39 protein-coding genes and 1 rRNA gene (1 of these 40 only partly in view) are annotated in these 40970 nt (G+C 55.9%); 11 read left to right on the top strand and 29 right to left on the bottom strand.

Translation table 11 applies throughout. From position 1 onward, the window contains the following. The 3 genes from G7Y44_RS02155 to G7Y44_RS02145 all read right to left on the bottom strand — a co-directional run. Positions 1 to 201: ribosomal RNA gene (locus tag G7Y44_RS02155) — 16S ribosomal RNA — on the bottom strand; the annotation flags it as partial. Between the two features lie 623 nt (positions 202 to 824). Then, complete coding sequence (locus G7Y44_RS02150) at positions 825 to 2042, bottom strand: sensor histidine kinase (RefSeq protein ID WP_165247177.1); 1218 nt, start codon at positions 2040 to 2042, stop codon at positions 825 to 827. Continuing rightward, positions 2039 to 2824, bottom strand: a complete 786-nt coding sequence (locus G7Y44_RS02145) for a response regulator transcription factor (RefSeq protein ID WP_241159141.1) — start codon at positions 2822 to 2824, stop codon at positions 2039 to 2041. Before G7Y44_RS02145 ends, G7Y44_RS02150 begins: the two co-directional genes overlap by 4 nt. A 338-nt stretch (positions 2825 to 3162) precedes the next feature. On the opposite strand from G7Y44_RS02145, the gene G7Y44_RS02140 reads away from it, so the two are divergent. After that, positions 3163 to 3690 carry a metallophosphoesterase family protein gene (locus G7Y44_RS02140; protein WP_165247175.1) on the top strand — a complete coding sequence of 176 codons (528 nt, stop codon included), beginning with the start codon at positions 3163 to 3165 and terminating at the stop codon, positions 3688 to 3690. A 292-nt stretch (positions 3691 to 3982) separates the two neighbouring features. Next, positions 3983 to 4939, top strand: coding sequence for an agmatinase (speB, locus tag G7Y44_RS02135; protein WP_165044441.1), 957 nt, complete (start codon positions 3983 to 3985; stop codon positions 4937 to 4939). Positions 4940 to 5018: 79 nt separating this feature from the next. Here speB and G7Y44_RS02130 read toward each other — a convergent pair whose 3' ends face one another. Together G7Y44_RS02130 and G7Y44_RS02125 are read right to left on the bottom strand one after the other, a co-directional pair. Next, on the bottom strand, positions 5019 to 5381 hold the full coding sequence (locus G7Y44_RS02130; RefSeq protein ID WP_165247174.1) for an arsenate reductase family protein: 363 nt from the start codon (positions 5379 to 5381) through the stop codon (positions 5019 to 5021). Between the two features lie 22 nt (positions 5382 to 5403). Continuing rightward, on the bottom strand, positions 5404 to 6279 hold the full coding sequence (locus G7Y44_RS02125; RefSeq protein ID WP_165247172.1) for a DegV family protein: 876 nt from the start codon (positions 6277 to 6279) through the stop codon (positions 5404 to 5406). Between the two features lie 515 nt (positions 6280 to 6794). Here G7Y44_RS02125 and G7Y44_RS02120 point away from each other — a divergent pair. The 4 genes from G7Y44_RS02120 to G7Y44_RS02105 all read left to right on the top strand — a co-directional run bounded on the left by G7Y44_RS02120 (position 6795) and on the right by G7Y44_RS02105 (position 10122). Continuing rightward, positions 6795 to 8027, top strand: coding sequence for a murein hydrolase activator EnvC family protein (locus G7Y44_RS02120; RefSeq protein WP_165247170.1), 1233 nt, complete (start codon positions 6795 to 6797; stop codon positions 8025 to 8027). A 206-nt stretch (positions 8028 to 8233) separates the two neighbouring features. Next, on the top strand, positions 8234 to 8560 hold the full coding sequence (locus tag G7Y44_RS02115; RefSeq protein WP_165044433.1) for a PadR family transcriptional regulator: 327 nt from the start codon (positions 8234 to 8236) through the stop codon (positions 8558 to 8560). Then, positions 8547 to 9467: a DUF1700 domain-containing protein gene (locus G7Y44_RS02110; RefSeq protein ID WP_165247168.1), complete on the top strand. Its 921-nt coding sequence runs from the start codon at positions 8547 to 8549 to the stop codon at positions 9465 to 9467. Before G7Y44_RS02115 ends, G7Y44_RS02110 begins: the two co-directional genes overlap by 14 nt. After that, a complete protein-coding gene (locus tag G7Y44_RS02105; RefSeq protein WP_165247166.1) occupies positions 9460 to 10122 on the top strand; it encodes a hypothetical protein in 663 nt (220 codons plus the stop codon). Before G7Y44_RS02110 ends, G7Y44_RS02105 begins: the two co-directional genes overlap by 8 nt. A 3-nt stretch (positions 10123 to 10125) precedes the next feature. Here the strand turns inward: G7Y44_RS02105 and priA are convergent, their stop codons facing one another. The 22 genes from priA to mraZ form a co-directional block, all read right to left on the bottom strand. Beyond that, the gene (gene priA, locus G7Y44_RS02100) at positions 10126 to 12531 is read right to left on the bottom strand and encodes a replication restart helicase PriA (protein ID WP_165247164.1); all 2406 of its coding nucleotides are present in this window, start codon (positions 12529 to 12531) and stop codon (positions 10126 to 10128) included. 6 nt (positions 12532 to 12537) lie between these two features. After that, positions 12538 to 13071: a GNAT family N-acetyltransferase gene (locus tag G7Y44_RS02095; RefSeq protein WP_165247162.1), complete on the bottom strand. Its 534-nt coding sequence runs from the start codon at positions 13069 to 13071 to the stop codon at positions 12538 to 12540. Between the two features lie 198 nt (positions 13072 to 13269). Then, positions 13270 to 14139 carry a DivIVA domain-containing protein gene (locus tag G7Y44_RS02090; protein WP_165247160.1) on the bottom strand — a complete coding sequence of 290 codons (870 nt, stop codon included), beginning with the start codon at positions 14137 to 14139 and terminating at the stop codon, positions 13270 to 13272. 53 nt (positions 14140 to 14192) lie between these two features. Next, the gene (locus G7Y44_RS02085; protein WP_165247158.1) at positions 14193 to 14447 is read right to left on the bottom strand and encodes a YggT family protein; all 255 of its coding nucleotides are present in this window, start codon (positions 14445 to 14447) and stop codon (positions 14193 to 14195) included. After that, the gene (proC, locus tag G7Y44_RS02080; protein ID WP_165247156.1) at positions 14441 to 15289 is read right to left on the bottom strand and encodes a pyrroline-5-carboxylate reductase; all 849 of its coding nucleotides are present in this window, start codon (positions 15287 to 15289) and stop codon (positions 14441 to 14443) included. Before proC ends, G7Y44_RS02085 begins: the two co-directional genes overlap by 7 nt. Before the next feature lies 1 nt (position 15290). Beyond that, on the bottom strand, positions 15291 to 16208 hold the full coding sequence (locus G7Y44_RS02075; RefSeq protein ID WP_165044418.1) for a cell division protein SepF: 918 nt from the start codon (positions 16206 to 16208) through the stop codon (positions 15291 to 15293). Between the two features lie 74 nt (positions 16209 to 16282). Further along, on the bottom strand, positions 16283 to 16978 hold the full coding sequence (locus G7Y44_RS02070; protein ID WP_165247154.1) for a YggS family pyridoxal phosphate-dependent enzyme: 696 nt from the start codon (positions 16976 to 16978) through the stop codon (positions 16283 to 16285). Positions 16979 to 16983: 5 nt separating this feature from the next. Then, complete coding sequence (locus tag G7Y44_RS02065; protein WP_241159140.1) at positions 16984 to 17832, bottom strand: polyphenol oxidase family protein; 849 nt, start codon at positions 17830 to 17832, stop codon at positions 16984 to 16986. 10 nt (positions 17833 to 17842) lie between these two features. Further along, positions 17843 to 18991, bottom strand: a complete 1149-nt coding sequence (gene ftsZ / locus G7Y44_RS02060) for a cell division protein FtsZ (RefSeq protein ID WP_165044413.1) — start codon at positions 18989 to 18991, stop codon at positions 17843 to 17845. A 198-nt stretch (positions 18992 to 19189) separates the two neighbouring features. Beyond that, positions 19190 to 20305 (bottom strand): cell division protein FtsQ/DivIB, encoded by a 1116-nt coding sequence (locus G7Y44_RS02055; RefSeq protein WP_165247152.1) that lies wholly within the window; start codon positions 20303 to 20305, stop codon positions 19190 to 19192. Next, entirely contained in the window at positions 20259 to 21185 is a 927-nt protein-coding gene (murB, locus tag G7Y44_RS02050) for a UDP-N-acetylmuramate dehydrogenase (protein ID WP_241159139.1), read from the bottom strand. Before murB ends, G7Y44_RS02055 begins: the two co-directional genes overlap by 47 nt. Positions 21186 to 21198: 13 nt before the next feature. After that, entirely contained in the window at positions 21199 to 22620 is a 1422-nt protein-coding gene (gene murC, locus G7Y44_RS02045) for a UDP-N-acetylmuramate--L-alanine ligase (protein WP_165247150.1), read from the bottom strand. Between the two features lie 56 nt (positions 22621 to 22676). Further along, complete coding sequence (murG, locus tag G7Y44_RS02040; protein WP_165247148.1) at positions 22677 to 23798, bottom strand: undecaprenyldiphospho-muramoylpentapeptide beta-N-acetylglucosaminyltransferase; 1122 nt, start codon at positions 23796 to 23798, stop codon at positions 22677 to 22679. 3 nt (positions 23799 to 23801) lie between these two features. Further along, entirely contained in the window at positions 23802 to 25064 is a 1263-nt protein-coding gene (locus G7Y44_RS02035; RefSeq protein WP_165247146.1) for an FtsW/RodA/SpoVE family cell cycle protein, read from the bottom strand. A 7-nt stretch (positions 25065 to 25071) separates the two neighbouring features. Beyond that, positions 25072 to 26598 (bottom strand): UDP-N-acetylmuramoyl-L-alanine--D-glutamate ligase, encoded by a 1527-nt coding sequence (gene murD / locus G7Y44_RS02030; RefSeq protein ID WP_165247144.1) that lies wholly within the window; start codon positions 26596 to 26598, stop codon positions 25072 to 25074. Between the two features lie 11 nt (positions 26599 to 26609). Then, positions 26610 to 27647 carry a phospho-N-acetylmuramoyl-pentapeptide-transferase gene (gene mraY / locus G7Y44_RS02025; RefSeq protein WP_165044401.1) on the bottom strand — a complete coding sequence of 346 codons (1038 nt, stop codon included), beginning with the start codon at positions 27645 to 27647 and terminating at the stop codon, positions 26610 to 26612. Next, entirely contained in the window at positions 27647 to 29140 is a 1494-nt protein-coding gene (locus G7Y44_RS02020) for a UDP-N-acetylmuramoyl-tripeptide--D-alanyl-D-alanine ligase (RefSeq protein ID WP_165247142.1), read from the bottom strand. The genes mraY and G7Y44_RS02020 overlap by 1 nt, the downstream gene beginning before the upstream one ends. Positions 29141 to 29150: 10 nt before the next feature. Further along, complete coding sequence (locus G7Y44_RS02015) at positions 29151 to 30197, bottom strand: Mur ligase family protein (protein WP_165247140.1); 1047 nt, start codon at positions 30195 to 30197, stop codon at positions 29151 to 29153. 9 nt (positions 30198 to 30206) lie between these two features. Continuing rightward, the gene (locus tag G7Y44_RS02010) at positions 30207 to 31907 is read right to left on the bottom strand and encodes a peptidoglycan D,D-transpeptidase FtsI family protein (protein ID WP_206214377.1); all 1701 of its coding nucleotides are present in this window, start codon (positions 31905 to 31907) and stop codon (positions 30207 to 30209) included. A gap of 113 nt (positions 31908 to 32020) precedes the next feature. Continuing rightward, on the bottom strand, positions 32021 to 32512 hold the full coding sequence (locus tag G7Y44_RS02005) for a cell division protein FtsL (RefSeq protein WP_165044393.1): 492 nt from the start codon (positions 32510 to 32512) through the stop codon (positions 32021 to 32023). Positions 32513 to 32606: 94 nt separating this feature from the next. Next, entirely contained in the window at positions 32607 to 33563 is a 957-nt protein-coding gene (rsmH, locus tag G7Y44_RS02000; protein ID WP_165247136.1) for a 16S rRNA (cytosine(1402)-N(4))-methyltransferase RsmH, read from the bottom strand. Positions 33564 to 33567: 4 nt separating this feature from the next. Continuing rightward, entirely contained in the window at positions 33568 to 34053 is a 486-nt protein-coding gene (gene mraZ, locus G7Y44_RS01995) for a division/cell wall cluster transcriptional repressor MraZ (protein WP_241158151.1), read from the bottom strand. 170 nt (positions 34054 to 34223) lie between these two features. On the opposite strand from mraZ, the gene G7Y44_RS01990 reads away from it, so the two are divergent. Next, on the top strand, positions 34224 to 34526 hold the full coding sequence (locus G7Y44_RS01990) for a DUF4160 domain-containing protein (protein ID WP_206214376.1): 303 nt from the start codon (positions 34224 to 34226) through the stop codon (positions 34524 to 34526). Positions 34527 to 34535: 9 nt separating this feature from the next. Then, entirely contained in the window at positions 34536 to 34970 is a 435-nt protein-coding gene (locus G7Y44_RS01985) for a helix-turn-helix domain-containing protein (RefSeq protein WP_241159138.1), read from the top strand. A gap of 357 nt (positions 34971 to 35327) precedes the next feature. Here G7Y44_RS01985 and G7Y44_RS01980 read toward each other — a convergent pair whose 3' ends face one another. Both G7Y44_RS01980 and G7Y44_RS01975 read right to left on the bottom strand, forming a co-directional pair. Next, positions 35328 to 35639 carry a ferredoxin family protein gene (locus G7Y44_RS01980; protein WP_165247132.1) on the bottom strand — a complete coding sequence of 104 codons (312 nt, stop codon included), beginning with the start codon at positions 35637 to 35639 and terminating at the stop codon, positions 35328 to 35330. Further along, positions 35639 to 36955, bottom strand: coding sequence for an FAD-dependent oxidoreductase (locus G7Y44_RS01975; RefSeq protein WP_165247130.1), 1317 nt, complete (start codon positions 36953 to 36955; stop codon positions 35639 to 35641). Before G7Y44_RS01975 ends, G7Y44_RS01980 begins: the two co-directional genes overlap by 1 nt. Before the next feature lie 235 nt (positions 36956 to 37190). Between G7Y44_RS01975 and G7Y44_RS01970 the strand changes: the two genes are divergently transcribed. The 3 genes from G7Y44_RS01970 to G7Y44_RS01960 all read left to right on the top strand — a co-directional run. Then, positions 37191 to 38423, top strand: coding sequence for a CoA transferase (locus G7Y44_RS01970; protein WP_165247128.1), 1233 nt, complete (start codon positions 37191 to 37193; stop codon positions 38421 to 38423). A gap of 146 nt (positions 38424 to 38569) precedes the next feature. After that, positions 38570 to 39862, top strand: coding sequence for an MFS transporter (locus G7Y44_RS01965; RefSeq protein WP_165247126.1), 1293 nt, complete (start codon positions 38570 to 38572; stop codon positions 39860 to 39862). Positions 39863 to 40108: 246 nt separating this feature from the next. Next, on the top strand, positions 40109 to 40970 hold the 5' portion of the coding sequence (locus G7Y44_RS01960; RefSeq protein WP_165247124.1) for an MFS transporter. Its footprint extends 401 nt past the window's final position; 862 of the gene's 1263 nt are visible here — the first part of the coding sequence; its start codon is at positions 40109 to 40111; its stop codon lies off the right edge, out of view.

Here is a 40970-nt window from a genome sequence, read left to right as displayed (position 1 = left end):
CATAAAGCATGCGCTTTGCGTGGAGTATCCGGTATTAGCCTCGGTTTCCCGAGGTTGTCCCGAAGCAGAGGGTAGGTTGGCCACGTGTTACTCGCCCGTTCGCCACTCTATCAGCGCTAAAAAGCGCTTTTCCCGTTCGACTTGCATGTGTTAGGCACGCCGCCAGCGTTCATCCTGAGCCAGGATCAAACTCTCCGTTGAAAGAAAACGCATGAGTGTATATATGCTCATGCGCCTGTTCATTTCTTTTCCCACGTACTGTTTGGTTGTATCCTTATAATCATCTGGCGTCCGCAAACGAAGAACTCATTTATCGTCTTCGAAATGTCTGCCTCACAGTATCCGGTTCTCAAGGTCCCCAACCTGCATAAGACCTGCTCTCTTTGGTCTTATCAGGGCTTGTGTTTGCTTTCGAGGTCTCCCCCGAAGCGCAAGGCGGTACTCTACCCCCTTAGCGAGGACAGGTCAAGGGGTTTGAGGGGAAAACGTTGCAAACTTTTTCCGAGCGGCAAACGCTTCCCAAACATTTAAACCCCGCGTTTTTCCAGTTAGTGAACTGATTTTTAATATGTTTGCGCGAATTTTGCGTACACATGTGTTATGAAGAAAACATGAACGAATTCCCGCTTTACGTCTCACACTCATAACGACTATCTTCTTACTTAGTTAGCTCTCAACACTTTCATCGTGGAATTGATTCTCGTGCACCACAAACTCATACGCCACATGTGCGCTCATTGAGCGTAAACGAATGATTGCTAGTTTAACACTTAAACGAATAAATACTTGTTTAAGTAGCATATGTGCAGTTCACAGAGTAGTGTTTAGACAGGAACCACAATGAAAAATGTCGTTGTACCCGCTTCGCTTTGCGCTGAGATGGAGCCACCATGTGCAACGACAATCTCCTTAGCAATGGCAAGCCCCAACCCCGCCCCGCCCTTATTGCTGGAACGTGCAGTATCTTCGCGAAAGAACTTTTCGAAAATGCTTTGAAGATGCACCGGTGATATCTCGCGTCCTTGATCGGTGACCAAAAACGTCGCCTTGTGTTCATCGATACGTACGCGAACATTCACGCACGTATCCACATCGGCGTACGCAACGGCATTCCGCATAACGTTCGACAACGCGCGTGCCATCTTGTCGGGATCGATGAACAGCGTGAAGTCGTCAGGTACGTCAACGTCGATGGTAACATCCTTCGCATTCGCTTCTGGAAACAGCTCGTCAGCAACCTGCTGACACAGAAGCTGGGCCGAGATGCGCTGCCGTTCAACGGGAATCGCCTGCAGGTTGTAACGAGTTATCTCGAAGAATTCATCAATCAAATCGTCAAGGCGCTCCGCCTTTGAAAGTGCGATACCTGCATATTCAGCACGAACGGTGCGAGGAATATCAGGTGACTCCTTCAAGAGCGTCAGATAGCCAAGCACTGAAGTGAGTGGTGTTTTGATGTCGTGAGCCAAGTAGGCAACCAGCTCGTTTTTTCTCGTCTCAGCAGCGCGCGTAACCCGCTCGTCAGCAAGCGAGCGCTCGCGCACTTCCAGCAACTCAGCGCGAACGATGGCTAAGCTATCAGGAAGGATGATTTTTGCCTCGCGATCAGCAAACAGCGCCGTAATCGCACAGGCAAGATCATCGAAGCGCTTTACGGACGAACGCATAACCACCAACGCCATACCCACGCAACCAAGCAGGTAGATTCCCAGAAGAACCACCCATTTTAAGCTGCGCATAGCGTAGTACGGACCGAGATTGCGCACATTGTAGCCACCACCCTCGACAGGAAGGGCCTGTAGCAAATCGCTCTGTCGCGCATCGGCGAACTCGATTTGCAACGCCACATATTCATCTTCGGAATAATACGTCCATGATGATGTCAGATTCGCAATGCGTTCTCCGAGATCATCGAAAACTGTCGTATCGAGAGCAAGCGCAACCGCAGCAAACAACACCGAATACACCGGCAGTGATACGAGTAGCATTCCGAACAGGCGACGCTGCAAAGCTTGTGCCTGCGCGCTGCGCAGGCGGCTCACCGCTTTGTCCCTAAATCGGGCAAGGAGAAACCAGGAGTTGTAGAGCCTGAAACGTGAGGGTTCGAAGCAGAAGAATTCGAAGTTCGGGGCATAATTTTGTACCCCACACCCCACGCCGTTTCCACGAAGCATTCCGACCCGTCAACTTCGGCAAGTTTCTTGCGAATGCGACGCATGTGCACCATAACCGAATTTGCAGACGCGGCCACGTACGGTTCGTTCCATACAGATTCAAACAAATCTTTTGTGGCAACCGGCTTGCCCGCATTGCGAACGAGCGCCGCCAAGATACCGTATTCCTTCGGTGTGAGATGGAGCGGCTCACCATGTAAGAACGCAGTATGTGCACCCAAATCGAGCTCGATACCATGTGCCCGCAGTACGTTATCATCACAGTGCGCCGCATGAGTCGCTCGGCGCAAGCGGGCACGCACGCGGGCGACCAGTTCGCGCGGTTTAAAAGGCTTCGTCACGTAATCATCACCACCGAGCATAAGCCCGACCACCTTGTCAGCTTCCTCATCCTTCGCTGAAAGGAAAATAATAGGAACATCGGAAACTGAACGCAGACGAGTGCACACCTCAAGCCCATCGATGCCGGGCATCATTACGTCAACGATAAGCAGGTCGAACTGCTCAATTGAGAACAGCTCGAGCGCTGTTACACCGCTATAACACGCGCAGGCTCTCATGCCCTCGTTTTCCAATAGCTTAACCACCAGATCGGCAATAGCTATCTCATCATCGACCACCAGAATACGCGCTGCGCTGTTTTCTGCCACCTTCTCCTCCGTTTCAGGCAAGAAGGACTGCTGAATTCATCTGCCGGACGTCGCCGACCACAGCCATACGCCGTGCGTCCTTGTGCGGACGCACGGATCATGTCAGTTTGTTTTCTCGCCACAGCCAGTATACCCAAGCAGTCGCACAGCCCTCAACGCGTCACGAAATGGTAAGGATAATGTAAGAGTCGCTCTCTTTCCCTCATTTTCTCGTTCTCTCGCACTCTCGTTCTCTCTCGCTACTGGCCGCATTCCCCGCCGCTTTCCATAGCGAGCGTACTCCGTTAAGATGATGCGACGAGGTGAATGCGTCACGATTACGAGAAGAGGCGAGGCCGATGACACTGGTGGGAATCATATCCGACACGCATGGACGCTTGGATACAGCCGCCGCAACCGCAATGGCCGCAGCGGATCGCATCATACATGCAGGTGACATTGGTGATCCAAGAATTCTCCACGAGCTCGAAGCGCTGGCACCTACCACAGCGGTGCTCGGCAATAACGATTATGACGAGTACGGGTCACACGTCGGGCCGCGCGCCTGTCCTGTGATCGACGGTGTGCGTTTTTTAGTGGCCCACTATCCACATGACGTACGCATAGGCTTCGGCGGCGCAAAACTGGAACCGGGCGAACCGATTCCCCGCGTGTGCGTGCACGGACACACGCACACCCCCCGCCTAGACACGGGTGCTGCTGCCCGCCCCGCCGATTACATGATCTGCCCTGGGTCGGCATCACGGCCACGCAGCGGCATGAGCCGAAGCGTTGGATTTGTGCACGTACATGACGGACACGTTCTGGGCGTACGCATCGAAACGCTGCGTGGTGCAGTCATCATGCAAACGGGCGAAATGTGGTAGCAACAAACACGAACAAGTACGAAAACGCACCAAGGAAAACGCATAGCGAGATTCGACGTGAAACTCGGCATGTAACCGCGTTACCGCTTCGTGCAGCGGCCGCGTTACCGCTTCGTGCAGCGGCCGCGTTACCGCTTCGTGTATCTACTGCGCAACCATCGCGCTCGACGTAGCTTCCCCGGTGACTTCATCCGACTCATTGGGTACAATTCTGCAACGACGCACACCGGCCGATACGTGGGGAGGCGGCCCTGGGTGCCAGTCATATCGCAAGCGAACCGGAAGGAGTCCAATGCACAACGACCTTCAACCCGCAAGCGCGCTTACCTCGCCACGCTTCTGCAACACCGGCACATTCATGCGCATTCCGCGCATAGCCGACGTCGAAAACCCCGACTTCGCCATTGTGGGTATCCCGTACGACTGCGCCTGTTCATACCGCACGGGCGCGCGATTCGGACCGCAGGCAATCCGTGCCATATCGGCCATGATTAAGCCAGCAAACGCCATCATGGGCGTGAACGTTCTTGAAAACTTGCACGGTGCTGACTACGGAGATGTCGCCATCACACCCGGCTACATCCATCCCACGTACGAAGCGATTGAACGCGAGATCGGCGCGCTCATAGATCGAGACATCTTCCCGCTCGCCCTTGGCGGCGACCACTGCATCACCTTAGGCGAGCTGCGTGCCGTTGCCAAGAAGCACGGCCCGGTGGCACTTGTACACTTCGACTCACACACCGACATCTGCGACGAGGTGTTCGGACAGAAGTACAATCACGGAACACCATTTCGCCGTGCACTGGAAGAAGGACTTATCGACGTGTCGAAATCCATCCAGGTAGGGATGCGTGGTTCGCTGTACTACCCCGACGAGCATGACCTTTCCCGAAAGCTTGGCTTCGACATTATCCCAACTCACGAGATGCGCGAGATCGGATTGAAAGCCGTTATCGAACGTATCATTAAACGCGTGGGCGACTCACCTGTGTTTCTCACCTTCGACATCGACTTCGTTGATCCGGCGTATGCACCGGGCACCGGCACACCTGAAGTGGGCGGCTGGACGTCGTGGGAAGCACTTGCACTCGTGCGTGCGATGCGCGACCTTAATCTCGTAGGCATGGACGTAGTGGAGGTGTTGCCCTCCTTCGACCATGGCGAGATCACCGCATACCTAGCAGCGAACATTGCGTTTGAGGCAATTAGCATTCTGGCGGTGCAGAAGAAGGAAGGACGCCGCTAGCATCTGTTGTGGCGCACTATCGGACGTTGCTTACAACGCCACGATGCGCACCAACGTCGAAAAAGCGCGCCTTGCAGCCTTACAGCAGGGCGCGCTGCCATTCTGCTTCGCGGAACCCCACGAGCACGAAATCGTCACCAACAACAAGCGGGCGCTTCACAAGCATGCCGTTCTCGGCGAGAAGCTCATACGAGCCTGCATCGTCAAGACCTGCATCAAGCAGGGCTTTGATATTTCGCTCGCGGTACAGCATGCCGCTTGTGTTGAAAAAGCGTCTAATGGGCAGTCCGCTGCGCGCATGCCACTGAGCAAGTTCAGCTGCAGTCGGATTGTTGTCAACAATATGCCGATCGACGTAGGCAACACTGTGTGCATCAAGCCACGCTTTCGCCTTCTTGCATGTTGAACACTTCGGATATTCGAGGAATAACACTTCGCCCATATTCGCCCCTTTCTTTCGCTCGCTATTTCCTGGCGCTCGCAAGGAAAAACAGCGCCATGGTTCCTGGGCCGGAATGGGCGCCGATGACTGGGTCGACGTAGTTGATAACCACGTCATGCACGCCAAAGCGCTCTTTTACCTGGTCAGCAACGTATTCAGCATCTTCCAAACAATCGCCATGAGTGATAAACACCATCTGCTCGGATATGGGCGTGATGGCGGTTTTCTCCATATGATCGACCAGCGCATTGAGTGACTTCTTGCGACCACGAACCTTCTCTAGCGGTATGAGATGACCTTCGTCGTCAACATGCATAACGGGCTTGATGTTTAACAACGTGCCCGCCCACGCACTCGTGCGCGACACGCGCCCGCCGCGGAACAGGAACATGAGGTCGTCAACAGTAAACCAATGAGCCAAATGGAGCTTGTTTTGTTCCACCCACTCGTGCACGGCTTCAATGCTTTCACCAGCTCGCGCATGCTGCACCGCATACCACACAAGCAATCCCTGCCCACCTGAAGCCGCCAACGTATCGCACGTGAGCACGGTACGGTCGGGATACTCGGCGGCCAGCTGGTCGCACAGGAGACTGATAGCTTCGTACGTACCCGATAGCCCGCTGGAAAACCCTAGGTACAACACGTCGCGACCCGCCGCAAGCAAGCTACGGATAAGCGTTTCAGATTCTGACAAGTTGGGAAGCGACGTAGTGATCACCTTACCTTCGCGCATCATCGTGTAGAACTGCGCGAGATCGGTACGCTCACCTTTCAAATAGCTATAGCGCTGCTGGCCATCGACAAGGAACGTCAGGGGAAGTATATGGAGTCCAAACTCGTCGATCATGTCCTCAGTCAGATTACAGCACGAATCAGTGACGATCTCGAAGTTCATACGCTTCCTTTCCCTTCAAGTGTTTTTTCATCGCACGGAATGACTCGTCCACATGACGCCACAAGCGCTACTCCGTCTTACACGTATGCGAGACATTTTCCGCAACGGAACCCACCCCGCACACCGCTACACGGAGCAAGCCTTTGCATTGTACGCCTTGCGCCAAAGCATACCCAGAAGCATTTTCTGCCAAATTGACCCGCTTTCGATAGGAAAGGGATATATTGTTTCGTATCTGTCACGCATGCCCTGTTTTCAACCAGTTGCCAAGCGATTACCACTTCGAATATCCAATCGGCAGTCAATCGGAACAGCCGAGAATACGTGAGGTGGCTGAAGTAGCTGAGAACGAACGAGAGTAAACAGAGAGTAGACAGGTTGTTTGGAAACCGTGTAAAGGACGCAAATTTGTTTTCACGGTGTTATCATCTTGACATCGTTCGTCTGAAGCGACTCGTTGTATGCCAGCCGTTTCGGGGCAAACAAGAACCGACAGAATCGGGAGTAAACGCACTATGAACGAAGTCAGTCCAATTGCTGACGGGATTTCCCGTCGCACTTTTCTGAAGGCTTGCGGCATTGCCGGCGGAACCATGTTGTTCCCTTGGCTAGCGTATGCCTCCGAAGCCGAAGAGCTCGAAGCGCAAGCGTCAAGCTTGGAAGAGACAGCAGCTGCCAAGCAGGCTGAGGTCGATGCATTGGCCGCTCGTCTCGATGCCTTGCAAACTCAGCTCAACGAAGCGCTTGAACGCTACACCGCCGCCGACGAGGCCCATACGGCCGCAGTCGAAGCCATGGAGGCTGCGCAGGAGCGCATTAAAGCTGCAGAAGAGCGCTTAGCTGAGCTGCAAGAGCGTTTAGGTAATCGTGCCACTGCAATTTACCGTGAAGGCGAGCCTACTGCGCTGAATGTTATCTTCGGATCGCAGTCGTTCGAAGAGTTCGTAACAAACTGGGACGCTGCACAGCGCATCGCCAAGCAAGATGCCGACTTGGTTCAGGAAACCAAGGACGTGAAGGCCGAAGCCGAGGCTGCGCATGCCGAATACACGAAACAGGAAGCAATCGCCGCCGAAGAGCTGCAAAATGCTCGAATGGCAAAAGAAGAGGTTGAGAAGACGCAAGCATCGCTGCAGGCCGAGTACGACTCCATGAGCAGCGATTTGGCCGCTCTACACAGCGAGATCGAGCAGGTGCGCATGAGCGCCGAAGAAGCTCGTCAGAAGGAAGAAGAAGCCAAGGCACTAGCTCAACAGGCATTGGCTCAACAAATGAGCGGAGGATCATCGGGTGGCGGTGGCGGATCGAGCGCTGCAATCGCGTCTCCGGGCAGCTCGAGCGCTGCATCAAATGTAGGTGGTTGGGTGAACCCTGCCCCCGGCTACGGTGTCACGAGTGGGTTCGGTTGGCGCAGCTTGGGAGACTTCCATTTGGGTGTGGACTTGGGTTGTCCTTCTGGCACCACAATATGCGCTATGGCGGCTGGCCGCGTAACCACTGCAGGCTGGTTTGGTTCGGGCGGTATCGCCGTTACTATCGACCATGGTGGCGGCATCGTGTCATGGTACTTGCACAACACGAGCACGCTCGTGTCCGTTGGGCAGCAGGTATCGGCTGGTCAGCCTATTTCTATCTCTGGCAACACTGGCTACTCTTTCGGGGCGCATCTTCACTTCCAAATTAACCTGAACTCTTCAAACGGCGTCAACGGTAGCGCCGTCGACCCACGAACCTACTTCAGCTGGTAAGCCAATCGGCAACCCGTTGCGCACGTGAACCCGGGAGGAATGCTCCCGGGTTCTTTTTTTGTTGCACGAACAACAGGTGACAACAATTGGTTCGAAAACGGTATGTATTCATTCTTAGTACTTGACATTATATAGTAGCATGTTTAACATGCTAGCTAACAAAGGGAACCACCCTCAAGCTCTTAGCGCATGACGAGAGGAGGCAGATGAACGCGCAATTCAAGAAAGGTGTTCTCGAACTGCTCGTTCTCGAATGCGTACGCGCACGAGACATGTACGGTTACGAGCTTGTCGAAGAGATATCAAGCACCATCGACGTGAAAGAGGGCACGATCTACCCTTTGCTCAAACGCCTTACCAACGAGCGGTATTTCGAAACCTACCTGAGAGAATCAACCGAAGGCCCACCGCGAAAGTACTACCACCTAACAGCAGCGGGAGTGCTGCGAGCCGGCGAGCTACGCCGCGAATGGATGGAATTCCAGCATGGAGTCAGCGAGTTTTTAAAGGAGCACGAACATGCGAAAAACTGAGTTCCTCACCCGTCTTCAAGCAAGCATTGCCGTGCTGGAAGACAATGAGCAGAAAGACATCCTCGACGAGTACTCGCAACATATCGACATGAAGGTAAAAGAAGGCATGAGTGAAGCCGAGGCGATTGATGACTTCGGCCCAATCGATGAGCTGATCGAGGAAATATTGGGAGCTTACCACGTGAAAGCGGCAGCAGCTGACGTGGCAGCCGCTCAAAAGAAGGAGCATGTTACCGAGCAGGCCGCGAGCGCGGTCGCCGATGTGGCAAAAACGGGATATACCGAAGTGAAAGGATCAGTTCACGAGTTTTTCACGAATGCCAAAGAGGTGACAGCAGGTGCTCGCGCGTCGATATCGCGCGCTACGGACACACTTCGCGACAAATGGGAAGTGAGACGCGCTAGCCGCGACACGCAACCGTACCAGTTACAGCAATCGCACCAGCCGCACCGTCCCCATCGGCCCATCGCCTCAAAGGGAGTTCTCGGTCTGTTGAGCGGTGCTGTATCGCTCACATGGCGCGCCTGCAAAACGGCATGCCGCTGGATATGGAATGCCTGCGTAGCAATGACAGCAGCAGCGCTTGCCGCCATGGCGCTTTGTCTGCTGTTTGCGTTCGGATTCTGCCTGGTGTTCCTGCTGCTCGGCTATCCGCTTGCTGGCGTAGTAATCGCATCGCTTGGCGGCATGGTGGCAACGCTGTCACTCACCGGGCTTGTGCTCATGCTTATTCGCAGACACCCCTCTCACACGCTACCCTGCGAGCCACGTGCTTGCGCGCGCATGGAACAGCCCTCAGATGAACCACACCCAACAACCGATGTCGAAAGCGAGTACGATCCAAACACAGCAACTCGGCCCCTCGAAACCCGGCCCTTTGAAAGCGAGGCGATAACTCATGCGTAACAAGCCCCTTGCCATCCTGCTTGCGGGAACTCTTGCCGGCACACTCGTGGGAGCTATCGGCGTGGGTGTGGCGTTTGCCGAATACATGAGCTTCGACGTGGACACAACGTCGATACCAGCTACGGGCGAGCGTATAACGAAAGATCGAACGATCGAACTGAACGAAGACGAAACCGTCCTGATAGCCAATGATTCCGCCGAAATCACCTTCGACGAAAGAATTGCGCCCGGCACGATTATTGTATCAGTGGAATACAACAACGCCGCCGCGTCACCTTCCATCAGCGCGAACAGGTACCCCCGAGAAAAAACAGTGCTGGTAAGCGTTACAACCCTTCGCATCACTGACCCCTTGGATCAAATGATCAAGAACAAGGATTTCGTACTCGATAACCTAAAACGCCACGTACTGGTGATTCCTCAAATTGACGACGAAATAACCGTCACCGTGAAGGCGAACCCTGCCGACAAAAATCGTGTACGATACTATAACGAAATCGATTACAGCACGAACAGCTCATACGACAACGATTACGATTACGGCCACGGCTACGGCAGCCGCACGAATAACCCTGAGGAGTACAACTCAGAAAGCGCAGAAAACTCGGTTAGTCCTGATAGTCCTGACAACTCCGACGACTCCAGCAGCCTCTAAACGTTACAACAAATCGCTCGGGTCGACATCGACCGCGACGTTAATCGCCTTGTACGCCTTACGTGCGCGGAACAACGGCTCGATGACGCGGGAGATGTCGGCTTCGAGCGGACATTTCACCACCACATGCCAGCGATACGAACCGCGCAGCTTCGATAGCAAACAAGGACCTGCTGGCAGCACCATCCAGTTATCTCCCCCGAAATCGCGGACTTGCTGCTCAAGTGCCTCTTGCAGCACTCGTGCCTCGTGTGCCACAGCACTTTCGTCATTGCCCCAAACCAGCACATTTGCCATACGAACGTACGGCGGATACCCAAGCATGCGGCGTTTGGGCAACTCGTTTCTCAAAAACAGTGCTCGGTCGTAGCGAGCAGCGGCGCGCAGGGCCACGTTGTCAGCCTCGTAGGTTTGCACCATCACACGCCCCGGCAAGTTCGCTCGTCCCGCCCGACCGGCAACCTGTTCGATCAGCGCGAACGTACGCTCAGCGGCACGATAGTCGGGCAGATGCAGCTGCGTGTCGGCATTGATGACGCCGACCAGCGTCACGTCGTCGAAATCAAGTCCCTTTGCAATCATCTGCGTCCCCAACAGCACCGCCGCATCCGCTGAGGCGAACTGCTCGAGCAAGCGCTGATGCGCACCTTTCCCTGATGTGGTGTCGGCATCCATACGCACGATGGGCACGCCTGGCCCTACGCCTGGCATAGCATCGAGCAATGCGCGTAGTTCTGCTTCAACCCGTTGGGTTCCTGCGCCAAAACGCTTAAGATACGGACTTGCGCAACGCGGGCACACGGGCGGAGAAGGCACCGTATAACCACAATGATGACAAACGAGCTTGTTTCCTGTCTCATGAAACGTCAGCGATGTTGAACACGACGGACACTCCGGCACAAACCCGCACTCACGACACAGTAAAAACTTCGCGAACCCGCGCTGATTTAACAGCAGCACCGCCTTTCGGCCGCAGACAAGCTCCGCAGCAAGCGCCCGGGTAAGACGACCCGAAAACATAGAGCGCGACCCACTTCCGAACTCCTTCGCCATATCGATGACGTCGATTTCCGGCAGAGGCTTGCCGTTTGCCCGCGCGGGCAAAGAAACACGGTTCCACCCGTCGCACTTCGCGCAGGCATACAGCGTCTCAATGGAAGGAGTCGCCGATCCTAACACCACTACCGCGCCCGCACGTCGAGCCATCCAGCAAGCTACGTCGCGCGCATGGTAGCGAGGCGCACTATCCTGCTTGTACGAGCCTTCATGCTCCTCATCAATGACAATGATGCCAACGTTTCTCAACGGTGCAAATAGCGCGCTGCGGGCACCAACCACCACGCGCGCTTGCCCACTGCGAATGAAATCCCATTGGTCGAAACGCTCGCCTCGACTCATGCGCGAATGCATGACGGCAACCATATCGCCGAAGCGGCCACGGAAGCGAGCAACTGTTTGCGGCGTGAGCGATATCTCGGGAACAAGCACGCATGCCGTGCGCCCGGCAGCAAGCGCAGCCTCGATGGCCTGCAAATATACTTCGGTCTTACCCGACCCGGTAACGCCGTCGACCAGCACCACTTCCCCCCGTGCTCGCTTACGTGCCGCGTCGATCGCTGCAAGAGAAGCAGCCTGACCAGCAGTGAGCGGCGGTTTCGCCGAGGGCGTGAAGGGTACCTCTGGTATGGGTGCTTGCCTACTTGCAGTAACGCCGCGCATGCGCCGACGGCGCTCGATACGCACCACACCCTGCTTCTCGAGAGACTTCAGCGCCGCGGAAACTGCGCCGAACTCGGTAGCCAGCTCGGCCACACGCACATCGCCGCTGCATAAGGCACTTACGATTGCCGCCTGCTTCACCGCATTGCGCTTCGGCTCGAAACCCGTATACGAAGGGCCGGGCAACACCCACCGGTCGTCAACTTCGCCGATAGCGGGCTGCTCAAGCCGCCAGTACGGCCCGTTCTCGCCGCATGTTCGCACCACGCGCGGCACCCCTCCGGGTGGCGCGAACAAACGCGCGCACGCCGCAAGCGGGGCAACGTAGCGATTTGCCATCCAGAAGATACACGCAGCACCTTCTTCATCGAAGTATGGGCGACTTACCGCACGAATAATGGGCTTGAGCTTCACGGGTTTTACGCCGTCGGGAAGTTCACCGTACTCACATTCTTCAATTCGGGCAACAAAACCCACAACCTGCCGACCACCGAACGGAACGAGCACAGCGCATCCCACGCATACATCGAAACTATCGGGAAGCTGCGCGGCATCTTGCTCGTTACCAGCATGTATCGGGGGAAGCGGAGCATAATCTTCGCAGCCGTCGCAGCCGTCGGGCACAAGGTAGGAATAGGCACAGTCGAGCGCCTGCGTGGGAATATCCAGAATGACCGAGGCGATTCTCATACAATCCTACACCATCTTCTCAAACGCGACCCGCTCAGGAGTAGCACCCTCAATATGCGACATATATACGATGCCACAACGATGGTACCCACACCTCTCAAGCAGCCCCAGCATGCGCACATTACCAGGATGTGTGTCGACGCGCACACTTACGCACCCCTGCTCACGAGCAAGTCCTTCGGCGTAGTTCAGCATTGCCTTTGCAATACCCTGTCTCGAAAATGCATGCACCACGGCAAAGCGGTGCACAACAGCATACTGCGGCGCAGACGAGGACGATGAAGTCAGCCACGCACCCTCAATGGCATCGTAGTCCGGCTCGCCTGAAAAGTCGATGACCGCCGTAGCCATGATACGCCCCGATTCCTCATCGATAGCTACATGCGACCTGCGAAGCCGAAGGTCAAGCTCGATCAGCTCGCGTTTGGGGTTACCACCGCTCCACTGGTCGATACCCAGCTTCGCGATGGCTGCGCGTCCGTCTGCAATGACTGCAAGAACACTGTCGAGTTCGCCCTGTTCAGCTTTCCTAAACCGCATCTATCCTTCTTCCCTCATCAACCCTCATCAACGTCGTGCGGGCCATCTCATTCGGATACAATGCCGACTAATTCGCATTCAGCCCTTCCCGGCTACCCGGAAAGCAAAAGCGCCCCGCAGGGAGGCGCTTTGAATTCACCTGAGCGGAGCCGAAACACCCCGCCGTTCTTCCGCGCTCAACCGCGCTTGATTGTGCTTCTAGTCGATTTCGTCGAACTCGAAGTCATCAGCATCGCCGAAGCCCGAGAAGTCCTTCTCGACAACAGATGCAACAGGTGTGGCAGCTGCAGGAATAACACCAGCTGTCGCCTGAGGAACCGTGTAGGCAACGGGTGCGTCAGCAATGGGCGCCTGACCTGTCACCAAAGCAGGCAGCTCGGGTTCTACGTCTGCACGCGCAGGAGTCAAACGAGCGTGAGCGCTTGCAAGCGGGTTGGTTCCGCCGATTTCTGCCAAACGACGCGAAGCATCGGTGATGAAGTCGGTGAGCATATCTTGGTAGTCGCCACGGATTTCCTCACGGCTGTCCTCCAGCTGCGAGATGGCGTCTTGCACCTTCTGGCGCTCGATCTCGGCCTTATCGAGGATACGATCGCGCTCGGCACGGGCGTTCGCCACAATGTCAGCCGCCTCGCCCTTCGCGTTGGCGATGATCTCGTCAGCCGAACGCTGCGCGATGATGAGCGCCTGCGAGATAGCATTGTCATCGGCGCGCTTTTCCGCGAGCTGGCGTTCGAGTTCAGCAATACGAGCGTCCTTTTCGGCTTCACTCTCGCTGACAACAGGAGCAGCCGGCGCAACCTCAACCGCAACAGGAGCAACCTCTTCAACCACTTCGATTTCTTCCTCAAGCGGCTCGATCGTAGCCGGGGTGTCGAAACCATCGAAGCGATTCTCGTCTTCAACGTAGCTGTTCTCAAGCTGATCTTCAAGATGTGCGATCAAACCATTCATCTGATCGATCTCGTCGGCGACGCGCTCAAGAAACACGTCAACTTCGTCGACATCGTAACCCTTGCGATCAATAGAGAAGCTTTGATTGTGAATGTCTTCGGCCGTGATTGCCATCTGATGTTCCCTTTCGTCACGCGCAACACCCCGTGGTTACGCGAATGGCCATGCTAAAGCAGACGAGCGATAAGGCTCGCCCCAAATTGTAATACAAGCAGCGCGATAATGGGGGTAACGTCCACCATACCTCCAATAGGGGGTATCAAACGCTTGAACAGGTTCAAATACGGATCGCACAATTTGCCGAGTGCCGCATATATATCGGCTATTACCCCGCGCGGTGACGGAAACCACGAGAACAGCACGTACACCACAATGGCGAGACTGTAAATCTCGGCGACGGACACAATAAGACCACTTAGCATAATGCAAGCTCCTTCGAACGCGCGACGGCCGCATCCACTCCGGCCTGGTAAGCTGTAGCAATGTTTTCCCTGTTCATAGCATCGAGTGCAGCTAACGTCGTACCGCCGGGACTACATACCGCAATTCTTGTCTGTTCGGCGGTTTGCCCCCGCTCGTTCATGAGTTGCGCCGTCCCCAGCACCGTTTGCAAAAACAACACCTCGGAAAATGCTGGATCAAGACCGTGCTTTTCTCCTGCATCGCGCACCATCTCGATCATGGAAGCAACATAGGCCGGACCTGACCCGCTAATAGCACCGATAGCGTCCATCGATTTTTCGGGAACCACAAACGCACGGCCTAAACACTCGAACAGCTGCTGAACAAGCTGCACGTCGTCATCGCTGCATTGCGAACCACCACATACGCCGCTTGCCCCCTGCCCCACCATGAGTGGAGTATTGGGCATAACACGTACTAAGCGCGCATCATGCGGCAACCTCGTTTCCAGGCGCTCAGTCGAAAGACCTGCAGCAATACTCACGAACAAAGGACCTTGCGCACCACCGGCATAGCGATCCTCGCTGCAGATCTCATCAAGCACGCTCATCATCACCTGAGGCTTCACTGCAAGAACAACCATATCGGGTACAAAAGGCACCTGTGAAGCCGCCTCCACGCACGAAACGCCGTAGTGCTCGGACAAATATGCACGCCGTTCATTCCCCGGATCGGCGATACTAAACGACTCCGGAACAAGATGAGCGGCCGCATCTTGAGTGCTAGCAATCCAGCCACCGAAGATGGCTTCCCCCATCTTGCCACCGCCGATAACGGCAATCCGGCGCGGCACGCGCGCCATGCTAGATCACCCCTTGGTTGCGTAGGTCGGTCCGCTCGCTTTCCGACAGCGCCGCGCCCTTCGTAAGCGCAAACACTTTATCGGCAATGCAATCAACGCTCGCATCGAGCGCACTCGCGACGCCAAACGAGAAATCCAGCAGCCGCTTCACCAGCGGTTCGGGAGTGTTACGCAACGCCAACACCACCGCATCGCCCGCTTTCAGGCTCTTCGCCACACGTTCAGCCTCGCCGTAACTCATGGGCTTGATTACCGTCACCGAACGCGTGGGAACGTGACGTGCAGCACCCGATCCCGAATACGCCTCGTACGGATCGAAGCCGCGCGAGCTACGCTTTTCCGACGTCGAAGGTGTAGGTGCAGCCGCTGACGCGGATGCCGCGGCAGCTTCCGCCGTTGAAGCGAACAAGTTATCAAGGCTCTCCGAACGCTCCCTGCCCGCCATAGCCTTGGCTGATATCGCCTGCGCTTCTGCAATGGAGTCGGCCGTTGAGGGCAGCGTACCGTCAATCACCGTGCGATTGCCGCGAAACGCCCCGATACGAGTGGCTGCCGGAGAGGTTACGTGGCGCGGCGGCAACGGATCGCGATTCAGGGAATCGGGAACTTGCGTACGTGCACGCACGTCGTCAATAGATACCAAACGCGGACGCGATCCCGAACGTGAGTACGCCGAAGCTGACCGCGTGCTCACCGTGTGATGAGGCTCATAGCGGGACGCCGCATCGTCAGCGGGCTGACCATAGCCACCGTCGCCGTATTCGCCGTAATCATCGTAGTCAGCACCGTAATCATTGTAGTCGTCGTAATCGTCATCGTAGTAGCCATCATCGTAGGATTGACGAGACGAAAAACCGAACTTGGCCTTGATGCCGTCCAGCATACCGCCGTCCGACAGTGACATCTTTGGCAGATCCATGATAAACCTTCGCTTCGTTCGAATCGATGCGCACGGTGCGCGGAAAAGCCCATCGCGCGCAGACGGAAACGCTGCTACACGACGTCGAACTCGTCGCTGAACAGCGCACGACCAATGCGAACAATGGTAGCGCCCGCTGCAACAGCTTCGCGCCAATCTTCGCTCATGCCCATAGAAAGATCATTGAACGCTTGGAAATCGGGGCCGGTGAGCTGCGATCGGATTGTTTGATGCAAGCTCGCTAGACCATCGAAGGTCTGGCGAGCCACCGAAGCGTCACCTTGCGGAGCCATGGTCATGAGTCCCCGCACACGCACGCATGGCAGCTGCGTGCAAAGGGCGACCATATCGAAGACGTCATCGGGCGCAAGCCCGCCCTTACTTTCCTCCCCCGAAACGTTTACTTCGATAAGCACATCCTGCACCTTGCCCAACGACGCCGCCGCATCATTGATCTTGCGCGCATGGCTCTCATCGTCAAGCGAATGAATGAGCGAGGCACACCGCACAATATCAGGGATGCGTCGCGACTGAATATTCCCAATAAAATGCCAGGTTTCGTTGGGAAAGACATCGTGTTTCGCCATGATGGCGTCGGGGCGATTTTCTCCGAAGTCATGCGCACCAGCCCGCACCGCCAAAGCGACATCATCGGGACCAACCGTCTTCGATACCGCCAACACCCGCACCTCCGATGCGTCACGACCAACCGCCGCACAGCATGCAGCAACCTCGGCGAGCGTCGAGTTGTATCGCTGGGCAAACCCCATACTAATCAGTCCTCCTTGAATGCAATGGCACCGTGACGACCACAAACACCGCCCTCGGCGCGATAGGAATAATACTCATCCGACCGGCACACCGTACATACCCGGGCATGAGCGATACGATCCAGTGACACGCCAGCCTCGCCCAAATTGATCGCAAGTGCGCGGTTAAGATCGACGTTACGCTCGCCCACAAGGCACGCTTCGCCGTAGCGCTCGCGAAAACGAGCTCGCACATCATCGCCTGTCTCGAAGCATTCCGCGCCGATATGTGGCCCAATGTAGGCATTATAACGAGAAGGGTCAGTGCATCCCCCCTGCCGCTCACAGGCGTGAACGAGCTGCTGCACCGCACATGCCGCCACACCGGCAAGCGCGCCGCGCCACCCGGCATGGGCAACTACGAATGCCCCCGATGGTGACACCACAATAACCGGCACACAATCGGCGAAACACAGAAGTGCTGCTGTTCGCGGTACGGCGACCACAATTGCATCGGCTCCCTCCTGCGCCTCATCCGTCGCACGATCAAATGCAGCGGCGCTTGGGTTGTCAACAACCACCACTGTGGTGCCGTGTACCTGATTGGGCATAATCAGACGCACATCGGCCGCACCAAGTGCCTCAAGCAGCACTGCACGGTTTTCTTGCACTGCCTGCGGATTGTCACCAACGTGCGATCCCAGGTTGAGCGAACGATACGGGCTTTCGCTTACCCCGCCATCGCGACTAGAAAACGCGATGCGCACTCCACATGTATCGAACAGTGCATCATCGGTCAGCACGCATAAGGAACGCGCGCCGAAATGGCGCGCGTTCAAATGCGGTTGCGGAAGCGCATCCAGCATGCGACCCATCAACGGCTCGCTAGCGCTGACGCTTCAGAAAGTCGGGAATGTAGTCCTCATCAGCAAAACGACCAGCAGGGGACGGAGCAGGGGAAGCATAGGTAACCGGCACCGAGGGAACCGCAGCGGAAGCTGCCGCTGCGGACGTAGCTGCTGTAGAAGCAAACAGGTCCTTGCGCTGCGAGGCAAAGTCTATGGAAGACTGACGCGGCTGCGAAGACTGAAAGCCAGTTGCGATGACGGTGATACGAACAGCATCACCCATACCCTCATCAATAATCTGGCCATAAATGATGTTGGCATTCTCATCGGCGCACGCTTCCACCGTACGCGCAGCAGCGTCGACCTCGGTCAGCGTAAGATCGGGGCTACCGGCGATGGAGAACAACACACGCGAAGCACCCGCAATGGAAGCCTCGAGCAGGTTCGAGTTCGTCGCCTGCTGAGCAGCCTCAAGCGCTCGGTTTTCGCCAGAAGCAATGCCGATGCCCATCATGGCTGTGCCGGCATCCTTCATAACGGTGCGAATATCGGCGAAGTCGAGATTGATAAGACCGGGAATGGTGATGAGATCGGTAACGCCCTGAATACCCTGGCGAAGCGTGTCGTCGGCAATACGGAATGCATCGAGCATGCTCGTCTTCTTGTCGACGATCTCAAGCAAACGATCGTTCGGGATGACGATGAGCGTGTCAACCTTCTGGCTGAGTAACGCCACACCCTGCTCAGCCTGGTTGCGGCGGGTGCGTCCCTCGAACGAGAACGGTTTGGTGACCACACCAACCGTCAACGCGCCAATTTCTTCACGCGCAATCTCAGCGATAATGGGTGCTGCGCCCGTACCCGTGCCGCCACCTTCACCGGCGGTGACAAACACCATGTCGGCCTCGGCGAGCGCTTCGCGGATGTCCGCGCGACTTTCCTCAGCTGCCTGGCACCCAACCTCGGGGTTCGCGCCAGCTCCCAGCCCGCGCGTGAGTTCTTCGCCGATATGGATGGTCTTGTCGGCATCCGACATGAGCAGAGCCTGGCGGTCGGTGTTCACGGCAATGAACTCGACGCCTTTCACGCCCGCTTCCACCATGCGGTTCACGGCGTTGGTGCCACCGCCACCGACACCTACAACCTTGATAACCGCCAAATGCTCGGAACCTATTCTATTGGACATCGTATCCTCCACATGCTGCATTCGAGTCTGCTGCGTCTCAGTTCTCCGTTTCCCAGGCACACCTGCGCGCGCCTACGTGCGGTTATTGTACACGATGCGTTCCCATTTGCAAAACAAGTGCAGGTGAGTGAACGTATACCCATCACATTTCGCGCGCGCACAGGCATACACAGGCATACAGACACACATGCCACAAGTCTACAGCGCGCGCCACGTGGGCGACTTCGGGTCGGATACGTTGATGTAAGCAAGCGATCCTTCGTATTCCTCCATGATTTTTAAACACACCCGCTCCTTGTCGCGAATGTTATCTGAGGAACCAAATACAATCTCGATGCCGTTGTCGAGCGTGATGGTAGTAGACTCCGTTTCCGTTGCAGCAACCGACTTCACCTGGTCAGATAAGTCGGTGGTAAGTCCCACCACTACTTCGAGGGCGTTCGTCACGTTCGGATCGTTGCAGTAGGTTCCCATCTCGGGTTTGGTGCTATATGGCACATCGGTGATAACCAGCGCGGCGGCTATGTCGTCGTAGATCTGCTGACTAGTCTTTCTACCCGCTTCGGAATCCTGATCAGGAATGGGCATAAGCCACATGCCGTCCGACGCGATAGCCCACCGCTTCACCTCCGAGCCATCTTCTGAGGGAACCTCCACCACAGCACGAATAACGCGCTCGGTAACCTCTACCTTCAATGTGTGAGGAAAGGCCGCACTTACCTTCGCCTTTTCAATCCAGGCATCTTTGAGGAGCCGATCCTCAATGCCTTTCTTGTCCACCTGCAAAAGCGTGGCGCCTTCGGGTACGGCAATAAGTGCCATCATTTCCTCAGACGTAAGGTGTTCGACACCCGTCACCGAAACGTCCTCAATTTCAAACACATTCGAGGCGCGCAGCACCAAAAATGAAACCACCAGTACCGCTACCACAACGCCCACTGCAATAAAAACGGGCATTACATTGAACGAGCGCGCAGAAGGCTTCGCACTTCCCATGCGGCGGTTCCGAGAAGCGCGCGCGTCGCCCACGCGAACCGACCGCAAATGTACGCCGTCACGTGAAGCGCCCGGATATGAACCACTCAGGTTTGCGCGCGGCACAGGGTTCGAGCGAGGCACGGGATTTGCGCGCGGCACAGGGTTCGAGCGCGGCGCGGGATTTGCACGAGACGCACGGAAAGACCCTTGCGCAGCATTGCGTTGGGAACGCGCATCCGTTCGGGCAGCCGGAGCCGCACGGTAGCCGCCCGCAGCGCGGCCGCGGGGCTTACGCGAACCCGAGGAAGCGGACTTCCGGTTGTAATTCGATGCCATGCGCTTTATACACCTTCGCCTGAATCAATCTCATCAACTCCACGACGTCGCGCGCCGTCGCATCGCCCGCATTCACGATGAAATTCGCATGAACGTCGGACACCTGTGCACCCCCAATGCGAAACCCTTTCAGCCCCAATCCTTCGATGAGCGCACCAGCAGATGCGCCCTTCGGGTTGCGGAACACACTTCCACATGAGGGTTGCCCCAACGGCTGCGTGACTTTTCGCCGCGCGAGCGACGCCTCCATCTTACCGCGGATGAAGAACGGGTCGGCCGGCTCTACGGAAAGTTCGCATTCGACGATGATTTCATCGTCAGGCAGTGATGAGGTGCGATACCCCCAGCCAAGATCGGCGGCCTCATAGCGAACGAGCTGACCCGCACGCGAAAGTACAGTGACGGATACCACCCGCGAGCCGATCCAGTCCTCATCGGACCCCGCATTCATGCGAATGGCGCCACCCACCGATCCCGGTGTTCCCACCGCAAACTCCAGACCGGCAACCGAGTGACGAAACGCACTTTGAACGAGCTTTGACAGCGGCACGCCAGCGCCAACGAAGAAGCGCTTGAGCTTCTCGTCGTAGCGACACGTCTGAAAGTCGCGGCCGAGCGTGACAACCACACCTGGAAACCCCTTATCGGAGACGAGCAGATTCGACCCGCGTCCAATGACCACACACGGCGTACCCTCACGTTCGCACACATCAAACAGGCGCTTGAGCGACCCAAGCGAAGCAACCTGCACGAAATATCGAACCGGCCCTCCGATGTGGTACGTGGTGTGTCGGGCCATATACTCACCCGGAAAAAGCTCGCCGTCAAACGAGCCATCAACCAGCAACGCATCCAAAGGCGATGAAGCATGGCGTGGCATCAGGTGCAACCCTTTACTCCACACCAACTGCGGCCTCGCGTTGCCGCAGTGCCTCAACAATCATCGGGCCAAACGCAGTTACGTCGCCGGCACCCATCGTGATAACCAAATCGCCCGCCGACACACGATTTAGCACGGTAGGCACCACATCGTCGCGGTTGGGCACGAACTCAGCATCGGGATGCCCCTCATGATCGAGCACCACCTGCAAGAATGTTTGACCGGTCACCCCGGGAACAGGAGCTTCGCCTGCCGGAAACACGTCAGTGAACAACAGATCGTCCGCTGCGTCAAACGCGCGGGAGAACTCGTCACGCAACACCTCAGCAAACAGCTTTACCCTCGAGTAGCGATGCGGCTGAAACACCACGTGTACACGCTTGAAATCGAGTGCAGCGGCAGCTTGGATAGTAGCCGCAATCTCGGTGGGATGATGCGCGTAGTCATCAACCACCGTCACCCCATCGGCCTTGCCGACAAGATCAAACCTGCGACGCACGCCCGCGAACTCGGCGACACGAGCCGCTGCGCACTGCGCATCGAATCCCAGCGCCCACAAAAGCGCGATGACGCCGGCGGCATTGAGCACATTATGCACGCCAGGATTCTGCCGCACGCCGCCTTCGACGCGTGTCCCATCAGGCAATTCAAGAGCGAATAGGCTCCCCACCCCATCGGGGCGGTAGTCGACAATACGAACGTCGCACGTCTCATCAAAGCCGTACGTATATGTTGCGCGACCGGATTGGCGCGCCAAGCGCGCGAGTGGTTTGTCATCGCCGCACGCAACAATAAGGCCGCCACATTCAGGAACCGAGCGCATGAACGCATCGAATTTCTCATAGATCTCGTCAAGGTCGCGGTAATGGTCGAGATGATCGGCCTCAATGTTCGTAACCAATACGGCTTGCGGCGACAGATGCGAAAACGACTTGTCGCTTTCGTCAGCTTCAACAACGTAATGCTCACCACCGCCGGAATGGGCATTGGTGCCGTAGGCACGCACAATACCTCCAATAAGGAAGGTCGGGTCAGTCCCAAGCCCGTCAAGGGCGCTGGCCAGCATGCTCGAGGTGGTCGTTTTGCCATGCGTGCCCGTAACCGCCAAAGTTTTCAGCTCGCGCCCCAGGTAGGCAAGCATCTGGGCACGATGCCAAATGAGAAGACCACGACGGGAAGCGGCAACGTATTCGGGGTTATCCTTGGAGATAGCGGTCGACACAACAACGACAACATTGCCCGCAGGCACATTCTCTTCATTATGGCCGATATGAACCGTAATACCCGCTTCACGCAGCTGACTTGTGTATCGGCTGTCCTTCAAGTCAGATCCGGAAACCTTCATGCCCTGATCGGCGGCAACGCGCGCGATACCACTCATGCCCACGCCGCCAATACCGATGAAGTGAACCTGCTCGATGGTGCCCTCTACCATGTACGGACCTTTCATATATGTCTCTCTTCTCGCAAACAGAGCCGAATTGTACCTCATTAACGGCACACGCGGGAATTATCGCGTGCAGCCTCCATTACCGCATCGGCCACCAACCCTGCAGCATCCTGGGTCTTTTGAGCGCGGGCGGCCTCACGCATGCGCTCACGCAACGATGCGTCGTCCAACAACGCACACAGCTGATCGCGAAACACCGACCCTTCGACTTGATCGTCAGACACCATGAACGCAGCACCTGCATCAACACACGATTGCGCGTTGACTGTCTGATGGTCGGCCGTGGCGTACGGGAAGGGAACCAGCAGCGCAGGCAGCGCACGCGCCGACACCTCGGCCAGCGTGGACGCGCCGGCGCGCGATACAATCACATCAGCTGCTGCCATACACTGCCCCATGCGATCGGTGTAGTCGACAATCTGCCAGCGGCGCGCTTCATCAGGCGTAAGCGCAAGCTCGGCACGCGTGCGCTCGAAGTCTCGCTTGCCCGCAACGTGGATGACCTGCACGTTAGAACGAGCGAGCAACTCGTCTTTCATGCCGATGACGGCTTGATTCAGATGACGCGCGCCCAAGCTGCCGCCCGTAACCAACAAAAGCAGCGCATCGGGGGCTACGCCCAACTGCTCACGGCTTTCGGCACGAGTGGCGGCGAACACGCTTGCGCGCACCGGGTTGCCCGTCACACTCACCACACCTTCTGGCAACGATTCCAAACCTTTAGCCGCGTGCTCATACGTGAGACACACGCGCGCGGCACGGCGGGCTAAATAGGCGTTCGCCATACCCATGACGGAGTTTTGCTCATGTACGACCACAGGCACGCCCCGCTTGCATGCAGCGCGGCCCACCGGTATGCACACGTAACCGCCAAAGCACACCACCGCATCGGGCTTCACCTCGGAAAACCACGCCGCTGCCTGCCGCGAACTCGCAAGTAGCTTCGCTACCGAAGCGGGAAGAGTCCATGGTCGACTGCGATCAAAGCCCGACGCTTCAAACCCGGTAAACGGGATGTCGGCCTGCTGCACGAGCCGTGCCTCAACGCCCGTCGGCGTGCCCGCATAGAGCACCTCGCAGCCGCGCTGTCTCAGCGTATCGGCCACAGCGAGCGCCGGATTGATGTGACCAGCAGTACCACCGCCCGACAACACAATACGCATGCGCTACCTCCTGCCCTTTCCTCGCATTGAACGCGATTCCGACCGCCGCGAACGCATACGCTGTGCCGAGTCGCTATCAGGCACCGCCCGAACAACGCGCAGATTCGCGCGACGGCGCTCATATACATCGGATGTGCCCGCGCCTTCAGACACCGCAAGCACGAGCCCAACCATGATCAAGCTCGCAATAAGCGACGAACCACCTGAAGACACGAACGGCAACGGCTTGCCCGTAGTCGGCAGTATGCCAATCACGCAGCTGATATTCAGAAACGCCTGAAAGACGATCATCGACGTCAAGCTGCCCGCCAGCATAGTTCCGAACGAATCGCTCGACTGGCGTGCAATAGCAATGCCTGCGAAGAGCATTCCCACGAACAACCCAATGATCACAATGCCACCAAGCATGCCCAGTTCCTCAACGACAATGGCGAAAATGAAGTCGGTTTCCGACTCAGGCAGAAACGAGTACTTCCCGCGCGAGTTTCCCAACCCTACGCCGAATAGCCCTCCATCGGCAAGCGAGCAGTACGACCGAATGATCTGCAGTCCCTTGCCGTAGCCATCCTCGCCGTCATCCCACGGGTGAAGGTAGACCATGCGATCGGAGCGATACCCCGTACCAAAAATGGCGATAATCACGAACACTACCAACGCCCCGCAGATGATGGCAATCCACTTCTTCGGAACTTCACCAAGCCACATGACCGCCAAAATACCAACGGCAATGATTGCCGTCGTACCCAAGTCAGACTGCGTTTTGTACAAAAACAGCAGCGGTATGAGCACGAGTACACCCACGCGCACCAAGAAATCGCGCCCGCTGCTTTGACCTTCACGCAGCAGTGCGAACTGGTGTACCGTCATCATCACGAGCGCAATTTTGGCAAACTCCGAAGGTTGCAAGCTAATGGGGCCGAGCACAAGCCACCGTTGCGCCCCTAAGCCAACAATGCCCATCACCGACGTAAGCACAAGCATGACAATTGCTGCAGCCCACACGCCCCACAACAGCGGACCACGCCATGCAGCGTACGGGATAACCTTCCACACGACCACACCGCAAACGATGCCGATACATCCATAAGCGGCATGTTTTATGAGATACGATTCGGGACTTGCCCCCTCGGAGAGCGCCTCAATCGAACCAGCGGAGTACACCATCACCGTACCCATGAGCACCAGCGCGAGCGTAATGATGAGCAGCGCGATGCGCGCGCCTTGGGGTGAGCCCAAAAGCCCAGTGTTGTTATGAGGGTCAGACATGGAAATCCTACGCCTCGCCGCGCGTAGCCACAAGCGCCTTAAACACACGGCCACGCTCTTCAAAGCTCGAGAACTCGTCAAACGATGCACACGCTGGCGACAGCAAGATCACGTCGCCTTCGCGCGCAATGGCGACAAGTGCGTCGAAAGCCTGCTCCATATGTTCGGCGGAAAGCAACGAAAAATCGGCTGGAGCTGCCACACTCGCATCTTCGAACGCCTGACGGAAACGTTTACCTGCATCGCCGTAGCACACGACGCCACGCGCATGTGCGTGCGCTGCCGCAACAAGCGGACCTAAATCGGTACCCTTGTCATCGCCACCGAGCATGACCAGCGGACGAGTCTCAGGAAACGACTCGAGCGCCTTGAGTGTTGCGTCAACATTGGTCGCCTTTGAATCGTTGTAACACACTGCTCCCCGCACCGATCCGCAGGGTTCAATGCGGTGCTCAAGCGGCGCAAACGTGCGCAACCCTTGCGCGATAGCATCATCGTCAACACCCAGCGACACAGCCACCACGCCTGCAGCCAACGCGTTGCTTACGTTGTGTGCGCCCTTGATGAGCAGATCGGAGACGCCAAGCAGCTTATGTTCTTCCCCATGAAGCGCAACGGTCACTATGCCGGCATCCGACAAAAATGCGGCGTTACGACTACCGCAACGCGTGCGCATGTCGCCACCAATGCCGTCGGCTGTGCCTAGTGGCACGTAGTCGATAGCGCGCGGGTGCCCTTCGGCGGCATGCAGCTCACGCACCTTCTCGCGCACCACGTCGTTGGTAGCATCAAGCGCAACGACCGAACCCGGCACGCTTGCCAGATTATCGAGAAGCTTTAGCTTTGCATCGCGGTATGCCTCAAACGACCGGTGCCAGCGCAAATGATCGGGTGTGATGTTTAAGATAACCGCCGCATTAGGAGCAAAGGCACACAAGCTCGCAAGCTGATACGATGACATTTCTGCAACGTAGACCTCGGCACCACCAGCGGCGAGCGCGCCGATACACGTATCGCCGATATTGCCCACCGCCATCGCATGAAACCCTGCGGTCTTTAGCACGTGAGTAATCAGCGAAGTGACGGTGGTCTTGCCGTTCGTACCGGTAACGGCTACCCAACGAGACGAAGCTGCACTCTCGCGCCACGCGAACTCAACCTCGCTGATCACCTCGACTGACAAGCGCGACGCCGACTGATACAAGTAGCTGAACTGTGATATCCCTGGACTCGCGATACAAACGTCGAACACAGGCGCGCGATCAGATACCTCCTCACGCGCACCACGCATCGCAGCAAGCGCGACCGGACCGTCGTCACCAAAAGCAATAAGTGCACCCCGCTCGCGCGCAGCCTCAGCAAACGCACGGGATGACTCGTTCTCTTCGCCCGCCGCAATTGCCACACATCCAATACGCGTGCCCAAAAGCCCCAGACAGTATTCAACAGCCGCGCGGCCACTCTTTCCTAATCCAAGCACCAAAACACAATCGATACGCTCGGGCGCACGCTTGCGCCCCTCTAGCATATGCATAGCGAACCCCCTTACACCATCGAGACGAGCGTCTCAGAGAAGTAGATAACAAAGCCCACAGCAGCAAACGCACCCGATACGATCCAGAACCGCACGACCACCTTCGTTTCGCTCCACCCCTTCTTCTCGAAGTGATGGTGCAGCGGTGCCATGAGGAAGATGCGCTTCTTCGTTCGCTTGTAGTAGAACACCTGAAGCATCACGGACAGCGCCTCGGCAACAAACAAGCCACCGATGACGATAACAAGAAACTCGGTTTTCGTAAGTACGGCAAGGCAGCCAAGCGCCATACCGAGCGCAAGCGAACCAGTGTCGCCCATAAAGATTTCGGCGGGAAATGCATTGAACCACAAAAAGCCAACGCACGCACCAGCAAGCGCGGCGGCAAAGATTGCCGGCGAAAGCATACTCGCGCGGTAGGCAATGCCAGCCATGACCACCATGACGATCATGACCGTACCCGCCGCCAAGCCGTCGAGTCCGTCAGTGAGGTTCACGGCATTACACATGCCAACGAGCAGAATGTCAACGAGCACTACATACAGCCACGGAATAACGAAGTCGCCAACATGTGTGCTCAACACACCTAAGTCGATGGTTGCAACAAACGGGATTTCAACTGTAGGCGCGATGCCAAGGAAGTTAACGACAACCAGCACAAACGCCGTCGCGATAACAAATTGCCCCACAAGCTTCGCCTTCGGCGTCAAGCCCAGCGAACGCTCCTTCACTACCTTTGAAGCGTCATCGATAAGGCCAAGAACCCCCGTAAGCACCGTAGCCGCAAGCAGCATGTACGTCTGCGGCAAGGGAGAATTAACCAAAAGCACCGCCACAATAACACCCACGAGCATAATGACGCCGCCCATGGTGGGAGTGCCCTGCTTCACCAAGTGGCTTTCGGGGCCTTCTGCACGCACCTGCTGCCCAATATGGCTCGATTTCAAGAAACGAATCCACAGAGGCGTAAGCACCACGGTCACCGCCAGCGCCACGATGAACCCCAGAAACACCAGAAATGTTGGATATTGAGCGAAATACGAGAACATTAGTCAACCAACCCTTTAACCACACGCGTGAGTTCCATAAAGTGCGAAGCTTTCACCAGCACTGCATCGCCCGGCCGCACGTACGCGCGCACCTCAGCGAGCGCTTCGTCAACTGTACGCACACGACAGATGCAACGTGCATCCATACCTGCCGTTTCAGCGGCGTCGGCCAAAACACTGGCAAGCTCACCAACGCAGATCATACGGTCAACAGGCAGCTCAGCTACAAAACGGCCCACTCGCTCATGCCCATCACGCGCGAACTGCCCCAACTCACCCATATTTCCCAATACCGCTATGCGGTGGCCGGAAACGGACAGCGAGCAGAACATGGAAAGCGAAGCTTGCATAGAATCGGGGCTTGCGTTGTATGCATCATTGATTACCGTAAATCCACCTGGCGCAGCAATCAGTTCCTGGCGACCCGCCTCAGGACGCGCCTGCGACAGTGCGTCTGCGATGTCGGCGAGACTCATACCTGCGGCAAGCCCCACCGCCGCCGCAGCGCAAGCGTTGCTCACGTTATGAGCACCGCGCACATTAAGCACGCATGCAACCGACTCATCGGCGGGCGCCCCATGCACACCGGGAACGCCGAAGCCCGACGCATGCATGCGGAAATGAGCACGCCCCATCTCGTCAAGTACCACATCTTCCGCCCAAACTGCGGGGCCGTCCAACGGAGAAGCGGCATTGCGACGGTCGCGCGCGAGTTTTGACCCGTCAAACGAAACATGCAGTACCCTGCGCGATTCCAGATGAGACTCTTCAACAATGAAGTCGGCGAAGTCACATGCGGCATTCATGAACGCCCGACCACACCCTTCGGGAAGCGCCTCGAAGAGCTCTGTTTTTGCGCGCGCGATGTTTTCGCGACTGCCCAAGATCTCGATATGGCTTTCGCCGACGGTAGTAATAACACCCCAATCAGGGCGCACGAACGAGCACAGCTCGGCGATCTCGCCGCGATCGCACATTCCCATTTCCACGACTACCATTTGGGTGTCGGCCTCAGCCGACAGGATGGTTTTGGGAACACCGAGTTCGTTGTTCTGGTTGCCCGCTGTTGCCGTTGTGGTGAAAGCACGCGACAAAACGTCGCGAATGAGATTCTTTGTTGTGGTTTTACCCACCGATCCGGTAACACCGATAACGCGACCTTTCAGATGCCGCCGCCATTCCCGCGCCAGATCAGTAATGGCATGCGCGGTGTCGGGAACCTCAATGATAGCCGCACCTGCCTCTTGCGCGGCACGGGTCACCTCAGCGTCGATCACCTGCATGGTTAAGACGGCGGAAGCGCCGGCAGAAAGCGCCGGCGCGATGAATTCGTGGCCATCTACCCGCTCACCGGGCAACGCAACATATACATCACCCTTACACACGGTGCGGGAATCCCACGTAAGTCCCGTTATCAGTGCGGAAGCGTCTGCAGGATCAACAACGAAGGAGCCTCCTGTGCATGCGGCAATCTGTTTGACGTTCAAGCGCATGAGCCGTCTCCTATTCCTCGTCGTTGTCTGTGGCAACGCCACCAGTGCGGCCGGCGGCTTCACGCGCCAGCACCTCGAAGGCCGCGGCAACATCATGCGGAGCGCACCCCAGCTGCATGACCGCCGCGAAGGCAGAAAGCAGTGCGTACACGTCGGATTCGTCATTAACCGGATAAGCAATCTCAAAACGCATACCGCGCACGTCGATGACAACCAGCGGATTGTCACAGCTGATGTCGGCGCGCACCAGATGAACCTGTGCAGCAGAATCAAACCCCGTGGTCAACACATCATCTTCCGCACCAGCGCAACGACGTAGCAGTTCTGCGCCAGCAGCATGGTCGATACAGATGACGCGACGTGCCGGATAGTCCTTAGAAAACAGGCGAGAAGTTGCCTCAAAATACGACTCGTACGTGGGATGGTTTCCAATGCCAGCCTGTGCGAGATCGGTAAAGACGGTAACGGCGAATGTAGTGCCCCACGCCTTGTCGAATTCAAGTGCACAACTGTCAACCGCAAGCGCTGCCACGTCAACATGCGCATCACGCATACGGGCCAGCAGATCCTGCACCAAAGGCGAGTCAGGCATAGCGGGAAGCGAAGGCTCGCACACTCCGGCGATGATCACACCTTCGGGGCTTGCAACACCGCTACGCTTACCAACGATGCGCATAACATCGCCAATGAGACGGGCAGTTTTCGATGCGCTAGTCGTACCAGTAACACCGATAACATCCATGTCGCGCGATGGGTGCCCAAAAAACGTCGATGATGCAGCGCCTAAGGCCTTACGCGTGTCGCCCACAACAATTTCAGTTACGCCCGTCGAGTCTGCTAAATGAGGAACACGTTCGACCACAAGCACCCGTGCGCCGGCATCAATGGCTTCCTGCGCAAACGTGTGACCGTCGTCGTTGCGCCCGACGATGCAGAAGAACGCATCGCCGGCACGCACGTGCTTACTGTCATACGCGATGCCTTCCACCTGGTCGTTCGCGTCGCCGAGCACGGTGCAGCCGATTCCTTCGAACAGCTCATCGCAAGTTTTGCTCATTGCGCTCCCTCATTCCGGCGTGATGTTGAATCGATCGATAGCCGTGGTCATTATATCCCTAAAAATATGCGTCACCGTTCCCTCACCCGGAACCTCATTCGCACTCACAAAACATACCAACTGACTGGACGAGTTGGCAAGAAATCCCGAAAAGCACAACGTGTAGACACCCTTTCGGTAGCCGCCGTTCTCTTCGTCGTAGATCTCGGCAGTGGAGGTCTTACCAGCAACCTCAAATCCATCGATCGCAGCCATCTTGCCCGTGCCGTCGCTGACTACCGTCTGCAGCATGCTCTGAATAGTGGGCAGCGCCTCGTCATTTTCGACGATATCCTCGGTGGCATATTGCGGCTGCTCACCCGATTGCGGCAAGCTTACCAAGAAGTGCGGAGTGCATGCAGTGCCTTCGTTGACCAACGCACCGAAAAAGCGGGTCACCTGCAATGCGTTGACTGAAATCCCCTGCCCAAACGCGATGTTCCATCCAGCGATGTGCGACCATTGATCAAAGTCGAGCAAATAGCCGAGCTGCTCGCCCGGATAGTCAACACCGGTGAGCTTGTCGAAACCGTAGCGCCTGATGGAGTCGTTGAGCGTGTCGAAACCAGCCTTCTCGGTTATCAGCGATATGCCAACGTTCGATGACTGGTCAAGAATCTGGCGCACGGTGAAGGTAGCATCCCCTCGCTCGTGAGCGTCGGACACCTGATAGCCGTCAGCCTCAATGGTAGCTGGACAGAACACCTGATCATCGGGACCATACGCACCCGACTCGAGCGCACTCATCATGGAAACCGTCTTAAACACCGAACCGGGCTCAAACAAGTAGCTAGCGGCTTTCAGCTGCGTGGCTCCCTCTTCAATCTCACTGCGATCGGCCGGGTTGAACAGCGGAAGCGAAGCGCACGCATACAGCTCCCCGGTAGCACCGTCCATAACCACCGCAGTGCCACTCGAACCGCCCATCTGCTCTACACCCGCAAGTAAGCGCTCTTCGGCAGCCTGCTGCAGCTCAACGTCGATAGATATGACGATGTCTTGGCCGTCGACTGCTGGCGTGTCTTCTTTCACGCCCCCGGCGATGGGGGTGCCGTCGGCACCACGCTCAGCGGCGTACCTGCCCGGAGTTCCGCTTAATATACTGTCGTATTGCTGTTCAAGGCCGCAGAGTCCTTTGTAGTACTCGCGGTTCGCTTCCGGGTCTGCTTCAATGCTGCAGCAGCCGATGATCTGCCCCGCCACCTGGCCGTAAGGATATTCGCGACGTGTGTCTTCGAGGAAGTAGATGCCGGGAAGATTCTTTTCTTCAAGCTTTTGTGCGTCATTAACATCGGCTTTGCGCTTCACGTAGGAGAAGTTGATGCCTGGACCCATCAGGCTGGCGCGGTACGCCTCTTCGGCATCCTCGTCGCCCCCCAAACACTCCACAAGCGCGGCCACTGTGGCGTCAATGTCTTTGATCTCGCTGGGATTAGCGTACACTGTAGTCGCATCGACACTAATGGCGAGCACATTTCCATTACGGTCGTAGATCGTACCGCGCCTCGGCTCATCAACCAGATCAACCTTGCGTATATCTTCGGCGATTGCTGAATACTCGGGTGCTTGGATAACACTGCAGAAGAATAGCCTCCCCACCAGCACAAGGGCGCAAATAACAAACACGAGGAGAATCCACGCTGTGCGATTCGAGTCGTTTTCAAAGCGCATAACAGACGACGCCTGACTGCGGCGATCGCGAGAAGCTCGCTGACGTGAAGGTGATTGCCCCCGCCGGCCCGCTGACCTGCGAGGCGTGTTGTGTCTGGCAGCCATGCTCGAACTTACTCTCCGGCGTTTGCCACGCGGTCGAGGCTCTTGGAAAGCGACAGTGCGCCATTGGCGTCGGTGGCAACTACGTCTTCGGGAAGCGTTAGGTTTTCAACCGATGTGGGAGCTGCCATACCAAGGCCAGTCGCCATGTTCTTGACGCGAGTCGAACTAGCAAGCACCGTTTGCGAGGCCTCGAGCGCCACACCGTTGGAACGGGCGTCCTCGATCTGACTCGACAGTTCCTGTGACTGAATAGACGTCGTAACGGTTGCGGTGGTCAGCGCGATGCGGGCAATACCCATAACCGCCACCACCAACAGCACAACAGCAACCACCTTCGCCACGAACACAGCACTCGACTGTTGCGGCACGGGATGTGTAGTGTGCGCACGACGACCCGGTACGACATCAATACGGTCGCGCGTGGTGCGAGCTGGAGCCCACTGGGAGGACCGCGCCGCCTGACGCTGTGCGTATGCAGAATATGCCGGTGCTGCGCCCATGGGCTGTCCCCCTTTCTTCGTTTCAGCTTCGTTTCGGTGGGCCGTTATTCACGCTTAGTGCGTGGTTAGTGCTTAAGTTGGTGCTCGTTGCTTGTTAACGCTTTTGCGCGACCCGCAGCTTGGCGCTGCGCGCGCGAGGGTTACGTTTCACCTCGTCTTCGCAAGCCACGATGGGCTTTCTTGTCACAATATCGAGTATCGGCTGTCTACCGCAGACGCACAGGGGTAAATCAGGCGGGCAGGTGCATCGGTTCGCCATCGCTGCGAAGGTTTCCTTCACAATGCGATCCTCAAGCGAGTGATAGCTCATCACCACGATCCGACCGCCAGGGTTCAGCCACCGAATGGCCGCTTCCAAACCGCGCCTAAGTACGTCAAGCTCGGCGTTCACTTCAATGCGCAGTGCCTGAAACGTACGCTTTGCTGGATGACCGCCGGCGCGGCGCGCCGATGCCGGGATGGCTGCCTTTATGATATCGACCAGCTGAAAGCTCGTCTCAATGGGAGCCTGTTCGCGAGCCTTCACGATGAAGGAGGCAATACGGCTCGCCCATTTCTCGTCGGAGTAGGTTCGAATGATCCGGGTGAGATCTGCTGCGTTGTAAGTGTTAACGATCTCTGCTGCGGTTAGGGTTTGTTTCCCCGGATCCATCCGCATATCAAGCGGGCTGTCTTCCTTGAAGGAGAAGCCCCGCGACGGCGTGTCGATCTGCACGGACGAGACACCGAGATCGAACAGAACCGCGTCGATTCCCGGCACCTCGGCCCCTAAAAGGGCGGTGTCTAAATCGCCGAAGTTGCTACGTATGAGCTCGATGGCCGGGCGCGAGCCTTCCGGCAGCGTCCCGAGTTTCGACGAGGCAAAGGCAAGTGCCTGCTCGTCCTGATCGATGCCAATAAGCGTGCCGTCCGGACCAAGGAGCTTCGCAACTTCGAATGAATGCCCTGCATAACCGAGTGTCATATCAACGAACGTATGCTGCGGTTCTAGTTTGAGTTGTTCGATGCACTCGGTTAGCAGGACCGGTATATGCCGATATTCGCTTGTCATGGTTCTAGTCGGTCATGAAATCGGACAGGCTGATTTCCTCGTCGTTCATCATCTCATCGTAGGCCTGGGGATCCCAGATCTCGAAGTAACCGGTGGAACCGAGTACGACAACCTCGCCATCAATGCCAACTTCCTCGCGCGCATCTGCTGGAAGCATGATGCGCCCCGATGAATCGATATCAACGCTACGAGCGCGCGCCTTCAGCTTGCGCATGAGCACTTTTTGCTTACGGCTTGTCTTGTTAAAGCCGTTGAAGCGCTCTTTAAACAGCTCATCGATCCAATTCTCGTAATCATCGGGCTGGAAAACGTACAAGCATTCATCTTCCGGCTCGCGAACGACTACAAGTTCGTTGGTTAGGACCTTGCGGAATTTCGCAGGCAGCGACATGCGACCTTTGCTGTCGATCTTGAAGCGATACTCACCGTTCAGGCGCACCGTTGTGGTGTGCACTGCCGATGCCGCTTCCTTTTCGACGTTTTCGCTCACGCGCTTCCTTCATCCATTGACGCAACGCGCCCTTTCCGACTGGTCATCATTCTACGCAAACCTATGCCACTTTGCAAGAATTCCATGCCTTTTTGTCCCATTTCATGCCCTACGATTCCATTACGATGCCACGCGGCGAACCCTGCCGAAGCGAAATGACACCATATGTTGTGGACGGTGAGACGGGTGCCCCATCATGTGAGAAAACGCCCGAAAACCGCCAACCGACGAGCGTCGAAGCGTTTGTTAAGAAAGCGTGTGCATGGGAAAACGCCCCGGAAACAAGGGACGGAATCCATACAATCTACGGCGAGGACGCCGCCGCATTCGACATCAGAACGGGCGCGCTCATCGATGGCGGATTTCCCGACAGGGCAGCAAGCATGGTGAGGGAGTGGATATCACGTAATCGGGAAGACCTTCTAACGATGTGGGAAACCCAGGAGTTCAAGAAGCTCGACCCCCTAGACTAGGAGATAATTATGTTCCACAAGGTCAAAAACGTAACAGCGCTTCCCGGTTTGAAACTTTCGGTGCAGTTTACGAACGGCACGACGAAGCTATATGGCATCGTTCCCCTCCTGGATCGTCTCGACGCTTTCGCACCTCTTGCGGACGAGCATCTGTTCAGCAGCGTGGAAGTTGACGTAGGAGGATACGGTATCGTCTGGAGCGACGACATCGACCTCTCCTGCGATGAGTTGTGGAACAACGGGACGGAAGTGCAGACACCCTTCGACGGCCTAATGTCCTTTGCTGACGCCAGCGAGCTTTGGGAACTCAGCGAATCAACGCTGAGGAAGGCTGTCTCGTACGGCAAGATAGTCCCTGGAGTTGACGTACGGAAATACGGGAAGCAATGGATCGTTACACGCGAAGCCATGGAGCGAGAATACGGCAACCCCACCCTCGCCTAGGAAAACACTGACTCCGGCCATCCATCCCGCTAACGTAGGATGGATGGCCGGAGTCCGAAAACCCTTGCTGTCAGCCGTTCCATTCAACACAAGACAACATGCATCTCACCGTTTTGGACAATAAGCCCATTATTCCGTTTTCTTCAGAAGATAGCAGGGTAACGGGGACAGCCTATTGTCGGAGGGAGGAAGCTAAACGAGCGGCCTTTCTTTTGCTGAGCTCTACTCCGAAGGTGCAACGGTTACATCCCGTACACCGATAGCAGAGCTTTCCATGGGCGTCGCGTAACTGCATGACACGCTCATAATCGCGTTTATCAGCCTCAAGTGAGTTGCGACTTTCCATAGCTGATGAATCTAGCCGAAGCGATACGAAACACCGCAGAATGCGGAGGGCTGATTCCATTTTTTTACGATAGTGTCTGCGCAGGCAATACGGCAGGTACCGCATTCTAGACAACCAGCGTAATCAAAGGCACGTTCACCATTTTCGTCTTCGCGATACAGTCCAGCGGGACAGACGCGGATTAGCTTACCGAATTCGACAGCATCAAGCTCGGAAAGGCTGTCGCAAGCCAATTCAATATGGGCATTTTCCTCATCAACGGCAAACTTGTCGACCGAAATCAACTCGTCAACTCGGCATGTGATAGGCCTTAACGTCTTCATTAGAGAGATTTCACCGCCTTCATGATTTCTTTGCCGGTCTTAAACAGGCCGCGCTTCTTGATAATGGGCATCAGACGCTTCACCAGATGCTCTTGGGGCTTGCCATCGACAACGAATAAGCAGTCGAATATTTCGCCCAGCATCTTGGGATAGTCAGTAAACATGCTCTCCCAATGCTCCATGGTGGAGGGCCAATCCTTGAAGGTGCGCATATCTTGTGTTACGAAAGAGCTATCCATCGCTACTTTATACGATGCTAGACCGGCTTTGGAGACATCTTCGGCGTCGATTGCGGCACAGACCGCTTCGGCAGCGAACTGGCCAGTGGCGGTAGCGAAATCCAAGCCACGCACCTGATAACCTAGGTTCATACACAGATTGGCAGCGTCGCCTGCAATGAGGCAGCCATCGTAGCAGGTCTCAGGGATGGAGTTGTAGCCACCTTCTGCCACCATATGACCAGAGTGCTCGACCATCTTGGCACCGCGGATGATAGGGGCTACCGCCGGGTGCTTCTTAAAATCGTCGAACGCCTGGTAAATGGTGGTGTCAGATTCTGAGAGCTCCTTGATAGTTGCCACCAGGCCCAGGGAGATAGAAGTCTTGTTGGTGTATAGGAAGCCGCCGCCTACAACGCCATGGGTGCAGTCACCGACGAACAGCATGGCTGCGCCTTCGCCTTCAGGACACAGAAAGCGATCCTCGATAGTCTTGGAGTCAAGCTCGAAGACCTCCTTGATACCTACCGCCATTTGATTGTCCTTGGTGCGAGGAACGCCCAAGGATCGCTCCGCTAGCAGAGCATTCTGACCTTCAGCCAAGATGACCGCATGACAGGTAAAGGTGTCTTCGCCTGCACGGATGCCGATGATGGCGCCCGATTCATCTTTGACTAACTCTTCTACGGGGATACCGAAGATCAATTCGGCACCCGCTTCTTCCGCTTTGTCACACAGCCACTGATCCAACGTGGTCGCCAGAACCGAATAGGAATCGCTGGTGGGCTTGCGCAGGTTGTCAGAGCTGTGGTCAAAGGTTACAGCGCTTTGAGGGTCTAACAAACATAAGCGCTCATGAGTGATCTTACGCTCAAAGGGATTGTCGTTTTCCCAGTCAAAGTCTTCGCCCTCGTATTTGGCGATGACTTTCTTCAATGCGTGAGCGTACATACGACCGCCGGTCATGTTTTTCGCACCGGCATATTCGCCGCGGTCGATAAGCAAGGTTGTTTTGCCTTGCTTGGCGGCGACGTATGCGGCTACTGCCCCAGCGCAGCCAGCGCCCACGACGATAACGTCGAAATCGCGCTCTTCCATACCATCTCCTTCTTTCTCTGCTGTTGCGAGATGCCCGTTTCTTTTTGCGCTCCGCATCTCGTTTGCCATTTTCAAGTCTCAAAACGGTTGAGAGTCAACGGGAAATTTGAAAAACTTCCGATTCTTCTCTCAACGAATGGCGTTGACTCTCAAGCGATTTGAGGTTTTACACTCTCGGTAAGCGGTGGAGAAATCATCGCTGACGGTTATCTCAGGTAATAGAAAAGGAGTTTCTATGTGGAAAAATCAAGCAAAGCCAGAATTCGGTTTGCTGAACGACCTGCGGGTTGTACACGCATCTTCATCTCTGGCGGGTCCTTTGGGTCCAACCTTTTTTAGCGAGTATGGTGCTGATGTTGTTTGGATTGAAAACGCAGACGCTCCTGACTATACCCGTACGCTTCACAACATACAGCCTGAGTCTGAGCGCCGCAACCAGCGCGCCATAGGCATTCGCTTGAGGTCCGAAGAGGGTCGTCAGATCGTTCTTGATTTGGTGAAGGATGCCGATATTTTCATCGAGTCCTCGAAAGGCGGCCAGTTTGATCGCTTGAATCTTTCCGATGAAACCTTGTGGGAAGTGAACCCCAAGTTGGTTATCGCCCACATTTCCGGCTATGGCCAAACCGGTCTGCCCGAGTACGTAACCCGTGGGGGCTTTGACGCAACAGCTCAGGCATTCTCTGGTTACATGTGGGAAAACCAGAACGGCGGTGCTACTCCTCCCTATGCCGTAGGCCCTTACGTTGCCGACTATATTACTGCTATCTGGACGGCAATGGCTTGCTTGGCTGGCGTCCACAACGCACAGCGCACGGGCAAGGGTGAATCTATCGACGTTGCCCAGTATGAGCTTATGATGCGTTGCTCTATCTTCGCTACCGACTACTTCACATTCCATAAGGAATTCCCTAAGACGGGCGAAAAGTCCATGATTGCGGGCTGGGGCGGTTTTCCCTGTAAAGATGGCAAAATCCTGTACTGCTGCTTCTCTGGCGCTTCCACGCTGGAAAAGGTATGCAAAGTCATCGGTTTGGAGTACGGCTCAGAACTGTTCCCAGCGAAGATCGGCTTGTACAACGTCGAATCGGAGTCTGGCAAGGCATTCGAGGCTGCTCTACGCGCCTGGCTGTTGGAGCGCACCTGCGACGAGGCGGAAGCTGAAATGTTGGCCGGTGGCGCACCTGTTTCCAAGGTGAACAGCTGGGAAGACGTCGAAAACAACCCCCACGTTCAGGCTCGCCATGTTATCGAGGAATGGGAGACCGTTAAAGGCACGAAGCTGCGTGCTGTGGGTCCGTTGCCCAAGTTTAAGAACAATCCCGGTCGTGTGTGGCGTCCAGCTCCCAGTTTCGGCGAGAACAACGAAGAGATTCTGCACGAGCTCGGATACACCGACGAGCAAATTAAAACCTTCTACGACAAGGGCGTTATCAACAAAGACTGGGATCTGTCCCTCTCCCGTTAGTTTTACCGTTGTAGGAGCTTAAGGCTTGCGAATCTTCGGCTCCGAAACCTCAGATACGTTGGTTGCTTAGGGATGGGCTTCTACGTAGTTTTTATGAGGGCTTGCCCACAAAGAGGGGTAAGTCTACGACAAAGAAAGGCTTCATTATGACCGAACAAAAGAGTGGTTTTCACTACGGTTGGGTAGTGTTTATCGCTTCCTGTCTCATCATGTTGTTCCCGTGCTGCTTTACCTTTAATGCAGCCTCTGTTTTCTATACTTCGGTTGCCGCTGAGCTAACAGGCGGCAGTTCTGCTGCAGTTGGTATGTACATGACCATCGTTTACCTGTCGATGTTCGTGTGCCTGTGTATCCTGCAGGTTGGCCGCTTGTTCGATAAACTTAATGCTCGCTGGGTTTTGACCGCTTGCGTTGCCTGTATAGGCGTGGCGTTCGTTATCATGGCCCAGGCGACCACTATCATTCTGTTCTACGTTGCTGGTGTTTTGCTGGGCGTTGGCAACTCTATTATTCTGTATCTGCTAGTTCCCGTTATGTTTGGCCGTTGGTTTAAGCGCAATGTCTCCACTCTGGTCGGTATTGGTATGGCAATGACCGGTATCGGCGGTATGGCATTCAGCCCCATCGCCACCTCTATCATCACCTCCTCCAGCTATCACACTGCTTACATGGTCTACGCTGCTATTACCCTGGTCGTGGGCATTCCTTGTGCGTTGCTTATTGCGAGCCGCCCCGAAGACAAGGGTCTCATGCCTGTCGGCTATGATGCTGCTGCCGAAGCTGCTGCGGCAGATGCTGCAAAATCCGCTGTTGTTGAAGGCGTTACCGTCGGTACCGCCCTGAAGCAGCCTGTCGCTTTGATCCTTATCGCCGTCTATGCCGCCTGTGTTAACTTCGGCCTTACCATGAACTTCTATCTGCCCAGCTACGTAAAGTCTCTGGATCCCACCCTGATTGGCGGTGCCGACCCTATGATGGTTGGTGCAACTCTTTCTTCTGTTGTTATGTTCGGCTCCCTAATTGGCAAGGTTGTTTTGGGTTGGACCAATGACAAATCCGTTCAAGGCTCTGTTATCTTCGGCCTGCTTTCTGGTATCGTTGGATTGGCTTTGGTCCTCTGGGGCGTTCGGGCAAACATTTATCTGGCGTATGTCGGCGGTGCGTTGTTCGGCGTTTTCTTCGCTTCTGCTACCACTACAACGCCCGCTATCGCACGCCTTGCTTTCGGCAATCTAGACTACTCAAAGATTTACGCATACATCACAGGCGTTTGCGCGCTGTTTGCAGCTTTTGGTTCGACTATCTGGGGCGTTATCAAGGATGTTACCGGATCTTTCACCGGTGCTTACCTGACCGACATCACCATCATGATTATAGCCTTCGTCTTCGCATTCGGCGGCCTTGCTGTTGCAAAGAAGCTTCCTCGCGAAAAGCGCTAAGTAAGCATCATCCCCAACCCCACTCTTGTGGGGTTGGGGATCTTCTTCTATTGCAGTTGTAGCTTAAGCGGGTAGGACGGTGCTAAAAGCGTATTCCCCAAAGTTACCTGACTGTGATCGTTTCCGGAAAAGCTTCTCATCAGAATGGATAGGGCGACATAACAGAGCGTATCCCATCTGATGAACAGCTTCTCCTCACCTATTCCTTTTGTTCCCCTTACGATTATCGCAACAGAAAGGACTCTCATGGTCGAAGTTCAACGTCATCGTATCCATCGGGGTTTTCTGGTGTTTGCTGCATGCTGCGCCATTTGTTTTTCCACTGTGACGCTTTCTTTTAACACCATGGGCATTTTTTATACGCCTGCCGGTACCGACTTAGGTATTAGTGCGGGCGCCTTTGGCACCTATATGTCTGTTCAATATTTAGCAATGGCCGTTTCTATGATTTTCGGCGGCAAAATACTCCATCGCTTTAACGCGCGGTGGGTTCTTACGGGGTGCTGCGCCATGGTTTCGGTGGGCATTTCGCTCATGTCGGTTTACAACTATATATGGCAGTTCTATTGCTCTGGCGTGCTTATCGGCTGCGCCAACTCCATCTTGCTCTATTTGATGGTTCCCACCATGATCGACCGTTGGTTTAAGGATCGAGTAGGCTTCTTTGTCGGTATCTGCCTGTGCTTTACCGGTGTGGGCGCTGTTGTATTTAATCCTCTGGGTGGTTGGGTTATTGAGAACTTCGGTTGGCGCACGGGGTATCTGGTCTTTTGCCTGATTACCGCCCTTGTTGGTCTTCCAAGTGCTATTTTCCTAATTCGTAATAAGCCCGAAGACATGAGTCTGGCGCCTTGGGTAAGTGCGAAGAATAAGGAGTCTGTTCCCGAGGAAGGTATTGTTTCGCCAGTAAAGGGAATCATGTTCAATCAGGCGCTCCGTACTCCGGCATTATGGCTGGTGGCGCTTTACGCAGGCATGATGGATGTGGGAATCACCCTAAACTACTATATTCCTTCATATGTCTCATCACTAGCGTTTGGGATCTTCGCCGCGTCAACTGTGTCTTCCGCCATCATGGTAGGTCAAATGATTGGTAAGCTGCTGCTTG

The organism is Adlercreutzia sp. ZJ141 (genome assembly GCF_011038965.1).
In the GTDB taxonomy this organism is placed as follows: Bacteria; Actinomycetota; Coriobacteriia; order Coriobacteriales; family Eggerthellaceae; genus ZJ141.
The sequence above is the reverse complement of the archived record's forward strand: the minus strand, read 5'-3'. Positions and strand labels throughout refer to the sequence as shown.

Excerpts from the sequence above, each read along its gene's own strand:
- G7Y44_RS02015 (WP_165247140.1), bottom strand. The coding sequence starts at position 30,197 with ATGAGCAAAACTTGCGATGAGCTGTTCGAAGGAATCGGCTGCACCGTG.
- G7Y44_RS02095 (WP_165247162.1), bottom strand. The coding sequence starts at position 13,071 with ATGCGGTTTAGGAAAGCTGAACAGGGCGAACTCGACAGTGTTCTTGCA.
- G7Y44_RS02090 (WP_165247160.1), bottom strand. The coding sequence starts at position 14,139 with ATGGCAATCACGGCCGAAGACATTCACAATCAAAGCTTCTCTATTGAT.
- ftsZ (WP_165044413.1), bottom strand. The coding sequence starts at position 18,991 with ATGTCCAATAGAATAGGTTCCGAGCATTTGGCGGTTATCAAGGTTGTA.
- speB (WP_165044441.1), top strand. The coding sequence starts at position 3,983 with ATGCACAACGACCTTCAACCCGCAAGCGCGCTTACCTCGCCACGCTTC.
- mraY (WP_165044401.1), bottom strand. The coding sequence starts at position 27,647 with ATGTTCTCGTATTTCGCTCAATATCCAACATTTCTGGTGTTTCTGGGG.
- G7Y44_RS01985 (WP_241159138.1), top strand. The coding sequence starts at position 34,536 with ATGTTCCACAAGGTCAAAAACGTAACAGCGCTTCCCGGTTTGAAACTT.
- G7Y44_RS02120 (WP_165247170.1), top strand. The coding sequence starts at position 6,795 with ATGAACGAAGTCAGTCCAATTGCTGACGGGATTTCCCGTCGCACTTTT.
- G7Y44_RS02055 (WP_165247152.1), bottom strand. The coding sequence starts at position 20,305 with ATGGCATCGAATTACAACCGGAAGTCCGCTTCCTCGGGTTCGCGTAAG.
- G7Y44_RS02065 (WP_241159140.1), bottom strand. The coding sequence starts at position 17,832 with ATGGGTCGCATGCTGGATGCGCTTCCGCAACCGCATTTGAACGCGCGC.
- proC (WP_165247156.1), bottom strand. The coding sequence starts at position 15,289 with ATGGCGCGCGTGCCGCGCCGGATTGCCGTTATCGGCGGTGGCAAGATG.
- murB (WP_241159139.1), bottom strand. The coding sequence starts at position 21,185 with ATGCCACGCCATGCTTCATCGCCTTTGGATGCGTTGCTGGTTGATGGC.
- G7Y44_RS02130 (WP_165247174.1), bottom strand. The coding sequence starts at position 5,381 with ATGGGCGAAGTGTTATTCCTCGAATATCCGAAGTGTTCAACATGCAAG.
- G7Y44_RS02020 (WP_165247142.1), bottom strand. The coding sequence starts at position 29,140 with ATGCGCTTGAACGTCAAACAGATTGCCGCATGCACAGGAGGCTCCTTC.
- G7Y44_RS01980 (WP_165247132.1), bottom strand. The coding sequence starts at position 35,639 with ATGAAGACGTTAAGGCCTATCACATGCCGAGTTGACGAGTTGATTTCG.
- G7Y44_RS02085 (WP_165247158.1), bottom strand. The coding sequence starts at position 14,447 with ATGCTAAGTGGTCTTATTGTGTCCGTCGCCGAGATTTACAGTCTCGCC.
- G7Y44_RS02140 (WP_165247175.1), top strand. The coding sequence starts at position 3,163 with ATGACACTGGTGGGAATCATATCCGACACGCATGGACGCTTGGATACA.
- G7Y44_RS02105 (WP_165247166.1), top strand. The coding sequence starts at position 9,460 with ATGCGTAACAAGCCCCTTGCCATCCTGCTTGCGGGAACTCTTGCCGGC.
- G7Y44_RS02005 (WP_165044393.1), bottom strand. The coding sequence starts at position 32,512 with ATGGGCGCAGCACCGGCATATTCTGCATACGCACAGCGTCAGGCGGCG.
- G7Y44_RS02010 (WP_206214377.1), bottom strand. The coding sequence starts at position 31,907 with ATGCGCTTTGAAAACGACTCGAATCGCACAGCGTGGATTCTCCTCGTG.
- G7Y44_RS02115 (WP_165044433.1), top strand. The coding sequence starts at position 8,234 with ATGAACGCGCAATTCAAGAAAGGTGTTCTCGAACTGCTCGTTCTCGAA.
- murG (WP_165247148.1), bottom strand. The coding sequence starts at position 23,798 with ATGCGTATTGTGTTGTCGGGCGGTGGTACTGCTGGTCACATCAATCCG.
- murD (WP_165247144.1), bottom strand. The coding sequence starts at position 26,598 with ATGCATATGCTAGAGGGGCGCAAGCGTGCGCCCGAGCGTATCGATTGT.
- G7Y44_RS02110 (WP_165247168.1), top strand. The coding sequence starts at position 8,547 with ATGCGAAAAACTGAGTTCCTCACCCGTCTTCAAGCAAGCATTGCCGTG.
- G7Y44_RS02125 (WP_165247172.1), bottom strand. The coding sequence starts at position 6,279 with ATGAACTTCGAGATCGTCACTGATTCGTGCTGTAATCTGACTGAGGAC.
- G7Y44_RS02070 (WP_165247154.1), bottom strand. The coding sequence starts at position 16,978 with ATGGGGTTTGCCCAGCGATACAACTCGACGCTCGCCGAGGTTGCTGCA.
- G7Y44_RS01975 (WP_165247130.1), bottom strand. The coding sequence starts at position 36,955 with ATGGAAGAGCGCGATTTCGACGTTATCGTCGTGGGCGCTGGCTGCGCT.
- murC (WP_165247150.1), bottom strand. The coding sequence starts at position 22,620 with ATGGTAGAGGGCACCATCGAGCAGGTTCACTTCATCGGTATTGGCGGC.
- rsmH (WP_165247136.1), bottom strand. The coding sequence starts at position 33,563 with ATGACAAGCGAATATCGGCATATACCGGTCCTGCTAACCGAGTGCATC.
- G7Y44_RS01965 (WP_165247126.1), top strand. The coding sequence starts at position 38,570 with ATGACCGAACAAAAGAGTGGTTTTCACTACGGTTGGGTAGTGTTTATC.
- G7Y44_RS01970 (WP_165247128.1), top strand. The coding sequence starts at position 37,191 with ATGTGGAAAAATCAAGCAAAGCCAGAATTCGGTTTGCTGAACGACCTG.
- priA (WP_165247164.1), bottom strand. The coding sequence starts at position 12,531 with ATGAGAATCGCCTCGGTCATTCTGGATATTCCCACGCAGGCGCTCGAC.
- G7Y44_RS02075 (WP_165044418.1), bottom strand. The coding sequence starts at position 16,208 with ATGGATCTGCCAAAGATGTCACTGTCGGACGGCGGTATGCTGGACGGC.
- G7Y44_RS02035 (WP_165247146.1), bottom strand. The coding sequence starts at position 25,064 with ATGTCTGACCCTCATAACAACACTGGGCTTTTGGGCTCACCCCAAGGC.